Genomic DNA, 57,671 nt, shown 5'->3' on the forward strand with positions numbered 1-57,671 from the left:
ATGTCTGGCGGTAATAGCGCGGTGGTCCCACCTGACCCCATGCCGAACTCAGAAGTGAAACGCCGTAGTGCCGATGGTAGTGTGGGTATTACCCATGTGAGAGTAGGGTGCCGCCAGACTTTTAAATTTTATATATACATACCAAATACGGTGGAGCGGTAGTTCAGTTGGTTAGAATACCTGCCTGTCACGCAGGGGGTCGCGGGTTCGAGCCCCGTCCGTTCCGCCACCTTATTTAGGGGCGTAGTTCAATTGGTAGAGCACCGGTCTCCAAAACCGGGTGTTGGGAGTTCGAGACTCTCCGCCCCTGCCACAAAAATAATTGTTCTGTTTTAAATTTAATCATTTAGTCATTTTTGATAGAACAAATAAAAGAATTCTATTTACAGATTAACTTAGTCAATTATAATTCCTGCCCAGATACTTTTACAACCTAGAGGATAGAACATGGCTGAGAGTTTTGTAAGTCAACAACGTTTTTTTGATAATAAGAATTATCCAAGAGGATTTTCTCGTCACGGAGACTTTACTATTAAAGAAGCTCTTATTTTGGAAAAACATGGGTGTGCTTTTAAAGATCTTGATACAGAAGTTAGAAAACCTACTACAGCAGAAGAAAAATCATTTGTTGCCGTTTGTAAAGGTAAAAAGGAACCATCAACTGATTTCGAAAAAACTTGGCTAAAATATCTTTCTCGTATAAATAAGCCTAAACGCTTTCATACATTATCCGGCGGGAAGCCTCAAGTTGATACAACTGATGATTTTGTCGATAGTGACGACTAATTCTTTTAACCGATATTTTTGTGTAATTGAATTAATAATCGATCCATAGAACGATAACTTAATGCTTCTGAAATATGTTTTCGTTCTATATTTTCTGACGAATCTAAATCTGCAATTGTACGCGATACTTTTAATATACGATGCCACGCCCTAGCAGAGAGTCCTAATTTAATCAATGCTTGTTCTAAATATTCATTATTTTCATCTGATAATTTGCAATAACATTGTATTTCATTTGCACTTAACTGACTATTTAATTTATTGTTTCTTTTAAACTGAATATTTCTTGCTTGTAAAACTCGCTGTTTTACCGTTTCGGTTGATTCATCGGAAGTCTTTTTTTGACTTAAGGTGCCTTTAGGCAATAAAGGTACTTCAATAGAAATATCAAATCTATCGAGAAATGGTCCTGAAAGTCGATTTAGATAGCGAATTGTTTGCTGGGGTGTTGTTCTATTGTGTGTTCCTTGATAATGTCCTGTAGGGCTTGGATTCATTGCTGCTATTAATTGAAACTTAGCAGGAAATTTTATTTTTGCGTTTGCTCTCGAAATGATAATTTCACCTGACTCAATTGGTTCTCTAAGAGCGTCTAATACTTTTCGGTTAAATTCTGGTAATTCATCTAAAAATAAAACCCCATTATGTGCTAGTGATATTTCTCCTGGTTTAGGTATTGTTCCTCCGCCAACCAATGCTGCTGCTGATGCGCTATGGTGAGGTGATCTAAACGGCCTCTTACGCCAGTTTTTAATTGATCCATTTGGACTAACTAGACTAGTTATTGCCGCACTTTCAAGTGCTTCTTCATCAGATAATTGAGGTAACAGGGAAGTCAAACGAGTTGCTAACATAGTCTTACCTGTTCCAGGAGGTCCAATTAATAGTAAATTGTGACCTCCTGCGGCTGCAATTTCTAATGCTCTTTTGGCTTGTTCCTGTCCGATTATATCTTGTAGGCTTGATAAATTATTATCAATATCTTTGTATTCACGATATTGGACTGCTGGCAAGTCAATTTCGTTATATAAATATTGGCATAACTCTAATAAGTTATTGGTGATTAAAGTATTGTTTTGGTGAATTAAAGAAATTTCAGATTGATTTTCTGCTGAAATAATTAGTGTGCGATTTTTCTTTTTAGAAGAAATAGCTGCCGGAATTGCTCCTTTTACTGCTCTAATATTACCTGAAAGAGCTAATTCTCCCAAAAATTCATAATGTAATAGATTATCTGTTGGAATTTGCTCTGTAGCGGCAAGAATAGCGATAGCTATTGGTAAATCAAAGCGACTTCCTTCCTTTGGAAGATCTGCAGGAGATAAGTTAACAGTTATTTTTTTTGAAGGAAAAGTAAAACCACTATTAATAATAGCACTTCTAACTCGATCTTTAGCTTCTTTAACCGTTGCTTCAGGCAGACCAACTAAAACAAAACCAGGTAACCCGTTACTAATATGAACTTCAACGTTTATCAACGGTGCTTGTATTCCAATAGATGCTCGAGTATAAATAATTGCAAGTGACATAGTTTTTAATTATCAACATATTGAATTGTACTATTATAGTATTAGAAATAGTTAACTGATTATTAAAGTCATTTTTATTAATGGGATATGTCACGCAATAAATAATCTAATTTTGCAATAATCTTAATTTTTTTTGTTTAAAGTTAATTTTGAAATAAATAATGATATAAAAAATAAACAAGTATTACTTAATACAATTGATGGCCCTGTTGGTGTGTCGTAAATAAAAGAAAATATTAGTCCTGTAATCACTGATAACATACCAATTATTATAGCAATTATTGCCATTGCCTCGGGAGTTTTTGAATAATATTTGGCTGTTGCGGCAGGGATGATAAGTAAAGATGTAATAATCAGAGCTCCAACAAATTTCATTGATAGACCTATTGTTAGCGCCAACAGTAGAGTTAAAAGCAATTTTGTTATTTGAACATTAATACCGTGACTAAAAGCTAACTCTTCACTTACAGTAATAAATAAAATGTCATTCCATCGCCAAAGCAATAAGGCACCAATAAATGCTACACAAGTAGTAATTTGATAAAGATCAGAATATGTTACTGATAATAGATCACCAAATAAGTATCCCATTAGATCGATTCGGATATTATTCATTAAACTAATTACAACTAAACCAAGAGATAATGCACTATGAGCTAAAATACCAAGTAAACTATCAATTGGAAGTTGTTTTTGAGCTTCTAACCAAAGTAATCCTAAGGCCAGTAAAAGAGTTACACAAATGACTGCATAAAATAAATTGATATTCAGTAAAAAACCAAAAGCGATACCAAGTAAAGCAGCATGGGATAGGGTATCACCAAAATAAGACATTTTACGCCAAACAACGAAAGTACCTAAGGGACCAGTTATGCTTGTTAAGCATAAACCAGCTAATAAAGAAGGTAATAGTAACTCAATCATTATTTTTTTTTCCATAACTAGACATAGCAATTTGCTTATGTTGATCAATAGTAGAAGTGCAGCAATCATGTTGATGATTATGATGATGTTTATAAACAGCGATTTGTGAAGCCCCATGTCGTCCAAAGAGAGAAATAAACTCAGGATCATTAGATACAATAGCAGGTGTGCCTGAACAACAAATATGATGATTTAAACAAATTACTTCATCTGTTTTTGCCATAACTAAATGAAGATCATGAGAAACCATTAATACACCGCAATTAAACTGTTTTTTTGCATTAACGATTAAATCATATAATAATACTTGACCACTAACATCCACTCCTTGAGTTGGTTCATCAAGAATTAATAATTGAGGTTGCTTTGCTAAGGCTTGAGCTAATAATACGCGTTGCAATTCTCCACCCGATAATTGATGCATAGATTTATTAATCAAATATTCAGCTTTTACCATTGATAACGTATTAAAAATTTTTTCGGTATTTAACTGTTTATTTAAGTGCATAAAACGTTTAACAGTAATAGGCAGAGTGGTATTTAAATTAATTGATTGTGGTACATAACCAATTGTTAAATTGGTTGAACGCTTAATTGTCCCTGAAGTAAATGGAATTAAACCTAAAATGACTTTTACTAGAGTTGATTTACCTGCACCATTGGGACCAAGTAATGTAATAATTTGATTAAGATGTATTGCTAACGAAACGTCATATAATATTTTTTGATGGTCAATTTCTACTGAAACACTATCAAGAGAAATTAGTGGTGTCATATCGTTAAGAGCCCTTGCCTACAATAATGTTATGTTATATTATAACAATTAATGTTTTTATTCTATCATACTTTTAAATATAGGATATATGGTGTGAAAAAATATATTGCACAAAATAGTAAACAATTAATCTGTTCTTTAATGATATTTTGTTCATTAATATTTATGCAAACTATCACTAACATAGCTAATGCGACAGTTATTTCATCTGTAAAGCCCATTGGGTTTATTACTGAAGCCATTGCTTCAGGAGTAACTGATAATGATATTTTACTTCCTGATAGCGCATCTCCACACACTTATTATTTAAAGCCCTCTGATTTAGCAAAACTTAAATCAGCCGAACTTGTGGTTTGGGTCGGTGAAGATATGGAAGCTTTTATGCCAACAATTTTAAAAAATATAGATAAGCAAAAGCAAATTGAATTAATGGCTGTACCAGAAATCAAATCGTTACTTAGAACCAGCCATGATGATCACGAAGATGATCATTCTCATGATGAGGTCAATCAAGATCACCATGGTGAATATGATGAGCATATTTGGCTTTCACCTAAAATTGCTAAAATTATCGCACAATCAATTCATGATAGACTTGTTACGCTTTATCCAGATAAAAGCATATTAATTGATGAAAATTTAAACGAATTCATTACTAAACTCACAGAAACAGAACAAAACATTGCAAAAAAACTAATTACCGTACAAAATAGAGGGTATTTTGTGTTTCATGACGCCTATGGGTATTTTGAGGCACAGTTCGGATTAAAAAAACTAGGCAGTTTTACTATAAATCCAGCAGTTCAGCCCGGTGTTCAAAAAGTTTATGCTATTCAACAGGAGCTCAAAGAGCACCAAGCAGTATGTGTATTTCGTGAGCCACAGTTTAGCCCTGCAGTTATTGAAAAATTAGTGAGTGGAACAGATGTTCGAATTGGAGAATTGAATCCATTAGGAACGAGTATAACACCTTCAAAAGGTGCATATTTACAATTTTTAACAAATTTAACACAGCAACTGTTGGATTGTTTAGATAAAAATTAGTTTTAGTAATAAATAGTTAAGGTTAATTTTGGCAAGAAAAATAAAATCCTTCAATATTGAAAAAAATAATTTTAAAATTCCCTATTTTTCAATATTGGGCGTTCTTTTTATTGTTATTTTATTTACTGCTCTGTGGCGTCCGCTCAATTTGGATCGAACAATTTATGTTCCTTTAACTCCTCAAGTTGAAACTACTGTAAATGATAATTCCAGCTCTATTGATGGTGATGGAAAAGTCGAGATAGTAAATGGGAAAATGGCTACCGTTGCTGAATCATCTGATGTTCCTGAAGATGAAATTGTTAAAGATGAATTAGATGATATCGTTGATGGTAAAGATAATGCAGTACAATATACTATTGTTCGTGGCGATACTTTGCATGATATTCTAATTCGTTATAATGTTAATAAAAATGATATCTATCAATTAACAACAAAATTTAAGCAACTTGCAAATCTACGAATTGGTCAACAAATTAGTTGGACAACTGATGATAATCATAATTTGCAAACTTTTAGTTGGACAATATCAAGCAATAATATTCGAATCTATGAAAAATCGGGTGATAAATTTATAGAAAGCTCTGAAACTGCTGAAGTCATCCCACAAAATATTGTTATAAAAGGTGACATTAAATCTAGTTTTGTTGCCGATGCTCGAAAAAGTGGGTTAACTAGTAATGAAATAGGTATTATTACTCGCGCTTTACAGTGGCGCTTAGATTTTCGTCGATTACAAGTTGGTGATAAATTTTCAGTTGCTCTAACACGGGAAATGCATGGTAAAAGCTTATCTAATAGTCAGTTGTTAGGTATTCGAATTAAAAATGGAAATAAGGATTATTATGCTATTTTAGCTGATGATGGTAAATATTATGATATTAATGGTAACAGCTTATCGCAGAGTTTTTTCCGTTATCCTTTAGCGAAAAAAGCACGTGTTTCTTCTGGATTTAATCCACGTCGTTTACACCCTGTTACAGGACAAATAGCCCCTCATAATGGTGTTGATTTTGCTGTATCACGTGGTACTCCTGTATTATCCGTTGGTAATGGTGAAGTAGTAATTGCAAAATATAGTGGTTCAGCGGGTAACTATATTGCTATTCGGCATGGTCGTCAGTATATGACAACTTATATGCACTTGGATAAAATTTTAGTTAAACCAGGTCAACAAGTTAAGCAAGGCGATAAAATCGGCCTATCGGGAAATACAGGGCGTTCTACTGGACCTCATCTTCATTTTGAATTACATATTAATAACAAGCCAGTTAATCCATTAACAGCAAGTTTACCTATTTCAGAAGGATTAACAGGTAAGTCGAGAAAGGCATTCTTTTCAAAAGTTAAAAGTATTAGCTCTCAACTAAACTTTTAAGTTTATATATTTGTTTTTATATTTAAACCTTTACTTACCTGGCCTTTTTAAAAAAGGTGGTCAAGGTGCCCTTAAAAATTATGTTATCATAAGCTAATTATTATTTAATAATAAATGTTAGGTGCAGTTTGAAAACATCAGCTAAAACAGAAAAAAAACGCTCTTCTAAAAAGGCCAGAAAAAATAAAAAGACTACACTTTGGCGACGATTTTTGACACTACTATTTAAGTTGTTTCTTGTCTTTGCTGCAGTGGCTATTATTTATGGCGTTTATCTTGATCAACAAATTAAAGAACGGATTGATGGAAATGTATGGGAGTTACCGGCTGCAGTTTATGGGCAAATTATTGATCTTGAACCAGATAGTGAATATAGTCTAAATGATGTGGTAACAATATTAGTTGGTGCGCAATATCGTCAACAAGATACCAAAGCTACTCGTCCAGGCGAATTTATTGTAAGAAATGATGCGGTTGAAATTTATCGTCGACCTTTTACTTTTCCTGATGGTGAAGAGCAAGCTTTTAGAGTTAGAATAACTTTTTATGAAAATCGTATTGATCGTATTACTAATATAGATTCAGGTCGTGATTTTGGATTGCTTAAGATTGATCCTAAATTAATTACTATGATGCATTCTCCAAATGGAGAACAACGGCTGTTTGTTCCATTAAAAGAGTTTCCTGATTCATTATTACAAACATTAGTCGCAACGGAAGATAAACGTTTTTATGATCATCATGGCGTAAGTTTATATTCTATTGGTCGTGCGATTTTTGTTAATTTAACAACAGGTCGTACTGAAGGTGGAAGTACATTAACTCAGCAAACAGTCAAAAACCTTTTTTTAACTAACGAACGTAGTTTAAGTCGCAAAATACGTGAAGCTTATATGGCTCTTATTTTGGATGGACGCTATAGCAAAGAACGTATTTTAGAGCTTTATTTAAACGAAGTTTATTTTGGGCAAGCGGGTAGTGAAGAGATCCATGGTTTTCCATTAGCAAGTCTTTACTATTTTGGTCGCCCAGTTAATGAACTGACATTAGATCAGCAAGCGGTACTTGTTGGCATGGTAAAAGGAGCTTCATTATATAATCCTTGGACACAACCTCAACAAGTTATTGAACGTCGTAATGTTGTTTTAAAACTTGCTCAGCAGCAAGGTATTATTGATGATGAGTTGTATAATTTATTAAGTCAGCGCCCACTATCAGTTTTGCCCAAAGGTGGTGTAATTTCGCCACAACCAGCATTTATGCAAGTTGTGCGTAGTGAACTTAGAAAACAATTAGGCGATAAGGCAGAACATCTGTCTGGTATGAAGATTTTTACTACCTTTGATCCTATAGCTCAATCAGCTGCAGAGCAAGCGGTAACTAACGTAATTGAGAAACTGCGAAAATCAACTAATAAAGAATTACAAACAGCAATGGTTATAGTTAGCCGAGAAACTGGAGAAATTCGCTCTATCATTGGTAGTGCTGAACCTCGTTATCCAGGATATAACCGTGCTTGGTTAACTCAGCGAGCAATTGGTTCATTAGCTAAACCGTCAACTTATTTAACTGCACTAGGGCAACCCGACCATTACCAACTTAATACTTGGCTTGATGATAAACCTTTATCAATAAAGCTTGATGGTAATGGTTATTGGGAACCGAAAAACTATGATCGTAAATTTCGTGATCGTGTTATGTTAGTAGATGCTTTAGCACTTTCGCTTAATGTGCCAACAGTTAATCTAGGAATGGCATTAGGGCTTGATGCAACAAGGAATACTTTACAATCATTAGGTGTATCAACAGACCGTATATCTAATTTACCATCAAGATTACTAGGTGCTTTAGAATTAACACCGTTAGAAACGGCGCAGATGTTTCAAACGATAGCTAATAATGGTCAACGATCTCCACTTTCTATTTTAAGATATGTATTGACCGATAAAGGTGAGCTAGTTTATCAAAGCTACCCACAACAGCTTCAGGCCGTATCTCAACAATCGGCTTATTTAACCACTTATGCTATGCAGCAAGTTGTTAACTCGGGGACATCTCGTTCACTAAAAGCTAAATATGGTTCATTTAATTTAGCAGCTAAGACAGGAACAAGTAATGATTCTCGTGACAGCTGGTTTACAGGGATAGATGGTAAAAATGTTGCTGTTGTTTGGATTGGTTTAGATGATCATTCTCCAATGAAATTAACAGGAGCAACTGGCGCCTTAAAAATTTATAGTGAATATTTACAAAATAATCCACCAAAGAAATTAGTATTGCCACTACCTCAAAATATTTTTATGGTACCTATTGATAGTGATGGACAGTGGCAATGTGATGGAAGTGGTATTCGCTCTTTACCAGTATGGACAATTAACCCTCATAGCTTATGCTCAGCGAATAACCAGCCTAGGTCCGTTCAGCAGGCACCAACTTGGGTTACTGACCTATTAAATAACTAAATGGAAATTATATGCCTGAATTACCAGAAGTTGAGACAAGTCGTCGAGGTATTTTGCCGTATTTGAAAGGACAGATTATCGATAAAATTATTGTTCGACAACCTAAATTACGTTGGTCCGTTGATAAGGCTATAAGTAATGTGCACGGGCAAGTTATTTTAGATATAAAACGTCGTGCAAAATATTTATTATTACAGTTACCCAACAATTGGATCGTAATTCATCTAGGAATGTCTGGAGGTTTACGTATTTTAAAAAATCCACAAAAAGCAGAAAAGCATGATCATATTGATTTAGTTTTAGAAAACGGCGTTACTCTACGTTATACCGATCCTAGGCGTTTTGGATCTTGGCTTTGGGCAAATTCGCTAGACGAAATATCTCAATTACAACATTTGGGACCAGAGCCTTTAAGTGACGAATTTTCAACTGAATATTTATTTGAAAAAGCAAGGAGTCGAAAAGTTCCCATAAAAAGTTGGATTATGGATAACCATATTGTGGTTGGGGTTGGTAATATTTATGCTTCTGAATCGTTATTTATGGCAAAAATCAACCCTACTCGAAAAGTAAACTCCTTACAATTAAATGAATTTGAAAGGCTTGTAGCTGCTATTAAGCAAGTTCTTACTAAATCAATTAAACAAGGAGGAACAACACTCAAGGATTTCCTGCAGTCTAATGGTAAACCTGGATATTTTGCACAGGAGTTACAAGTTTATGGACGCGAAGGTGAACAATGTCTGATTTGTGGTACAGAAATAAAATCACAAAAAATTGGACAGCGTAATACTTTTTATTGTGAATTTTGTCAAAAATAGAAATACTTATTAAGCCAAAATTATCACTTTTGGCTATTTGTCAAATGGCTTTAACATTTTTAATACATCCCTTCTACCGCTTATATAAAAATATCTTATGAAACACTTTAAACCTTACCTAAATAGGATTAGTATAAGCAATTAGATTTAGAATAATTATTTTTAATATCACTTTGATTATTATATATAATCAAACAATTAAATGATAAAAATCTTTTTATTTTAAAGGCTATAGACTTGTGACTAGATATCGACTATCTTTCTCAGGGTATAATTGTTAATGGTTTGTAAAGCTTAATATATGGAATTAATTAGAGACAGCATATGAATTCCTAAAAGCTTGGTTTTCTGTTTTTTATGATTTTATATTTTATTCAACTCTGTGTATCTTATTTTTATTAAGGAATTTAAGATGATCAAATTCGCCTCCCGCTTTTTGGTAACTTGTTTTATTTTACTTTTTACCTCAATGGCTAATTCTGAAGTTAGAATTATTATTACTGATGGAGTGAGCTCAGCTAAACCTATAGCTGTTGCCCCATTTAAATGGACAGGTGGTGGAGAACCGCCACAAGCCATTGAAGAAATTATTGCTTCTGATTTGCGTAACAGTGGTAAGTTCAATCCTATTGACGTTAATCAAATGCCTCAGAAACCGACAACAGCTTCAGAGGTTACTCCAACTGTATGGAACAAAGTTGGTGTTTCAGCTGTTGTTGTTGGCTCAATACAACCTGATGCGTCAGGAAAATATCTTATAAATTATCAATTAGTCGATACAGTTAATCGACCAGGTACAGTTTTAGCTCAAAATCAATTCTCTATTGAAAAGCGTTGGGTTCGTTATGCAGCTCATACTGCAAGTGATGAAATCTTTGAATCACTAACTGGTATTAAGGGAGCATTTAGAACACGAATTGCTTATGTTGTAAAAATGACTAAAGGGCCGTTTTCGCACGAATTAAGAGTGTCTGATTATGATGGTTATGATCAAATTACTGTTCATCGTTCTAAGGAACCATTAATGTCTCCTACTTGGTCACCAGATGGGAAAAAAATAGCTTATGTAACTTTTGAAGGGGGGCATTCTTCATTAGTGTTAAAAACTTTGGATAGTGGTGCTGTACAAACAATTGCATCTTTTCCTCAGCATAATGGGGCGCCGGCATTTTCTCCGGATGGTAGTAAATTAGCATTTGCTCTATCTAAAGGCGGTAGCTTAAATTTATATATGATGACATTAAGTAACAAACAAATTACTCAAATTACTTCTAGCCGTAGTAATAATACAGAACCATCTTGGATGCCGGACAATCAAACTATTGTTTACACTTCTGATCAAGCAGGTCGCCCGCAGTTATATAGTATTAATATAAATACAGGTGAATCGCAGAGGGTGACTTGGGATAATACGCAAAATCAGAATGCCAGAGTGTCACCTGATGGTTCGTTTATTGCAATGATATCAAGCAATAATGGCGAACAACATATAACTCGATATGATATGGATACAAAAACCTATCAACGTTTAACTGATACTTTTTTAGATGAAACGCCAAGTATTGCACCAAATGGTACAATGATCATTTATAGTTCATCTCAAGGGTTAGGTACAATTTTGAACCTTGTTTCTACAGATGGTAATTTTAAGGCAAGGTTACCAGCTACTGATGGGCAAGTAAAATTCCCTGCATGGTCACCATATTTATAAAGACAGCTTAAAAAAACAACTACATTGCAATTATTAAAATTGTGTAAAGTTTAAGGTCGTTATAATATATTACTCTAATCTTTTAGTCCCATAACGGGCGTTACTTAAAAGTTGGTTAGATATATAAATAGAATTTATTCAAACAACAGGAGTTTATACAATGCAATTTTCTAAATTTCTTAAAGTAGCAGCGGTTGCTTTACCATTAATCGCTGTAACTGCTTGCTCATCTAATAGCAGCCAAACCGTTAGTGGTAATTTAAATGGTGCTTTATCAAAAGAAGCCTTAGAGCAACTTCAAAAATTACAACAAATTAATACAGTTTATTTTGACTTTGATAAATATAATGTTAGATCTGAATATGCAACATTATTAAATGCACATGCTGAATTTATTCGTACAAGTAACATAAAAGTTGTTATTGAAGGTCATGCTGATGAACGCGGTACTCCAGAATATAATATCGCATTAGGTGAACGTCGTGCTGCTGCAGTTAAATCATATTTACAAGGTAACGGTGCTTCTGCAAGTCAAATGGAAATCGTTTCTTATGGTAAAGAAAAACCTGCTGTGTTAGGTCATGATGAAGAAGCGTATGCTAAAAATCGTCGTGCAGTAGTAACCTATGTAGGATACTAATAACATCTTATAGCGGCTGATTATTCAGCCGTTTTTAATTTTAAGTTTACACTGAGTCTTATATAATATGCATAAAAAAATACTCACATTACTTTTATTCCTTTTATTTACTGGTTGTGCAGCAAGTAGTTCCGACATTGATCAAACGGTTCAAGCACAAGGACAGCTATTGATTGAAAACCAACAAAAAATTAGCGATTTGCAAGCAGATGTAGATACTCTTCGTGGTCAGTTAGAAGAGACAAAATATCAACTTAATCAGATAATTGAACGCCAGAAAATGATTCTTCAACAAATGACTAATAGTTCAGGATTTTCTTCAAATACCGATTTTGATTTACAAGGAGAAGGATATAGTTCAAAAACATCTTCAGATCCTACTTTGTCCAAATCTTCATCAGATTTATCTGGATGGGTAACTACTGGCGATGATAAAGCGGATTATAATTTTATAATCCGATTTGTTAATGAAGGCAAGCAAAATAACGAGGTTATTGATGCCTTTAAAAAACATCTGAAATCTTATCCAAAGTCTAGTTATCGAGCTAATGTTAACTATTGGCTAGGTCAGCTTTTATATAAACAAAGTAAAAAAAATGATGCTTCATTTTATTATGCTACTGTAGTAAAAGATTTTCCGTCTTCTTCCAAAGCTGCTGATAGTCTTTATAAAGTGGGGTTAATTTTACTTGATAAAGGAGATACCAAAAAAGCTAAAACTGTTTTTCAACAAGTAGTGAATAAATACCCAAAAGATAAGAATGCGGTAGTGCTTGCTAATAAAAAGTTAGCGTCACTAAAATGAAATGTATAAATAATCAGCTATTAGAAAAATGTAGCAATAAAGTGGTTGCGTAGTAATACAATTATAAGTATTATAGCACCCCGAAATTACTTATCGTTTCAGCTATTAAGCGCATAGTAGTTCTTATCAAATGGGTCGTTAGCTCAGTCGGTAGAGCAGCGGACTTTTAATCCGTTGGTCGAGCGTTCGAATCGCTCACGACCCACCATTATTAAATTTTAAAATTTAACCAGTAAATTTTTTCCAATTAAAGAAAGCAATAAGTTTTTTAGGAAAATGATCTTAGCAAACATAATATTGATAAATATTTTACGATAAGTTCCTTTTTATATTGATCAGCTGCACCTAAATAAGAAAAAACTTTCTCTCAGTTTTATACTCCTATCTTTTGAATCGCTAGTTACTTGCTGATTCCAAATAAATACCTTTAGTGGTAAGGACATTTGCTTAACACATCATCTTTTATAAAAGTGCCGGGCTAAATTGGGATTTATCGGAATAAATGCCTGTATAGCGAGTGCGTGAAAAATCATTAATAGCAACGAATAAATATTCTCACATTTTTTGTTTGCTTTCGTTTTTAAGTAAAGGTAAATGTTTGGTGCAGACATGTAGTATTTCGTCTTGATAAATTTTGTTATGCGCTTAGCCAAATCTGTGACAGTTATTTTTCTTTTTTTATGATATAAAAAACGCCATATCTCTTTTCAGTGATAATGCGTTAATTTTTATTTATATTTGTAAATGCCCCAAACTTAGTACACAACTCACGTAGAAAATTAAGCTGCTTGTTTTAGTGTTTTATACTCAATCGGTGTCATGTTATTTAATGCCTCATGTGGTCTTTCGGTATTATAAATCGTTAACCATTCTTCGGTTATTCTCCTTGCTTGTGCTAAGTTGTTAAAAAGATATAAATCGATTACTTCAGTACGATAGGTACGATTAAATCGTTCAATATAGCCATTTTGATAAGGGCTACCAGGCTGGATATAATCAATGGTTATATCATGTGATTTAGCCCAGTTTATAAAGGTTTTTCCTGTAAATTCTGGCCCATTATCGACCCGTATTTTTAATGGATACCCATGATATTCAGCCAGTTTATCTAAGTAACGGGTAATCCTTCCTGCTGGTAAGCTTACTGCAATATCAATCCCTAACGCCTCACGATTAAAGTCATCGATGACATTGAATGTCCTAAAGCGACGCTGATTACGACTACTGTCACTCATAAAATCCATTGACCAACATTCGCCTTGTTTATTGGGTGCTAATAGCCTTTCTGGGCTTCGTGGAGGAATGCGCTGTTTACGCTTTATCCTGAGATTAAGCTTTAATTCACAATACACCCGATACACCCGTTTATGATTCCATTTATAGCCGAGCTTTTTGATACGATTAAAGCATTTAGGAAAGCCCCAGCGTAAATGCCTGTCCGTGATAGCATTCAACACCGAAACAATCACCGAATCATCCTGTAACTTAGGTTGATAATAGTAAGCACAACGGCTTAAGCCAACAATGGCACAACTCATAGCAATAGTAACTGAATGATTTTGTTGTAGTTGCTGTGCCCACGTTTTACGTGCCTTTGTGGGCACTAAAGCTTTTTTATGATTTCTTCCTGCAGCTGGGATTTTAAGCTCAGTTCGGCAAACATCTGCTTAAGCTTGCGGTTTTCAGCCTCCAGCTCCTTTAAGCGTTTGATATCCGAAGTTTCCATTCCGCCGTATTTTTCTCGCCATTTGTAGAAAGTTGAATTCCCCATGCCATATTTACGGCACAGCTCTTTAACGGGAATACCCGCTTTAGCTTCTTTTAAAATAGATACAATCTGATGTTCAGTCATTTTTTTCATAATTAAATTCCCTTTTGCTTTTATCATAGAGAATTTTCTACTTTTTTGCTGTACTATTTTAGGGGATAGTTACAATTCCTATAAATTATTGTAATTTTTTTCAACCATCATCCAACTTCGCATGCTATCCAATGATTTTTGAATAATGTTATTGTGGCGAGAAATATCATACTGTTTTGCACCAATAATCGATGAACATTTATTGTGAGGATATAATATTGAATTATAATAATAACGCGAAATTAAGTCTTCTTTCGATTTTTCTTTGCTATTTTTTAATTTGGATTCGCTATCTTTTAACTTGGAATAAACAATATCCATGGTTTTATTGGGCGAATATTGAGGATCGTTTGTTATCTCTGATATAAACTTGAGTTTATCTGTTGTAGCTAGATATAAGTAGCTAGAAACATTGTTATAACAACGTGCATAAATTTCACAAAATGAATAATGATTAGCTTCACAATATTTAGTTACTGTATCATTAATTTCAATTTTTGCTTTCTTCCTTAAAGAAGAGGCATAATTATTACCACACCCAGTAAGTAATATTATGGTTGTTGTAAAAATAATACTTTTATAGCTTAATAATTTCACTTCAGACCTCCATTTTAATTAACATTTGCTTATATTTGAATGTATAAAATATATTTATTTTATAACTTTTATTTCTTCACTTGTTTAAATAAAATAACTTCACAATTCTTATTTTTTCATAAGTATATCTGAATAAAATACACTATAAGTTGCGAATATTTTTTATTCATTTTCTTTTTTTCTTTCTATGGATTCTTCAATTTTGTGATGATAGTGCGAAATATCATACTGCTTTGCGCCAATAATGGATGAACATTGATTATGGGAATATAATAGATAACTAATATCTAAACTTAAGTCTTCTCTATTTATTTTTTCTTTCTCTTTTAAGTCAGAATAAAGAGCATCCATTGTGTCTTTAGCATTCATTGCGCTATAATTTACTGGAGAAAATTCTAATACTGACCACATCGTGGCACTCATAAATCCTTGATTAACATATAGTTGATTAAAAATATCGAGATAACATTGCGCATAAACCTCACAAAATGAATAATGGTTCGATTCACAATATTCAACAACGTTATGATAAATATCCATCCTTGCCCTTTTATCTAAATCACCATAAATACAGCCCGTTAGCGATAACGTGGTTGCCACAATAATAGATTTATAATTTAATAACTTCATAGTTAACTCCATTTTTTTCAAACATCGGTTCTGCATCAGCATGCCCATAATCAATGTTATTACCTTTTCTATCCTTGTTAATTATCATATTCTCGTCAGCGTTTTGGCATTCTTCCCATGGTCCACCAATCCGTGCAATCAAATTATCAGAACGCCACCAGCTTGCTGTTTTATAATCAACATACACATTAAGCCAGCGTTTTACATTTTTTGACCGTGATACTGGGTCTAAGGTGACCAATAATCCTATTGGCTTGCCAGCTAGCTATTTTTTATTCATTTTCTTTTTTTCTTTCTATGGATTCTTCAATTTTGTGATGATAGTGCGAAATATCATACTGCTTTGCGCCAATAATGGATGAACATTGATTATGGGAATATAATAGATAACTAACATCTAAACTTATGTCTTTTCTATTTATTTTTTCTTTCTCTTTTAACTCAGAATAAAGAGCATCCATTGTGTCTTTAGCATTCATTGCGCTATAATTTACTGGAGAAAATTCTAATACTGACCACATCGTGGCTATCATAAATCCTTGATTAACATATAGTTGATTTAAAATATCGAGATAACATTGCGCATAAACCTCACAAAATGAATAATGGTTCGATTCACAATATTCAACAACGCTACGATAAATATCCATCCTTGATCTTTTATCTAAATCACCATAAATACAGCCCGTTAGTGATAATGTGGTTGCTAAAATAATAGATTTATAATTTAATAACTTCATATATAACCCTCGTCAATTCAAACATCAGTTTTGCATCAGCATGCCCAAAATCAATGCTATTACCTCTTATATCCTTGTTAATTATCATATTCTCGTCAGCGTTTTGGCATTCTTCCCATGGTCCACCAATCCGTGCAATCAAATTATCAAAACGCCACCAGCTTGCTGTTTTATAATCAACATACACATTAAGCCAGCGTTTTACATTTTTTGACCGTGATACTGGGTCTAAGGTGACCAATAATTCTATTGGCTTGCCAGCTAGCTATTTTTTATTCATTTTCTTTTTCTTTTTTTCTATGGATTTTTCAATTTGGTGATGATAGTGCGAAATATCATACTGCTTTGCGCCAATAATGGATGAACATTGATTATGGGAATATAATAGATAACTAATATCTAAACTTAGGTCTTCTCTATTTATTTTTTCTTTCTCTTTTAACTCAGAATAAAGAGCATCCATTGTGTCTTTAGCATTCATTGCGCTATAATTTACTGGAGAAAAATCTAATACTGAACTCAACGTGGCTGCCATAAATCCTTGATTAACATATAGTTGATTAAAAATATCGAGATAACATTGCGCATAAACCTCACAAAATGAATAATGGTTCGATTCACAATATTCAACAACGTTATGATAAATATCCATCCTTGTCCTTTTATCTAAATCACCATAAATACAGCCCGTTAGTGATAATGTGGTTGCTAAAATAATAGATTTATAATTTAATAACTTCATATATAACCCTCGTCAATTCAAACATCAGTTTTGCATCAGCATGCCCAAAATCAATGCTATTACCTCTTATATCCTTGTTAATTATCATATTCTCGTCAGCGTTTTGGCATTCTTCCCATGGTCCACCAATCCGTGCAATCAAATTATCAGAACGCCACCAGCTTGCTGTTTTATAATCAACATACACATTAAGCCAGCGTTTTACATTTTTCGGTTTTGCCTGCTTACCACTTTTTGACCATGATACTGGGTCTAAGGTGACCAATAATTCTATTATAATGTCGGGGTTTTCTTCTGCCAGACAAATCACTCTATGCCCTCCCCAACTATGCCCAACCAATACAATTTTTTGTTTTGCATCAAACCACTTTTTTATCAATGCAACAACCTTACCACCACCATGCTCTGAATAACAAACATCTTGCAATCGATTTTCTCCTCGACCATAAAGTTTCTCATACTTACCAAAAACGTGGTTTAATAACGGTTTAAACAAAGAATCGGCTGCCCCACCAACAAAAACCACTAAGGTTTTTTTACATTCTGTTGTATGTGCTCCTATTTGTTCCTCAATACTAGGTAAGATAATATCTTCATTTTTATTTTTATCTTTATTTTTATCTTCATCTTCATTTTTATTGCCTTTTTTCTTTTTCGAAGGCTCATATCCAGGATAAAATATCCCATCAGCTGCACACATTATTTTTCCTCAAATGATTGTTAACCATTATAATTTCTTTTCTTACGCGTTTTTTGGCATATGTGACCATGCGCTCAACACATTCCTTTTCGGGTAATAGTCCATTTTTAATCATTAATGTGCTGGCCCAAGGGTAAAGTGGATCTTCAAATATTCTATGCCCTAAAAAGAATTGCATTGCCAATAGCACGGCATGACTTGAATAATCAAAAAATAACTGAGATTGATAATAAGGAATTTGTTGCTGATAAAACCTTTCAAGAGTATCGAATGCCAACTGTTGATTCCGCTCAGGATACAGATCCTGTACAAATTGAATCACCTGTTCTTCATTTTCGATTTCGAATAAGGAATGTGTCGGTTTTTGCAATAATTGTTGTAATCGGGTAAGGTAAGTCGATAAGTTTTCACCCATAGCTATTTTAAAAGGTATTGATAAATCGTCATTTAGTTCGATCAAGCTGATAGTGTTGGTTGCAACAGTAAGCAAACGAGGTTTTACCCATCGGCTTAACATTGGATCAGTATCGAAATGAGTGCCAAGTACAATCGCTAAATCTAAAAATTGTTTTGCCTGATCTTTACGGGGGATTTGGTATTGAGCGATTTTATCCATCATTAAATTAAGAAATTGTTCTGAGTATTTTGCTCCTAATGTTCGCATTTTTTTGGGGAACTTCTGTTTTAGATACGTTTTTAACTCTTGGCGTAACTCTTTTTGTTTTTCGTCAGCTAATAACGATAGTTGTTCTGGCGCTAGGGTTTGTATGGTGTCGTTATTAATAGTGATAGGCTCAGGAAAATGAATAACTTGGTTGTTTGTCCAAAGTGTCGACAATCCAGGTAATAGCGCTTGTTTTTGTGTGTTTGTTGAAGCTGCTAGAATTTGTGCTAAAAAATGCCCATCCCAATAACGAAAAAAGACCTCTTTGTTATCAGGCAGTTTTACTTTTGTTAATAATTTTAGTTGAGCGACTAACTCTTGTTGCGAGAAAGGAGAGAAAGCTAACCATCCCCAATTACTTGTTGTTGTGTCATTAATCCATGTCAAAAAGGGACTGTTAGGCGATAATTCCACTATATATGGCATCATATCGTACCATTGCTGATAAGGGGTATTTAACCATATGCCTTCAGGTGAGCAAGTTCCATCCAATTGACCATAATAAGTCAATGCATCGCTAGTTGCTGAGCCAGATAAGACGGCATATAAGTGATTATGCGTTGTTGAATGAAGGGCTATCCAGTCACTAAGATGATTGCAATCATTATTCATCATATTTTAGGCGATTAAATCGCACATCCTCCTTCTTGTTTACATTTTTCACACTCCTCACAAAACGGGGTATTGCTCAGAAGTACTAATCGTTGATTGCGAGAGAGGGGTAAAAGTTGTGTGATTTCTGTAAATAAACCACTAGGCAATTTTCCTCGCCAACCCGTACCTTTACCTGCTGACCCAGAACCGACATTAAACACAGAACTAGTGTGAATACCTGTGCTATCAATTTTAATAAAGTTGTTTGCTGCCTGTAAGGTTATTTCTGCTCCTGCATCAATCACGATTTTCATACCGGATTGAAGGTGTATTTCACTTTTTCCTTGAGCGAATATTCCTTGATCAGCATTAATATGTAAGTCTGAGGTCGTTGAGAGTGATATGTCATTTTTTGCATGTACTCTGTATTCATTATCAATTTTTAAATGGCTATCATTTTTTATATGGTGTTTACTATCATGCTCAACATTGACAGTGTGATCGTTCAATACATGTATATCCATATCTTTTTGTGCATGTAGATGTAAAAGTTCATTGCCTGTCGCATCGTCAAAACGTAGTTCATTGTGCCCCTGACCTTTGTGAGTTTGGGTTCGAAATACCGTTTGTGTTTTCTTTTCGGGTAATTGCACCGGCAAGGCCATGATGTCATTGTAAGTACAGCCAGTAATAATCGGCCTGTCAATGTCACCATTTATATAACTGACTATCACCTCTTGACCAATACGCGGTATAGCATAAAATTCATAACCTCGACCACTCCAGCCTTGCATAACCCGCACCCAACACGATGCCTTTTCGTCCGCCTCGTCATATAAGTTCCAGTGAAAGTGTACTTTCACCTGTCCCTGCTTGTTGGTAAAGATTTCTTCACCCGCTGGTCCCACCACCTCGGCCACTTCTGGACCATCAGCAATTGGTTTAGGTATAAACGTTGGGCGCCAGTTTTTATAATACCAGATAAAACGAAAGTGATTGGTTAAGCTCGCCGCTGTGTCGCTAAAGTCTTCCTGTCCTGACTGGGGTAAAACGCCATGATGAACCGCCCAGGTCACCTGCCATTTTTCGTTAAGAGCGGCAAAAGGATGACCGCAAAGCCGAAAATAATAACCTGGGCGTAAAGCAAAACAGTTACTTTCGCCCTCACCATATTCACTTTCTCTTTGTAAAACGTCTAGTCGATAACGAGTCATCTGTTCAGCCGAATCATAATCAGGAAAACGGGCAAAACTATCATAAATGGTGTAGAGAGAAGTATTCACCCCTAGTAAGGTCTCTCCCCTAACCTCGTGTTGATAAGGAAAACGAGGATGTAAATACGTCCGGTCTTTGCCCATCGCCTTTTGGGGTGTCATTCGGGCAGACAAATTCATCTGATAAGCAAAGTCACCCTCTGTGCTACTTTGCGGATGGTCATTATATTCTAGCGTATCACCGCCTAACAATGAAAGAAAACTATCAGTATACAAGCACTGCGCTTCGCCTTTGTTGACTTCAAACCAGAAAGTAATCCCTTCTTCTGCCGCTAAGCGACAAAAAAATGCATAGTCCGTTTCTCGTTTCTGGGTGATAAATTCACGCTGAGTATGTTTATCGCGACAATCACAACAAAAACGAATTTGATGCTCTTGCAATAAAATATCGAGAACTTCTGGAATGCTTTTAAAATGGAAGATACGACTTTGTTGACGTTGGGTTAGTAACCATAGCGAGGGGCGAACAATCAGGGTATAATAGGTCTGCCGAAAACCACTTTTACCACGTTTGGCTTCGGTAATAATCCCTATCACCTCTCGCTGGGGTACGCCATTCTGACTCACCGTTAAATATGCTTTACACAAAATCAGCGATTTAATATCAATATCGGCTTCGGGACTTGTCAGGGTTAGGGTTAAGGTAAATAGCTCTGACAGGTGCTCGTCTAACGTAAACTCCGTGACCGCAAAAGTATCAGGAGCACAACCATCAACCTGACAATCAAAATACAATCCTTTTAATTTCATTATAATAGCTCTTCTTTGTACAATATGTGATACCTAAACAAAAAAATCATTATCCCCTTCTATTTAGTATTTGAGAAAGTTGCTACCAACATGGACAACAATTAGTTTATTAATTAGCCGAAGTGAGCAATGACCTGCGTCACAATTAATTTACGAAGGAGATTATTTATATTCAGCCAAATATTTTCTATCATTATAGTTTACTGATTAATTTAGATAATCTAATTAGGTTATCTAAATTAAGTTATTTTTTTTATGAAGCAACATTTTTTAACTAAATTTTTTCATTTTAGCCGTTATTATTAGGTGGGAAGGTTAACTAATTTGCATTAATTTATATCACTTTTTTTAGCTTCAATCAGTAAAATTAAACTCAATATTATCAAATATTCATTGAGCAATTTCTGTAACATCTTGTTCAGGAATATTACTATTTTTTCACCTAAAAAAACTGTTGTAGTAAATCCATTTTAGACTTCCATCTGATTTAAAAATTTTATGCTTAGCTGAAAAAGTGTTTCTAATGTTTTTGATCCTTCAATATAAGTAAAATGGGGGGGGGCTGGTCGATATCACTCTCAATAATAACTGATTCTTTATCATAAAGTTGAATAGTGTTAACTAATTTGAACTGATTTTCTTTTCCTTTTTGAGATGTTTGTTCAATAACCCGTCTATTGTTTTCAGCCATTAACTAAGTCCATTTACTGGCGATTGACCAAAAAACACAAAGCACTACTGGTCGTAATAACGGAAAAAGTGCTGACTGCATCCTCTTTTTCAACATAAAGTAATTTTCGAAGTGATTCTCGCCAGAATATTAGACAGTGCCCGCCTCTATCATTTTTTCGTTTTGGTAATATTGTTGTTCATATTGTTCAGGTGATACCCAGCCATTGGCTGAATGACGGCGTATCCGATTATAATAGATTTCAATATATTCAAATAGTGCTTTATTAGCCTGCTTCCTCGTTTTATAGTAACAGTCATGAATAATATGGGTTTTGAGTGTATGGAAAAAACTTTCAACAATCGCATTATCAAAGCAGTTTCCTCTTCGACTCATGCTTTGCCTTAGCCCATATTGTAACAATAATTGCTTGAAATCAGCACTGCAATATTGGCTTCCTTGGTCACTATGAATGAGTACATTTTTAGGAAAGTAACGCCGAAATAAGACTTGTTTTAATGTATTACACACTAAATGGCGGTCTATGTAGCGTCTGGTTTGCCTTGCAATCACTTTTCGTCCATATAAATCGATAATCACCGACAAATATAACCAACCTTCCCCTGTTTTAATATAAGTAATATCGGTTACCCATGTTTTATTAGGCTTATCAGGGTTAAATTGCCTATCTAACGTGTTGGGCGCAATATTGCGATGAGCCATATCTGTTTTATACTTGAATTTACGTGCTGCTTTACTATGCAATCTTAAACTAAGTAATCCCCATTGTTGCAAAACACGGCAAGCTGTCCTTTCTGAAACTTGATAGCCCGCTTTTCTTGCATCATGAAGCAGGCTTGGCGCACCCAAACGAGCTTTATGTTGCCAATACTGTTTTTGGATATACTCGCTGAGTTTGGTTGATTTGTTTGCTCTTTTTAACCAAGCATAATAACCCGATGAACTGACACCAAGTAATCGGCATATCCTAGTAACCGGATAGCTGGTTAAATGATTTTTCATATAAGTGTACTTCACCGACTTGGATTGTTGATGATATGCACATGCGCCTTTTTTAGTATATCATTGGCCATTTTCAGTTCTTTAATCTCTTTTTCTAACGCCATAATCCGCTGTTGCTCAGCGGTTAACTCTCGACGGCTAGTTTTATTCGGGGAAAGTTGCCTAATCCATTTATCTAGGCAAGCTCATTTTTTGCCTCCCTGTTGTCAAACTGGTTTTAATAAGCTGTCTTATGTAATCAGCCATACTGATTTTATGATAAAAGCAATATTGGTCGAGTTGTTCTCGCAGTGCCATCAGTAAATCAATAGTGGTTCGCTTCATGCCGCAGGCAGGGGTATTGATTTTCTTCATTAGTGTAATATCCTTATCTTTTGCTATATATAGCATCAACTTAAAAAAAGCGACCCGCATAAGCTGCTGTAGTACTCACTTTTAAGTATAGCTAAATGAAATAGCATGATTTTCTAAAATTTTTTGCAAAGATTGAACTACTCAATAAGCGATAACGCGATCTTTATTCGGATTTATTGGTGATTACGCTATAATGGTACTAATTTTTTTAATTAGTAAAGTTAGAAGAGCAATGGCGTTAAAAATAACCAATAAGTGTATTAATTGTGACATGTGTGAGCCTGAGTGCCCAAATGAGGCAATCTCAATGGGGTTTGATACTTATGAAATTGATCCCAATAAATGTACGGAATGTGTCGGTTATTATGATCATTCGACTTGTCAGCGAGTTTGCCCTATTCAAAATGCCATCATTGCAGATCCTGAACATATTGAAACAAAAGAAGAGTTATTAGTAAAATTTGAGGGACTTAAGTCTTCTTAAATCAGGTTGATTTAATGTTAATTCGAAGTTCTTTTGGAATTTCAAAAGTGATATTTTCTAAAATGCCATCTGTTTCAATAAGCGATGTGCAACCTAAGCTTTTTAAATGATCAATCACCTGTTGTACTAAAATCTCAGGCGCAGAAGCACCTGCTGTTACGCCGATTGTATGTGCGTTTATTAACCACTCTTTTTGGATGTCAGATGCAAAATCAATTAAATAAGCTTGTTTGCTGTTTCGCCTTGCTAGCTCGGCTAGGCGATTTGAATTAGACGAATTTTTAGAACCTACGACTAAAACAATGTCTGCGCGTGATGATAATTGTTTCACTGCTTGCTGGCGATTGGTTGTGGCATAGCAGATATCATTTTTGCGTGGGCTGCGAATATTAGGAAAACGTTTTTTTAAAGCATCTATAATTTGAGCCGTATCATCAACGGATAACGTTGTTTGAGTGGTAAAGCAAAGATTATTTTCGTTTTTTACCTGTAGCTTTTTTACATCATCAATTGATTCGATTAAATAAATGCCACCTTCGGGATTGTTATATTGTCCCATTGTACCATCTACTTCAATATGCCCAGCATGGCCGATTAAAATAACCTCTTCACCACGATAACTCGATCTAGCCACTTCCATATGTACTTTGGTTACAAGTGGGCAAGTGGCATCAAAAACACGGAGTTTATGTTGTTTGGCTTCCTCACGGATAGCTTTAGACACCCCATGCGCTGAAAAGATAAGAATTGAGTTATCTGGTACTTCGCTAATATCTTCAATGAAAATTGCCCCTAATTCTTTTAGGCGATTAACGACATAGCGATTGTGTACTACTTCGTGACGGACATAAACTGGTGCGCCAAACAATTCTAGTGCACGTTCAACAATTGTGATAGCACGATCAACACCAGCGCAAAAACCGCGAGGATTGGCCAAAATAATTTGCATACTATACAGTCTTCTTTGGTTTTTTATAATTACTGAAAATAAATAGTCCAATACCAACGCAGATTGCACAGTCAGCAATATTAAAAGTTGGATAGTGCCAGTCACCAAAATTGACATCTAAAAAGTCAATCACAAATCCATGATAAAGACGATCAAATAAATTACCTAATGCACCGCCTAAAATCATTGATAACGACAAGTTCTCTAATTTTTGTTGGCGAGTGTTGCGGTATAACATACGTACTATCACGGCACTGATAATTAAAGCGATAGCAGCAAGCATCATACGTTGCCCTTCAAAAATGCTAAAGGCAGCGCCAATATTGCGTACATAAGTGATAGAGAAGAATGGCAAAAGATTCACTGATTCAAATAGCGAGAAATTATTTATAATCCAAAATTTACTTGCGATATCAATGATAAAAACAATGATTGCAAATAATAACCAGTAAAGTCCATTATCTTTTTTCATATAGTTTGTGCTCATTATTATGTTTCCGCCGACAATCGTCGGCGGAAAAGGTACTAGATTGCTTAAGGGATTGGCATAGCTCCATTTAATTTACTAAATAGGTTGCTATGCGAAATGCCTTACCTCGCCTTTGCCGTGAATGTTTTCTTCACAACGCTTACATAAATGTGATGTTGGCTCATTATCGATGGTATAGTGCCAGCAACGAGGGCATTTATCACCTTGTGCTTTAGCAAGTTCAATTTTTAGTCCTTGAATATCGCTTTGCACTGCATTTTCTGGTGCTTCTTGTAATGGTTTTACGCTAGCTTGTGATGTTAGTAATACAAAGCGTAATTCGTTTTCTAATTTAGCTAATGTTGCTGCAATATCTTTATCAGCATAAAGCGTAACAGCAGCTTCAAGTGCACCACCAATCACTTTATCATTACGACCTTGTTCAAGCACTTTATTCACTTCGCTACGAATGGCTAAAATCTGAGCCCAATATTCGCTATTTAATGCTTCGCTTTCTGGCAATGTAAATAGTGCTGTATACCACTCATCTTCAAAAACAAATTCTTGTTTATCAGCCATTGGCAGATATTGCCAAATTTCATCAGCAGTGAATGATAAAATAGGTGCAATCCAACGAACCATTGCTTGCGCAATATGATATAAAGCAGTTTGGCAACTGTGACGGGCAATACTATCACTTTTTGCTGTGTATTGGCGATCTTTAATAATATCTAAATAGAATGATCCCATTTCGATTGAGCAAAATTGCATAATACGTTGTACAACTTTATGGAAATCGTAATTTTCATAAGCCTGAATAATTTGTTCTTGTGCTTCTTTTGCCATACTAACTGCCCAGCGATCAAGAATAACCATATCTTCTTGTTTTACCATATCTTTAGCTGGATCAAATCCATTTAAATTTGCCAGTAAAAAACGTGCGGTATTACGAATACGGCGATAACTATCGGCAGCTCGTTTGATAATTTCTTCCGAATAACTCATTTCGCCTGAATAATCGGTCGATGCAATCCATAGGCGTAAAATATCAGCCCCAAGTTTGTTCATCACTTCTTGTGGTGTCACAATATTACCTAGTGACTTAGACATTTTACGGCCTTGACCGTCAACCACAAAACCATGTGTTAATACTTGTTTATAAGGGGCTTTATTATCAATTGCTGTTGATAACATTAATGAAGACATAAACCAACCACGATGTTGATCTGAACCTTCTAAATAAAGTTCTGCATCATGTCCTTCAAATTCAGGGCGTGCACGCACAACAGAAGAAAATGTTGATCCTGAGTCAAACCAAACATCTAACGTATCAGGTACTTTACGATAATCATCAGCATCAGGACCTAAAAGATCTTTAATATCAGCATCCCACCAAGCTTGAATGCCATCTTTTTCAACTAACTGTGCAACTTTTTCAACTAATGCTAGTGTATCTGGATGAAGTTCTTCGGTCTCTTTGTGAACAAACAACGTCATAGGTACACCCCATGTGCGTTGGCGAGAAATACACCAATCAGGGCGATTAGTAACCATGGTTTCAATGCGTGCTTGTCCCCAATCAGGGATCCAACGAACTTGTTTAATTTCTTTTAATGATTGCGTTCGCAGACCTTGTTTATCCATGCTAATAAACCATTGTGGTGTAGCACGATAAATAACCGGTGTTTTATGACGCCAACAACATGGATAGCTATGTTCAATATTTTCAAAGTGTAATAGTGCGTTATGTTCTTTTAACATTTCAACGACAACTTTATTCGCTTTGAACACAAATAACCCATCGAGACCAGCGCCCGTTCCAGGCAAGTAACAACCATTACCACCAACTGGATTTGCCACTTCAAGACCATATTTTTGACCGACCATAAAGTCTTCTGTACCATGTCCTGGTGCGGTATGCACAGCTCCTGTACCTGCATCAATTGTAACGTGTTCGCCAAGTACAACTGGTTCATCAAAATCAAGGAATGGGTGTTTAAAACGTAACAACTCAAGAGCATTACCTTGGCAGCTACCTAATACTTTCCATTGGTCGATATTGGCACGTTGCATCACAGACTCAACTAAATCAGTTGCTAAAATTAAGCTCTCTTTATCATTAATTTGAACAAGTTGATATTCAAAATCAGCATTTAAAGCTATCCCTCGGCTAGCTGGTAATGTCCAAGGCGTGGTTGTCCAGATAACAGCATAAATGGTTAAATCAGTATTGATACCAAATTTATTTGCTACGGCTTGATTATCAACAGCTTTAAATTTCACATCAATTGCTGGCGATGATTTATCATAATATTCAACTTCTGCTTCGGCTAAAGATGACATACAATCGGTACACCAATAAACAGGTTTAGCGCCTTTAACTAAATGACCGTTTTTTATCACTCTACCTAACGCACGGATAATATTCGCTTCGGTATTGTAGTCCATTGTACGGTAAGGGTTTTGCCAATCACCTAGTACGCCCATACGGATAAAATCAGCTTTTTGTAGTTCAACTTGTGAAGCGGCATAATCGCGGCAAATTTGACGAAACTCAGCAGGTGTTACTTTTACACCTGGTTTTCCTACTTGCTCTTCAACTTTTTGTTCAATCGGTAAGCCATGACAATCCCATCCTGGAATATAAGGGGAATTATAACCGCTTAACCCTTTTGATTTGATAATAATATCTTTAAGGATTTTATTAACGGCGTGACCAATATGTAGTTTTCCGTTTGCATAAGGAGGGCCATCATGCAGAATAAAGTTTTTTTTACCTTTTTTGGCCGAGCGAATTTTGCGATAAAGTTCTTTATCGTACCAATTTTGTAACATTGCTGGTTCGCGTTTAGCAAGATCTCCTCGCATTGGGAATCCAGTTTCCGGTAGATTCAATGTATTTTTATAGTCTGTCATGCTGATTTATTCCAGTTAAATGTGTTGATACTACTTTATTATTGGTTAATTTTGCACTGATCTTTTTCGCAGTGCAAATATCTTGTGTAATTTGTTGTTTTAATTCTGCTAATGAGTCAAATTTTTTCTCATCGCGTATTTTTTTGATGAACGTTATGTCTAAATATTGTCCATATATATTACCCGAAAAGTCAAAAAGGTTTACCTCAAGTATTGCGGTTTTTCCATTAATAGTTGGTCTTATCCCAATATTGGCAATACCGTTATAATGCTGATTATTGCAGATATTTTTGACTTTAACAAAATAGACTCCTTGTAGTGCAGGCTTTTTTCGATGTAAGTGAATATTTGCTGTTGGAAATCCCAATTCCCTTGCTAAAGCATTGCCATGAACTACGCGACCTTGAATTGTATAATCACGACCTAATAGACAATGAGCCAATTCAAAATCACTATTCAAAAGTGCTTGGCGAATAGCAGTACTACTTATACGAAAATTATTCCAAACAAATGTTGGTATGCTTTCTACTACAAAATCATGATTTCGCGAATATTGTTGTAGAAGGTTGATATCCCCTTTACGTTCAAATCCGAACCGAAAATCATCACCAATTGTAATGTATTTAGCTTGTAGCTTATTGATCAACCAATCTTGAATAAAATGATCGGCAGACATATTGGCAAAAGTTTGGGTAAATGGAATAGCAATAATATAGTCGATACCTAATTTTTCAATAAAAATAACTTTTTCATGAAATGAAGTTAAACGTGACGGCGCATTATCTTGGGCAAAAAACTCTAGTGGTTGCGGCTCAAATAACATCACAACAGTGGGAAGATTGAGTTTTTTACCTTGTTTAATAATATGGTTAATTAATTGTTGATGTCCTAAATGCACGCCATCAAAATTTCCCAAGGTTAGAACACATTGAGAAAACTGATTTTTTAGATTAGTTATACCACGGATAATCTTCATGAAAACAATGTTATTTATATTAAGTAACCAAGAATTATACCAATCTTTCTTGAAGATGCACGCAATATAAAGTTAGATTTTGTCGCTTTTCTTCAAGCATTTTCACTGTTTGAGATAAAATGCTAAGTGACTCGGTCATACTTTAAACTGTTGTGATTCAAACATACCCATTTATAAAATTAATAATGGTTTAGTGCTCGCAAAAATTCTTGCCTTGTGCTTGGGTTTGTTTTAAACCCGCCTCCGAGGGCAGTTGTTGTTGTAATACTATTGGAGTCTTTAATGCCTCGGGATTTAACGCAATAATGGGTTGCATCAATAGAAACCGCTACATTAACCGTACCTAGTAGTGTTTGTAGTGCCACTAAAATTTGTTGTGTTAATCTTTCTTGTACTTGAGGGCGTTGGGAAAAAAAAGTTACAATTCGATTAATTTTCGATAAACCAATGACTTTATCTTTGGGAATATAAGAAACCGTTGCTTTACCGTCTATTGTGACAAAATGGTGTTCACAGACACTAGTTAGTGTAATATCGCGAACCGTTATCATTTCATCAACTTGCATTTTATTTTCGATTAACGTAATTTTTGGAAAATTTTCGTAATAAAGACCAGAAAAAATCTCATCAACATACATTTTCGACACACGGTGAGGAGTTTGTGCAAGGCTATCATCAGATAGATCAAGTTCCATTAGCTTCATAATTTCACGAAAATGCGACTCGATTTTTGCTTTACGCTCATTATTATCTATAACTAGACGGCATAATGGTGTTTCAAGATTTTTAGCTGCAAGGGCTTCTTTGACTTTTTGCGCGGCAGGGCTTAATTGTGTCATTTATTACATACTCAAGCGAAAATGAATGCGTTATTATATAACACTCATTGCGCAATATACAGTTGTTTACACATGATTTTATACTGAAACATAGTGTTACCTGAAACTTTTTTACATTATATTGTTGACTTGGTAAGAATATTATTACCAATTAGGTGTTATACTATCAGCCATTAAATTAAATAATGTTTAGGTAACCATAATGCCAAATAATACACCGATTATTTTAATTGATGGATCATCTTATCTTTATCGTGCTTTTTTTGCTTGTCCACCATTAACCAATGCTAAAGGTGAGCCTACAGGCGCTATTTTTGGTGTGGTTAATATGGTTCGTAGTTTAATTAATCAGTACAATCCTACACATATTGCCGTGGTTTTTGATGCAAAAGGAGGATCATTTCGCAATGAGCTTTATAATGAATATAAAGCCACGCGAGATGAAATGCCTGAAAATCTTCGTCCGCAAATCGAACCTATTCATACTATTTTGAAAGCCATGGGATTACCATTACTTTGTATTGAAGGTGTTGAAGCAGATGATGTAATTGGTACATTAGCAAGACAGGCTGAGAGGGAGAATCTAGAAGTATTAATCAGTACTGGTGATAAAGATATGGCACAGCTAGTGAGCGATAGAATTACATTGATTAATACGATGAATAATACCCAATTAGATTCACAAGGGGTAATAAAGAAATTTGGTGTTCCGCCAGAAAAAATTATTGATTATTTAGCTTTAAGAGGCGATTCGTCTGATAATATTCCTGGCGTACCAGGTATAGGTGAAAAGACAGCACAAAGTTTGTTATCTGAATTTGATGGTGTAGAAGATATTTATAATCGGTTAGACGATATTGAAAAATTGAAGATCCGAGGCGCTAAATCTTTAAAACAGAAATTGATTGATAATCAAAATGATGCCGATCTTTCTTATTTACTTGCAACAATCAAAACTGATGTTAAGTTAGATTTTTCCAATGAACAATTATTGGTAGGTGATATTGATGTTAAGGCTCTAGTTGAATTATTTAATTATTATGGTTTTCATCGTTGGCAAAAAGAATTAATGGCTGGTACTTTTTTAAATCAGCAGAAAAATCAAGTTATAGAAGGTGATGATAATTACTTCATTCAAGAAGAACAAACAACAACACAAAAAAGAGAGACTGATTACCAGTGTATATTAACTGAAAAGCAATTAGATGAATGGATCACAAAATTAACAAATAGCGGACTATTTGCTTTTGATACTGAAACAGATAATGTTGATCACGTGCATGCTAAATTAGTTGGTATATCATTAAGTGTTGAACCTCATCAAGCGGCTTATATACCACTTTCTCATCAGTATTTAGGTGTTCCTAAACAATTACCACTAGATGATGTATTAGCTAAATTAAAACCAATATTTGAAAATCCAGAAATCAAAAAAATTGCCCAAAATGCAAAATTTGATTACAGCGTGCTAGCAAATTATGGCATAACCATACAAGGGATTGCGTTTGATACTATGATTGAATCTTATGTATTAAATAGTACTGACCGTCATGATATGGATAGTTTGGCCAATCGTTATTTGGATCATAAAACCATTACTTATGATGAATTAACTAAATTTGATAAAATTCAGGTTACTATTGATAATATTGATGTGGAAAAAACCACACAATATGCTGCTGAAGATGCTGATGTTACCTTACAATTGCATAATAAATTATGGCCAGATCTTGAAAAAGATGAAAAATTAAAAGCTCTATTCACAGATATTGAAATGCCTCTCACCACTTTGATAGCAGAAATGGAACGAACAGGCGTTTTGATTGATGTCAAGTTATTAAATAAACATTCTAGTGAATTGAGAAAGAAATTAAACGAAATTCAAGAAACGTTACAATTGTTGGCAGGTGAAAAATTTAATCCAGCATCACCTAAACAGATTCAAGCTCTTTTATTTGATAAACATCAATTACCAGTTCTCAAAAAGACACCAAAGGGCGAACCATCAACCAGTGAAGATGTTTTGAGTGAGCTAGCTAATCAATACGAATTGCCACGCATGATCTTGCTTTATCGTAGTTTAGCTAAGTTAAAAAATACCTATACCGATAAATTGCCATTGATGGTTAGTCCTATCGATCATCGTATTCATACCAATTATAATCAAATTGGTACTGTAACTGGGCGATTGTCGTCAAATGAGCCAAATTTACAACATATCCCAGTGCGAAATGAAGAAGGGCGACGAATTCGCCAAGCTTTTATTGCACCAAAGGGATATAAAATTATTTCGGCAGATTACTCGCAAATTGAATTACGGATCATGGCGCATCTATCACAAGATAAAAGTTTACTTTATGCTTTTTCTCATGATAAAGACATTCACCGTGTTACGGCTAGTGAAATTTTGGGTAAAACTGAATCTGAAGTGACTTCTGAAGAGCGAAGACGTGCAAAAGCGGTTAACTTTGGATTAATTTATGGTATGAGCGCCTTTGGTTTATCTAAACAAATTAATATTGCGCGTAAAGAAGCTCAGTTTTATATCGATCGTTATTTTGAGCGCTATCCAGGTGTTCAAGCGTATATGGACCAAATTCGCCAACAAGCTGCTGAACAAGGTTATGTTGAAACCCTATCTGGTCGACGTTTATATCTTCCTAAAATAAAATCAGGAAGTGGTATTGAACGACGCGGTGCTGAGCGTGCTGCTATTAATGCCCCAATGCAAGGTACAGCGGCTGATATTATTAAAACAGCAATGATTAAGGTAAGCGAATGGATAAAAAGCTTACCTGTAGGTAATGTTAGAATGGTTATGCAAGTACACGATGAGCTAGTATTTGAAGTAAAAGAAGAATTAGTTGAGCAATATAAAGCTCAGATAAAATCGATCATGGAAAATTGTTACCAACTATCTATACCATTAAAAGTGGATGTAGGTTTCGGTAATAATTGGGATGAAGCACATTAATCATACTAAATTCGTACTAAATAATATCAGCCTTATCTGTCTAGTTAAGGCTGATATTATACTTAAACGTATACTTTCCTGAAACTTTTTAACAAGCTAAATTAACCTGTTAACTATAATGGAACTATTGCCGAAACCTTTCGGCGTGTTAGAATAAGCAACTAAATTGAATCGATACAAACATATTATTCTGCTTGTTGATATATAGCAGAATTAAAGGAAATGGTGCTGGTATTCGTTTTGTTGTTAAAGCTCTATTTTCGTTATTATTAGGATTATTTCATGAAAATCAAAACCCGTTTTGCACCTAGCCCAACAGGCTATTTACATGTAGGTGGTGCACGTACAGCACTTTATTCTTGGCTTTATACTCGCCATGCAAAAGGTGCATTTGTATTACGCATTGAAGATACCGATCTTGAGCGCTCAACGCCTGAAGCGATTGAAGCAATAATGGAAGGTATGAATTGGTTAAAATTATCATGGGACGAAGGTCCTTATTATCAAACTAAACGCTTTGATCGTTATAATCAAGTCATCGATGAAATGTTAGCCAAAGGCACAGCTTATCGTTGCTACTGTTCTAAAGAACGTCTTGAAAAATTGCGTGAAGAACAGATGGCAAAAGGTGAAAAAGCGCGTTACGATGGGCATTGCCGTTGTGCTTCAGTACAACAAGAGCATACTCATGATGAGCCACATGTTGTTCGTTTTGCTAACCCTACTGATGGCACCGTTATTTTTAATGATTTAATCCGTGGTCCAATTGAGATTGCTAATAAAGAGCTTGATGATCTTATTATTCGCCGCACTGATGGTTCACCAACTTATAATTTCTGTGTCGTTGTTGATGATTGGGATATGGAAATTACCCATGTTATTCGTGGTGAAGATCACATCAACAATACACCACGCCAGATCAATATTCTAGAAGCATTAGGAGCGCCAATTCCTAAATATGGTCATGTATCAATGATTTTAGGGGATGATGGACAAAAATTATCTAAACGTCACGGAGCGGTTAGTGTCATGCAATATCGTGATGATGGTTATTTGCCCGAAGCATTACTTAACTATTTAGTGCGTCTTGGTTGGTCACACGGTGATCAAGAGATATTTTCTGTTCCGGAAATGATTAGTTATTTTTCATTAGATGCGGTTAGTAAATCAGCCAGTGCCTTTAATACTGAAAAATTACTTTGGTTAAATCACCATTATATCAACCATCTTGATGCGGATTATGTTGCTCAACATTTAATTTGGCATATGAACCAACAAGGATATGATTTATCACAAGGTCCTGATCTTATCACTATTATTAAGTTATTTGGTGAACGTTGTAAAACGCTTAAAGAGATGGCTGAATCATGTGCTTATTGCTATCGAGATTTTGAAGATTATGATGCCGATGCAGCTAAAAAACATTTGCGCCCAGTCGCCAAACAGCCATTAGAAACAATTAAAGCAAAAATTGAAGCTATTGCTGACTTTGATTGGCAAATTGATAAAATTCATCATGCGATTGAAGCAACTGCAACCGAGCTTAATGTTGGTATGGGTAAAGTTGGCATGCCATTACGCGTTGCTGTAACAGGTATCGGGCAATCGCCATCGGTTGATGCAACTGTTTTTGCGGTAGGCAAAAAACGAGCGCTTGCTAGAATTGATAAGGCTTTGGCATATATTAATCAACGTGAGCAATCTCAAAATTAATATATTTACTGCAGGGAAACCCCTGCAACCCTTTTTGTCAAAGTGAGAACTTCTATGGTTCGCTTAAAAAAACGCTATTGGATCTTACTCAGTATCTTATTTTTCCTCATACTGTTTTGCTTGTTTGGATGGCATTATTGGCAGACTTTCAAGCAGAAAAATGGGATTATTGTCGATTGGCATGGTGCTAGCGTTGGCTTTAAAGGTCTTACTTTTGACGAACTTACTGTCAGTAAACCATCCCAAGTTTCTATAACTGCTAAAAATTTATCAATTTCATTATCGCAGTTAACTGCAAACAATTTAGATATTTATTGGCAACCCAATGAATCTGAAATAGCTTTAGAAACTATTGAAAACACGGTTGATACAACGACTGAAACGCTTAATCAATCTGATCCCGATCTCTCTTTGATTTCAACTATTATTTATTGGTTACCTAAAACGATTCATATAGATACACTGCGATTTTATGAACAAAATAAAGCGAGATTAGATTTAAAAGTTGATATAAGTAAACAGCAAGAAGCAATACAACTTAATTTATCAACCAATACCCAAGAAATAACACAATTGTCTGCCACTTTGTTGTTTAATCAACAGGCTTTGCGGATTGACATACAAAACGGCCTTTTTAAAACATCCCTAAATCAATTTGGTTTACAAAATAGTAATTTAGTCTTACCGTTTACTGGATGGCTATCTAGTCATCAATTGGAATTAATAACTTCGGATAAAGCATCAATTAGTTTAGAAAAAGCAAATCTTTCTGATGATTTAATCCTTGGTTCTTCCAATGGGGATTTCAATATTCAACTTAAATCAAACATTCCATTTGATAGTAACCAACTATCTGCTATAGCAACATTAACCATTAATAAACTCAATGGTATTTATAAAACTAGTGAAATCAAATCGGTTACAGGCGATATCAATATTATTATTAAAGATAACCAATTTACTATTTCAACACCGGTATTAAATATTCAAGAAGTAAATATGGGGATCGCTTTTGAAAAGATTAAATTAGTTGGAAGCTATTTAGCCTCGTTTAAAGCACCAAACAAAGGAACGGTTACATGGAAAAAAGCTCAAGCTAATATATTCTCTGGTTTGGTTTTTATTGAAGAAAATAAATTGAATTTAGCTAAATTACCCCAACAATTTAATTTAAGGTTAAAACAGATACAACTAAAAGATATTTTTAAGCAATATCCTTCTGAAGGGCTTGCTGGTGATGGTGCAATTGATGGAGTTTTACCTATTACGTTATCAGAGATAAAGAAAAAGGGTGAAACAGCTTTAAAATTTGTCATTAACAATGGCAAGTTAGTTACGATCAACGAGGGTTATTTACAATTTGAAAATTCTGCTCTCAAAAGCTATGGGCAAAATAACCCCAATATGAAAATACTCACTGATATTATTAAAAATTTTCATTATACTAAGTTACAAGGCGCAGTTGATTACGCTAATGACATTGCCAAATTAAAATTGAATATTCAAGGCAGTAATTTGGATGTCGAAAATGGCAAAGCGGTTAATTTAAATATCAACCTTGAAGAAAATATGACTAAATTGCTCATGAGTTTACAGTTATCCGATCAAATTAGTGAGCCAATCCGTAAACGTATTGAAGCTTATTTAAAAAATAAATCTTCAAAATAAGGGGTTATTTTATGGTACGAAATGTTATTGCAATTATAATATTAGCAGGTGTATTAACGGGATGTTCACCAACAGTTAAAGTTCAAGCACCGAGTGAACCAATTAATATCAATTTAAATGTTAAGATAGACCATGAAATTAATATTAAGGTTGATAAAGCTTTAGATAATATAATCAATAAATCTGGATTATATTAATTAATAAGTTTTATTTTTATCTGTCTTTTTGATTATAAGTTTTAATAAAAATCTATACTCACATTTAAATAAATAAAATACGATGTATTTATTAAGGAGTTTGTTATGAATATCTGTAAGAAAGCAACCTTGGCATTATTTTCAGTTGTGTTATCTTTTTCTGCGTTTGCATTAAATTTAGATCAAGCAATAGATTCATTAAGCCAAGCCAAAGCTCAAGGGATAGTTGGTGAACAGGCTGATGGTTATTTAGGTGTAGTGAAAAACGAAGGTAACGCTTCTGAAATTGCGCAATTAATTAATCAGGCTCGTAAAGAACAATACCAAAAAGTATCAGCTGAAAGTAATGTCCCTTTAAATGAAGTAGAAAAAAAGGCCGGTAGTAAAGCGCAAGAAAAGACCCCAGCAGGTCAATATATAAAGCGACAAGGCCAATGGTTAAAAAAATAATTGCTACTTTTTTCAGTAGTAAGAAAAGTATAATCACATTATGCTTTAATTGTGTATAAATAATGTGTATTCTGTTTGTTTAAATATTTGTTTTATGTTTAACAAAATAAAAAAATTTATCTAGTTAGTTTTTACTTGTAACAGTATCGCTTATGCGATTTGAAATGGAGAAAATCAATGTGTTCGATTTTAGGTATTCTTGATATTAAATCAGATCCAGAACAACTACGAACAAAAGCATTAGAGCTATCATGTCTACAGCGTCATCGTGGTCCTGATTGGTCTGGTATCTTTGCGTCTGATAAAGCAATTCTTGCTCATGAACGTTTATCAATTGTAGATGTTAATACAGGATCTCAGCCTCTTTATAATAAAGATAAAACCCTAGTTTTAGCGGTAAATGGCGAAATTTATAATCATCAAGAACTCCGAAATCAGTACAAAGATCGTTATGAGTTTCAAACAGGTTCTGACTGTGAAGTGATTCTTGCTTTATATCAAGAAAAAGGTATTGATTGCCTTGATGAATTACAAGGTATGTTTGCTTTTATCCTTTATGATATCAATAAAGGCAGCTATTTTATTGGCCGTGACCATATTGGTATTATTCCAATGTATACAGGTCATGATGAAAATGGCACATTTTATGTTGCCTCTGAAATGAAAGCATTAGTGCCTGTTTGTAAAACAATTGAAGCTTTCCCTCCAGGATGCTATCTATCTAGTACCGAAGGTGAAATCAAAACGTATTACAAACGTGACTGGATGGATTACGAAAATGTGAAAGACAATAAGACGGATATTAATGCACTGCGTGTTGCATTAGAAGAGTCTGTAAAAAGTCATTTAATGTCTGACGTGCCATATGGTGTTTTATTGTCAGGTGGACTTGATTCTTCCGTCATTTCAGCGATCACTAAAAAATTCTCAGCACGTCGTGTTGAAGATCACGAAAAATCAGAAGCATGGTGGCCACAGTTACACTCATTTGCTGTAGGTTTAAAAGGTGCTCCAGATCTAAAAGCTGCACAAGCGGTTGCTGATCATCTAGGTACAGTTCACCACGAAATTAACTTTACCATTCAAGAAGGTATTGATGCTATTCGTGACGTAATTTATTTCATTGAAACTTATGATGTCACCACAATCCGTGCTTCAACACCAATGTATTTAATGGCACGTAAAATCAAAGCAATGGGAATAAAAATGGTACTTTCTGGTGAAGGTGCTGATGAAGTGTTCGGCGGTTACCTCTATTTCCACAAAGCGCCAAATGCTAAAGAGTTCCATGAAGAAACCGTACGTAAATTAGCAGCACTACATATGTATGATTGTGCACGTGCGAATAAAGCAATGGCGGCTTGGGGCGTTGAAGCTCGAGTCCCATTCCTTGATAAAAAATTCTTAGATGTCGCAATGCGCATTAATCCAAAAGATAAAATGTGTGGTAGCAATGGCAAAATGGAAAAACATATTGTCCGCGAAGCATTTGAGTCTTACTTACCTGCATCGGTTGTTTGGCGTCAAAAAGAACAATTCTCTGATGGTGTTGGTTATAGTTGGATTGATACATTAAAAGAAATTGCAGAAAGTAAAATTACTGATCAGCAATTAGAAAATGCAAAATTCCGCTTCCCATATAATACGCCAACTTCGAAAGAAGCTTATATGTATCGTGAAATTTTCAATGAACTATTTCCAGTTGAAAGTGCAGCTCATTGTGTACCAGGTGGTCCAACTGTTGCATGTTCAACTGCTAAAGCAATTGAATGGGATGAATCATTTAAGAACTTAAACGATCCATCTGGACGTGCGGCGGTTGGTGTTCATAACGACGCTTATAAAAAATAATTGATTTTAGCGATAATTATTTGATATAAAAAACGGGGAATATTCCCCGTTTTTTATTAACGATAGACTAAATTAAATTATTAATGCGCATCGCCTTTAGGTGCACCAATCGGTAAAACCGTACGACCAAATTGCTCATTAATCACTTCTGCCATTGCTAAATAAATAGCACTTGCTCCACAAATAATGCCTTCAAAACCTGCAATATGAATAATGCCATGGTTACCTGAAATATTACCAATAGCTAATAAAGCAAATAAAACGGTTAAACTAGCAAAAACAAATTGTAATGCGCGGTTGCCTTTTAATGTACCAATAAACATAAAGCCAGTAAAAATTCCCCATAACGCAAGGAAAATACCAACAAAAGTGGCATCAGATGGCGCTGTCGCTGGTGAAGTTGGTAAATACCAAATACCCACTAACGCAATCCAAAAGAAACCATAAGAAGTAAATGCCGTTGTACCAAACGTATTACCTTTTCGAAATTCTAAAATACCAGCAATGACTTGCGCAAGGCCGCCATAAAAAATACCCATTGAGACAATTACTGTCATAGCAGGAAAAAATCCAGCATTATGAATATTCAATAAAATTGTTGTCATACCAAATCCCATTAAGCCAAGAGGGCCTGGATTTGCAAGTTTTGTTTGTTCCATAAGGATCCTATAAATTAAGTAAGATGATTAAAGAGCGGCAATAATAAGTGTAGAAAACGCTATAATCAAGGTTTTAGAAAAATAATTTTTTTTACCCCTTGATATTAATAATAACGTTCCCATTTATGTGAAAACAAAAAACATTTCTTTGTGAAGTAAGGGCTTGAAAATTAAAATTTAAGACTTATATACAAGAAATAAAATACAGGTTTTGAGGAGAAAAGATTATGGGTAAAATTATTGGTATTGATTTAGGTACAACAAATTCATGTGTTGCTGTAATGGACAATGGTCAAGCAAAAGTATTAGAAAACGCTGAAGGCGATCGTACAACCCCTTCTATTATTGCTTATACACAAGATGGAGAAATCTTAGTTGGTCAACCAGCAAAACGTCAAGCAGTAACCAATCCACAAAATACACTATTTGCAATTAAACGTTTAATTGGTCGTCGTTTTGAAGATGCCGAAGTACAACGTGACGTTAGCATCATGCCATATAAGATCGTAAAAGCTGACAATGGCGACGCATGGGTTGATGTTAAAGGTCAAAAAATTGCACCGCCACAAATTTCTGCTGAAGTATTGAAAAAAATGAAAAAAACAGCAGAAGATTATCTTGGTGAAGCAGTAACTGAAGCGGTTATTACTGTTCCTGCTTATTTTAACGATGCACAACGTCAAGCAACTAAAGATGCTGGTCGTATTGCAGGACTTGATGTAAAACGTATCATCAACGAACCAACAGCGGCAGCGCTTGCTTATGGTTTAGATAAAGATGTAGGTAACCGAACTATTGCGGTTTATGACCTTGGTGGTGGTACATTTGATATATCTATTATCGAAATTGACGATGTTGATGGCGAAAAAACCTTTGAAGTATTAGCAACAAATGGTGATACTCACTTAGGTGGTGAAGATTTTGACTCACGCTTAATCAATTATTTAGTTGACGAATTTAAACGTGAACAAAACTTCGATCTAAAAAATGATCCGCTAGCAATGCAACGACTAAAAGAAGCGGCAGAAAAAGCGAAAATTGAATTATCATCAGCGCAACAAACTGATATTAATTTACCTTATATCACTGCTGATGCAAGTGGTCCAAAACATTTAAATATTAAAGTGACTCGCGCTAAATTAGAATCATTAGTAGAAGATTTAGTTAAACGTTCAATGGATCCTGTAAAAACAGCATTACAAGATGCAGGTCTTTCTGTTTCTGACATTAAAGACGTTATTCTTGTTGGTGGGCAAACTCGTATGCCAATGGTTCAAAAAGCGGTTGCTGACTTTTTTGGTAAAGAGCCACGTAAAGATGTAAACCCTGACGAAGCGGTTGCAGTTGGTGCGGCTGTTCAAGGTGGTGTACTTGGTGGTGATGTTAAAGATGTATTATTACTTGATGTAACTCCATTGTCTTTAGGTATTGAGACTATGGGTGGTGTAATGACAACTTTAATTGAAAAGAACACAACTATTCCAACAAAACATAGTCAAGTGTTCTCAACAGCTGAAGATAATCAATCAGCAGTAACCATTCATGTATTACAAGGCGAACGTAAACGTGCGGGTGATAACAAATCATTAGGTCAATTTAACCTAGACGGTATTCAACCTGCACCTCGTGGTATGCCACAAATTGAAGTTACTTTTGATATTGATGCTGATGGTATTTTGCATGTATCTGCGAAAGACAAAAATACTGGACGTGAACAAAAAATTACGATTAAAGCCTCATCAGGATTAAGTGAAGAAGAGATTCAAAAAATGGTTAATGATGCAGAAGCAAATGCCGATGCAGATCGTAAATTTGAAGAACTAGCTCAAACTCGTAACCAAGCAGATCATCTAGTTCATTCAACACGTAAACAAGTGACTGAAGCAGGTGATCAGTTATCAGCTGATGATAAAAAAGCAATTGAAGATGCCGTAAGTGCTTTAGAAACTGCTGCTCGTGGCGAAGATAAAGCAGAAATTGAAGCAAAAATTAATGCATTAATGGAAGCTTCTAAAAAATTGCTTGAATTAGCACAACAACAAGCTCAAGCAGCTCAAGGTGCAGAAACAAATAGTGCAAGCTCTAATGCGCAAGATGATGTTGTTGATGCAGACTTCAAAGAAGTTGATGATAATAAAAAATAATCATTAGTTACTATGTTTTTTAATGAGTTATTCCAACGAGTTTTAAACATGTAATACATTAAACGGGCGCGAGGTAACTCAAGCCCGTTTAGTTGTTTATAAAATCATAAAAATAAAGGTTAATTATGGCGAAGAAAGATTATTATGAAACATTGGGCGTCAGTAAAAGTGCCAGTGAAAGTGAGATAAAAAAAGCCTATAAACGCCTAGCTATGAAATATCATCCTGATAAAAATCAGGATAACAAAGCCGAAGCTGAAGAAAAATTCAAAGAAGTAAAAGAAGCTTACGAAGTCCTAACCGATCCGCAAAAAAAGGCGGCTTATGATCAATATGGCCATGCTGCTTTTGAACAAGGTCAAGGCGGTGCAGGAGGATTCGGAGGCTTTGGTGGATTTGGCGGCGGAGCTTTTGACGATATATTCAGTGATTTCTTTGGTGGTGGTCGAGGTCGTGGACAAACTGCATCTCGCGGCAATGACTTACAATACAATATCACACTAACATTAGAAGAAGCTGCCGCAGGTGTTAGTAAAGAAATTAAAGTTCCAACGTTAGTAAGCTGTGATACTTGCCATGGACAAGGAACCGAAAAGCCTTCTGATGTGGTAACGTGTAACACATGTCATGGTGCCGGTGTTGTACAAATGCGCCAAGGCTTTTTTGCTGTGCAACAAGAGTGTCCAACTTGTCATGGTCGTGGTAAAGTAGTTAAAAATCCATGTAAAAAATGTCACGGTGAAGGCCGAGTACAAAAAACAAAAACATTATCTGTTACTATTCCTGCTGGTGTTGATACAGGAAATCGTATCCGACTTTCTGGTGAAGGTGAAGCTGGATTAAATGGTGCGCCATCTGGTGATTTATACGTACAAGTGCAAGTTAAATCACATGCTATTTTTGAACGAGACGGTACAAACTTACATTGTGAAATTCCAATTAATATTGTATTAGCATCACTTGGTGGCGAAGTTGAAGTGCCAACACTTAATGGCAAGGTCAGCTTAACAATTCCTGCTGAAACACAAACAGGAAAAATGTTCCGACTACGAGGTAAAGGCATAAAATCGTTGCGTGGTAATGCTGTCGGTGATCTTTACTGCCATGTTGTAGTTGAAACACCAGTTAATTTAACCAGTAAACAAAAAGAGTTACTAAAAGAGTTAGGTGAAAGCTTTAAAGCTGATAAAAACTCTAAACACAGTCCCAAAGAAAAAAGCTTCTTTGACAAAGTGAAAAAGTTTTTTGGTTAATTTGATATAGTAAAAGCACGATTGAACAGTAAAATCACTTGTTCAATCGTGTTTTAGCCAACATTAACACCTCTACACTCATCCCTATTTATTCACAAAAACAAAAAACTTTTAGGCAAAAATTAGTTAATGCAGGTATTAACTTTATTAAAGTTTTTGGTGTTTTTTAGCCAAATTAACCGTTTATGCAACTATTTCGTTTTTACTGCGATCCTGTTTTTTGGTTGCGATATTTTTCGGTTAAAATTGCGACATAAAACTTACCGTCAGTTTCTCGGGATAGATGTAAAGCGTATGGTTTATAGCTCCATATTTTATCCCCTACTATGTTTTTATATTCTTCTTTACCATATTTTTGGGTTAATTCTTTATAAACTTTCTGCTCTATTTCTGCTGTGTATGTTATTTTTTTATAAACATTGAACACAACTAATTTGGTAGGGTTACGCTCTAAGTCATCTTCAAGTCTAATTGTTAATTTTTCGTCTTGATTGTTGGCATTTAAAGTTATTTCATAGCTTTTGATTGTGCCTTCGACTATCGATTTTTTTCCTATTTTTGATGGCGGTAATCGCATTTTCATTTCACTAATTTTTATGTCATTTTCAGAAAGGTGATATTTGTTTTTGAGTAATTCAACCAGTTCCAGTTCGGTTATTCCAAGCTTAACCCCTGCAAGTTCAAGATTTTCCGCCTGCTCTTTTGTTAAACCATCAGCCCAACAGGTTGGGATACAAAATAACAAAGTGAATAATAAAAAGTATTTTTTTAACATTGTTTAGTTTGAATAGTATAATGAATTATGAAGTTATCATTTTATTTTAATAAAATAATAAATTAGAAGCTAGCAAGTGAAAAAATAAGTATGGTGCAAAAAGTAAGCAAAATAAATTCCTCAATCAAACTGATTATTTATACAAAAGAAATATTTAAGGAAGATTATTTTATCATAATATTGGCATTAGAATGCGCCGATAACGAAGCGAGGATAAGCTGACAAATATAAAAATCTTTCAATATGTTAAAATATTCTCCAGAAGCTTAATTTGCTATAACTCATCCTCGCCAAAAAATTTCTTCAAAAAAATAGTTAGAGCTTTAACAAACAGCAATGCTCTCACTGATTTAAAAAATCAGCTTATTAAGTAACTAAAAATAAGAAACTAAATAAAATACTTGAATAAGTAGTAGATAGGATGTGATGCACTATAATTCTAAACACTGGCAAATCTATATCTTGAATCTTTTTAGAACATTTTCAAAATAATTTGAAGTTAGCACTAAATTACAACAAGATAATGCTATTGATTTAACACTTTAGTCTAATATTGATAATCATATTGCTGAATATTATATCATTAATATTTTAATTAATTATCTTATTAGATGATTAATAGTTATAAAATTTAAATGAATATAGTGTATTATTAATGCTATTTTTGTATGATTTTTATTGAGTTAAGAGGGTAATGTATATGTTTTTCAAAAAGTTTTGGAAAAAATCACCACCTGATATTAAAAACACACCAAAAGAGCAACAAAGCACACAAGATTATTTAAGTGCGATGATTCGAGATTTTTGGCAACAAGTAAAAAATTCTGAACAATCTCTTAATGAACTTGATATTTTAGATATAATGAAAAATATTAATAATCTATTAGATGAAAATCAGTTAGATGTCATTGCTGAAATTACTGTAGGGGATACTAAGAAACATAAAATTATTTTTACTGCGGATGGAAAAATTGAACGCTTCGAATATGTAATAGAAATTTTCCGACAGGCACCTGATCTTCAGTTTTTCGAAGTAGAAGCATTTCGTCAGCGCATTAATAATGTAGATACATTTGTTATAACATCTAAAGAGAGTTCTTTTTCATTAGGTGCAACTGATTTATTAATTCAATACAAAGAAAGTCGTCGTAAAATATCTATCGGTATTATGTTTGCTAAGACAGTCCCTGAAGAGATGATAAAACAGGCAGAAACGATGGCATTAATCTATCTCGATCATCTATTAGGTGAATATGATTTTGCTGTTAGAGTAGAAGCTGTTGAGTTTTTAAAGATAGATCAGAGTGCTACCACAATTCCTGCTAACCAATTTGTAACTATTTTTGATCGGTTATGGAAAGAAGATTTAAAACATACCGGTATATTTAATATTCAAGAAGATCAATGGATTGTATTTGAATTAACAGATCTTAAAATGTTAGTGCATCGTAATGAAGCGGCTAATTCTTTGTTAGGACATGAAAATTATTGTTATGCACTTAATGTTATAGTTGATATTGATAGTAAAGAGACACTTTCACTTGTTTATGAATTAGAAGATGCTATTAATCTTGCTTTACGTGCTGATGAGAGGGGAATTCATTGCCAAAACAGTTTTAGTGAAGGTGTAAGAAATATGCTATGGTATGTAGGAAATAAACAGTCAGTACTCCAATTAGTTAAACAAATAACAAACCGATATAATACATTATCAGTTAAAATTGAATGTGAGTTCGATCCTTTTTGGTTACAGTACTTACGCTGGGTTGAGTGTTATCAAGCATAAAAAAGTATCTATGATTAATGGATACTTTTTTGCACAATAACTATTGTAGCAGGGGATGTTGAGATACTATTCTAAATTTTGTGTATTTACCTGTTAAAGGTGACGGTTTATATGGTTACCAAATTCTGTAATAAATGGACTCAATGCATTTTCCCTGTTTTGGATGGACATAGCACATTTTTTAGAAGCTTGCTGTATTGCTGAAATAGATAACTTTTTAACCGATCGGTCGGGAAAACTTACTTTCATTAGGAAACCACAGCGTAAATGTTTTTCAGCTATATCGTTTAATACTAAATTAATCATCCAATCATCCAATAACTTAGGTTGATAATATTAAGAGCTCATGACAATTGGATTGATTTAGTGGCTTGTAGTTCTTTTGCCCATGTTTTTGTTCCTTGATGGGCATACATTCTTTTATGATTTCTTCCTGAAGCTGTGATTTTAAATTCAATTCGGCAATTATCTGTTTAAGTTTGTTATTTTCGGTCTCAAGTTCTTTTAAGCGTTTGATATCTGAACTTTCTACTCCACCGTATTTTTTCCGCTATTTATAAAAGTTAAATTACCCATATCATATTTTCGGCAGTGGTTATAGTATACTACCCATTTTTTAAACATAACCACCGCTTTCTATTCGCATTACACTCGGAATTATTGCATAATACAGAGCGTATAGACTATAAAAATTGAGTTAGGAATAATTATGGAACTTCTTTGTCCAGCGGGATCTTTACCATCATTAAAAGTGGCTATTGATAATGGCGCTGATGCTGTTTATATTGGTTTGAAAGACGATACCAATGCCCGTCATTTTGCTGGTTTAAATTTTAATGAAAAGCGATTGATTGAAGCTTCAGATTATGTACACAAACACGGCAAAAAATTGCATATTGCTATTAATACTTTTGCCCATCCAGAAAATTTTCAGCGTTGGCAATATGCGGTTGATACTGCGGCTAATATTGGTGCTGATGCTTTAATTATTGCCGATCTTGCTATGCTTGATTATGCGGCTGAAAAATACCCTAATCTTGAGCGTCATGTTTCTGTACAAGCGTCGTCGACCAATGAGGAGTCGATTAAGTTTTACTATAATAATTTTCAGGTACATCGCATTGTTTTGCCACGCGTACTTTCAATGCATCAAGTTAAACAGTTATCACAAGTGTCCCCCGTTCCACTCGAGGTGTTTGCTTTTGGTAGCTTGTGTATTATGGCGGAAGGTCGATGTTATTTGTCATCTTACTTAACTGGCCAATCCCCTAATACCGTTGGCGCTTGTTCACCTGCCAAATTTGTTCGTTGGGAAGAGACCGAAAAAGGACTGGAATCAAGGCTGAATAATGTGTTAATTGATTGCCATAAAAAAGGCGAAAATGCAGGCTATCCAACGCTATGTAAAGGACGCTATTTTGTTGGTCAGGAGCTTTATCATCCTATCGAGGAGCCAACAAGTTTAAATACCATTGAGCTATTGCCTGAACTGTTTGCCGCAAATATTGCATCAGTCAAAATAGAAGGCCGTCAGCGTAGCCCTGCTTATGTTGAGCAAGTCACTAAAGTGTGGCGACAAGCCATCGATCGCTATAAAGCCAATCCGCAATCATTCAAAGCCGAACAACGCTGGATCGATACGCTTGGTTCGGTGTCAGAAGGCACACAAACAACATTAGGCGCTTATCACCGTAAATGGCAATAAGGTGTGAGTTAGCAATAGGTAATGTGCTAACAGCATCAACGTAAATCATTGAGAAAGATCTAACATAAATATAGTGAGCAAAACCATGAAATACGCATTAGGACCAGTGCTTTATTATTGGCCTAAAACAGAAACAGAAGCGTTTTATTACGCCGCTAAAGAGAGTCAAGCGGATATTATTTATATGGGCGAAACGGTTTGTACCAAGCGCCGTGAAATGAAAGTACCAAACTGGATTGAATTAGCAAAAGAGATTGCTAAATCTGGTAAACAGGTAGTGCTTTCTACATTAGCTTTACTTGAAGCACCATCAGAATTAAATGACTTACGGCAATTGGTTAATAATGGGGAGTTTTTAGTCGAAGCAAACGATTTAGCTGCCATTAATGTTGCGCATGAGCATAAATTACCCTTTGTTGCAGGTCCGGCTATTAACTGTTATAACGCTTTAACTCTAAAATTATTACAAAAACAAGGTATGGTTCGCTGGTGTATGCCGGTTGAGCTTTCTCGTGATTGGTTGAGTAATGTGCTTAAACAGTTTGAGAGTTTAAATATTGCACGAAATTTTGAAGTTGAATTGTTTAGTTATGGTTATTTACCTTTAGCTTATTCAGCTCGCTGTTTTACCGCAAGATCGGAAGATAAGCCTAAAGATAAATGCGAAACTTGTTGTATTAAGTATCCTGTTGGACGTGAGGTGTTTTCACAAGAACAACAGAAAGTATTTGTGTTAAACGGCATTCAGACTCAAAGCGGTTATTGTTACAATTTGGGAAATAATCTAAAAGAGATGAAAGGATTGGTTGATATCGTTAGAATTTCACCACTTGGTATTGAAACACTTGATATTATTAAGCAGTTTAAAGCTAACGAAGATGGATTAAATCCACTGCAAATTGAACATAACCGAGATTGTAATGGTTACTGGAATGGGATTGCCGGACTTGAACTTACCCAATAAGCATTTTCTGCCTGAACAGTTTCGGGCAAGTTTTCCTGCACTTAATAGTGAAAGCGTATATCTTGATTCGGCAGCAACAGCACTTAAACCGCTAGCAATGATTGATGCGACACTTGCGTATTATGCCCAGAATACTGCTACTGCAAAACGTAGTTTATACCAAGATGCTTTGCAAGTAACTGCAAAAATTGATAAGGCAAGACAAAATGTTGCCGATTTGGTTCACGCTAATAGTAGTGCTGAAATTATCTGGACACGAGGTGCAACCGAGTCAATTAACTTAATTGCGCAAAGCTATGCTCGATCGTTGTTACAACCCAACGATGAAATTATTGTGAGTGAATTAGAGCATCATAGTAATTTGTTACCTTGGTTGATTGTGGCTAAGCAAACGGGGGCTAAAGTCGTTAAGTGGTCGTCGGATGTTAATGAGTTATTGTCGTTAATGTCAGCTAAGACCAAGATTGTTGCAGTGACTCAAATGTCAAACGTCACTGGATTTTGCCCTGATTTAGCTACAATAAGCAACATTGTTCATCAATATGATGCGGTTTTAGTGGTGGATGGTGCGCAAGGTGTTGTTCATCATGCAATTAATGTTAACCAGTTAGATATCGATTTTTATGCCTTTTCTACCCATAAATTGTATGGTCCAACGGGGCTTGGCGTTTTATATGGTAAAAAGGCATTACTTGAGCTAATGTCGGTTTGGCATGGTGGCGGTAAAATGCTAAAAAGCGCTTCGTTTGATGATTTTATTCAAGAAGATCTTCCTTATAAATTTGAAGCTGGTACGCCTAATATTGCAGGTATTGTTGGTTTTAATTCCGTACTTGAGTGGTTAAAAAGTTGGGATAATAAGCAAGCTGAAAACTACACAAAACAGCTAGCTTATTATGCAAAATCACAACTAAACCAATTTGCCGATATTCAATTTTATAGTGTGGATGATAGCCCGATAATCACTTTTAATATCAATAATATTCATCATAATGATATTGCTATTTTGTTAAGTGAACAAAATATTGCCATCCGTACTGGTGAGCTTTGTGCCCAGCCTTTGATGAATAAATTAGGATGCCACGGAGCGGTTCGTGTTTCATTGATGCCATATAATAATCAGCAAGATGTGGATAAATTTATTTCAGTATTGCAAAATGTAATTGAAATATTAGTGTGATTTTATACTGAAACGTATAGTTTCCTGAAACTTTTTTACAAACATTTAATCGTAAATAGGTCAATATTATGCTATCACAGCAAAGCTTAGCCGAATTATTCGCAAAGCAACATAATTGGCAAGATCGTTATCGACAGTTAGTGATGTTAGCAAAGCAATTGCCTGATTTTCCTGAAGAGCAAAAGACAGCTCAAAATCAAGTCAATGGCTGCGAAAACCGAGTTTGGTTGACTTATCAAAAACAGACAGATGATACCTATGTTTTTAGTGGTGATAGTGAAGGTCGAATAGTGAAAGGATTATTGGCAATCTTAATTATTGTTGCTAATAATAAAACAGCGCAAGAAATTGCAACGCTCGATTTTCAATCCTTATTAAGCCAATTGAAAATTTCTGATGAGTTAAGCCAATCTCGTTTGCAAGGGCTTACTAAATTAATTGAGCGTATTAAATCAGTTGTATAAAAAAGGGGGCTAATTCGCCCCTGTCTTTTATATAGTCAATATTTAATCTTCAGTATACGTATATAGTGTGATAACTTTTTTTACACCACGGACTTTACTTGCAATTTCGGCTGCTGCTTTACCTTCTTCTGATGTAACAATACCAATTAAGAAAACTTCGCCGTTTTCAGTTACTACTTTAATCTTGCGAGCTTTTGTTTTGGCATCTAAAACTAACTGAGATTTAACTTGAGTCGTTATCCATGTATCATTGGTAATAGTCCCTGCACCAACAGGCTCTCCAATACGAATTTGGTTATAGACTTTTTTTACCCCTTCAACTTGGTAAGCAAGACTTTCAGCTTTTTCAACTTGTTCATTATTTGCTTGTCCAGTTAACAGAATATTACCACCATAAGCACTAGTAACAATACGAGAACCAATAAAAAATGGTCCATTATTTTTTATTTTCATGCTCATGCGTGAACTAAGTGTTGTATCATCAACTTGAGTACCCGCAGTACGAGGATCGGTTGCAACTTTTGCCGTAGCCCCTGCACCAATTCCTATAAAGGCAGCAACGCAGCCTTGTAATGTTAATGCGCAAGAAATTAACATTACTATTAAGCTAACTTTTTTCACTATAACTCCTTATGATTTATTACTCTGTAATAATCAAATTTCAATAAATTGTTTGTATTATGCCTTGTAGATATTGATTTGCAAATAATTTTATGATTTATGCTAGCTTATAGCAGTATTTATATTTTATTAAACTTAACCACACCATAGATTTCTGTTTGAATTTCAATTGTTATTTTAGTGTAAAATCTGCTATCTTTTGATAATAAATAAAATAAATTAGATGATTGGAATACAAATATGAATCAAGATTGTGTCGATTGGCTATATGGTTTATCTGCACCAATGGTTGTAATAAACATAGAAAATGGAGCAAGTTATACTTCGCCATTTTTTTATCCAGATCGAGATTTTGTTGATATGAAAGAGAGTTGGGGGATTGATTCCCGTGAAACTTTACTTAACTGTGTGTTCGACATGGTTGATGATGGGCACGCTTCAGCATTGTCTAAATATTATTTGATGTATTCTCGACTTTCCGAATTTGATTGGTGTGACCATTATCAAGAACAAGATGACTATCAAAAAGTTTTGCTTGATTTTGTCAAACAAACCTTTCCTGTGTGCGGTACTGCAGGTATCCGTAGTTGGGATTATGCTCGAATGGGATATATCTTACGAAATGGTATCACTAATAAATATATCACCGAACAAGAGGCCTTATGGGTTTTTTCTCGAATAGGACTCCGTTGTCAATATTATTATAGAAACTGGCACCATTACTTTTCAGGCTGGTTTGTTGGCTATCAATATTGGATATCACTCAATAGCAAAGAAGACTTAGAAACATTACGTTGCGAATTGACTCGAGCATCACGCGCTCATACCATGGCAAATTTACATGAAGATAAAGATGCCCCACATAATCGTTTATCTTGGTATATAGATATTGAAGAACTAGAAAAACCTGAGTCACTAATGGAGTATGATTGGTCATGAATGAAAATATTTGGCAACTGTTAGGCATTGAAAAAACAACCGATCAAGCGGCTATTCGTCAAGCATATCGAGCACAATTACCTTCATATCATCCTGAAACTGATCCCGATGGTTTTAAAGCATTACGCGAAGCCTATGAGTCAGCAATAAAATATGCACAATCGCCCGAAACAATGGCCGATGAACCTAAGTCTGAATCAGAACAACAACAAGAAGTATCAGTATCTTTAACAGAAAAACAGCTTAAAGCCAATGAAATTTGTGAGGCTTATCAAACATTATTAGATGATCCTCGACGCTGTTTTAATGTTAACGAGTGGCAAAAATTTATTGGTTCATTTTATGACTACTCAATGGCAGTTATTGATTCTGTAAAATGGCGATTGTTAGAAATAAGTTATGAATCAAAAAATATATCAGAGTCATGTGTCAAACTATTAGCCGATAGTTTACGTTGGCGGCAACTGCTAATGATTCAATTTACCGATGATTTTGAAAAGTATGATAATTATTTAAATCATATTGATCGTGGTGATTTGTTCAATTACACCTATTTACCGACAACAAGTAAAACACTGCAAAATGTAACTATCGATTATATGTACTATACTAGGTGGTTATTTTGGGAGCGTAGATCTGAGGATATTTATGCATTCTTATCACAAGATACGGTCATTTATCTTCCTGATGATAAAAATTTGATGCTTAAATTTTCCTATTGGCATTGTATAGCTAATATAAAAAATCAAGCTATTTTGGATTACGCTTTAAAATGTATTTCCCAAAATGATCAAGATGAAAATATCATTATCGAATGGAAATATATTGCCGCTATTCAATATACGCTACTTGATAATAAGCAAGAGTCCTTACAATCTTGGCTAGATCTTTATAGTTCTGGTCATTATCAAGATAAAGCAGCCAGCTGGATAGCTGGTTGGTGCGAATATTATAATAAAGATTATTTCCCATTATTAATCATGGCCCTTAATAATTCTTACTGTATTGATATAGATAACACTGAAAATTATTTAAATGCAATACCTCAGCTAACAGCAACAACTGTTTCACGATTGGCGGAACTTGAGGCTAGTGATTATTCCCCTGAAATAGCCAATTTTATTGATTGGGCGTTAAATGTAAATTGGAATTATAGACAAGTTTTATCCATGCTGTTACTTGATGACGGTACCAATCGATTGTATCGCTTATATCGCCATGCCATCATGCTTCGCCACGGTAATGAAAGATTATTGCAAGAAATCCTTGATGAACGCAGCGATGATCCATTTGAACAATTTATTTTGCAAAATTTACAAAGGCAAGCAGGACAAAACCTAACATGGTTATCAGAGCTACCGCCCGTACAAGAGTTTAAAGCTTGGCTATATGATAGTGATGAAAATGCGCCTATTCCAGCTAAATTTGATCCTAATTCTGAAGATAATCATTGTTTGTATTGTCGTTTATGGCTAGATAGGCTTGATTATTTGCCTTATGTTGCCATGTTTCATCTTTATAATAATTTAGAGTATTCATATATGGAAATGTATGATTGGGTAGCTTTTCTTACAATACGAATACCTTACAAATTACCCGCTCCTCCAGATGCTTCTATCTGTTCAAGTAATAAAAATGCCTATTGGCAATGGTATCGTAATTGTTTATTAGTTATATCAATTGCCAGTCAACCCTTTGCAACGGCCAAATATCTTCAAACTGAAAATAATACATTCCAACTACCGGATGATAATTTGCTATCTCCTCTTATTAATATTTTTAAACAAGGAAACTGGCAAAATGAAACAGAGTTATATAATCTGATTAACAATGACAGTAAGTTAATTGATTGCATTTTAATAAATTATCCAAATTCAATTGAATCGTATATTGATGATACACCTGATAGCATTGATTTTAAAGAAATTGAGCAAAAACTTGAACAAGTATGGCAAACTAAATTAGCGAAACAAAACCCTCTCTACTTGATGATTTTATACACCATAGTATTTAATAAGCCCGATCAAAAAACAAAATTAAATAAAATGTTACAAGATATTACTGGCGATAATAAAGAGTTAATAAAAGTATCAACAGTTCTACAAAAAAATTGGGAGTCATTATCATCTGATGATAAAATAAAATACAATTACACCGAACTAGTTGATGAAATAGTGACCATTGCTAAACGTTTATCTAACTCTTACGGTATATGTGATGAAGACGACCTTACAATGCTAGACGAGTTCAAAAATACCAGCGACAATGATTTAGTCTTACGGCTTTGTGCAGCATCACTTATAGCAAAAAATGCCGAAAATCAAAAAAAACTGAATTCACAGGCATTACCTAAAAATAAATGGTGGCAGTTTTGGCGTTGGAATGGACGAACAAATCTAAAAGGTTTGATTACACAATTACTTTGTAATTTTGTACTTTTAGGATTAATGTCCATACTTAGCAATTATTTTGAGCTAAATAGTCCAATCTTTTCTAAGATTGGTTGTTTTATTATTGCAGCTAACACGATTTTTGCTATAAAGAGACGCCTAAATGACAGTTATAAAGGACAACCTTTATTCTTTTACTACTTTTACTACTCTTTAATATCAATATTGGTTATTCCTTGGACTTTTTGGCCATTTAGGCTTCCAGGAATTAAACAAACCAATCGTTTTGGACCACCAGTAGAAGAAATTACCAAGGAAAAAGAAAAGTAAACGACAAGTAATCTCCCCTTTTTTATCTAGGCTATACTTGGCTAAAGGAAGGGGAGAGGATATTTTTAAAAATTAGATCTTTTATCGATTAAGATCTTTTAAGTTTAACTCAATTTCACAACGAATTTCGTTAATTTCTTCAGAATTTTGTCTATTTAGTACTTCCATAAAAACTTCGATATATGATCCAATTAATAGTCGTTCATCACCCAATGATTGTGCCCATGCACGTTCTAGCCTTGCTAATAAAGTACGATTCGGCATTTCGTCGCGAGGGTGAATTTTAAGTGCTTTCAAGCGATCATGACTGTCTTGTTTTTGTTTGTCTGTTAATCCAATTGGACTATGATCAATTACTTTGCCATGTTGCTTACCTGTTTCAAGCAAAACCACATCAACTTCTAATAAGCCATTTAGATCATAACTAAAGCGGACATCAATTCCTTGGGTTCTTTCCATTGGCGTTAGAGGCACTTCAAACTCATCAATTAAAACATTATTTTCAACGCGTGGATTTTCACCTTGATAAACCGAAATACATATCGCTTTTTGCTGAGGGTGCGTTGTGTAAAATGTTTTTACTTTCGAAGTTGGTACAATGGTATTACGTTCAATAATGGGTGAAAATAATCCACTAACATTATTTGAACAACTTTCAATCCCTAGTGTATAAGGGCACACATCAGTAAGAATGACTTCTTCAACATCAGCATTTCGCAATCGACAAGCTGCTTGAACTGCGGCACCTTGTGCAACGATCGTTGTCGGATTTATGTGGCGATAGGGTAATTTACCAAATAATTTAGTAACCAGTTCTCGTACCACACCTAATTGAGATGAACCGCCGACTAATACGATATGTTCAAGTTGATTAGGTTTTAATCGGGCATCACTTAATGCTTGTTCTATTGGTGCTCTTAGTCGATTAAGTAGTGGTAACCATAGTGTTTTAGCTCGGCTTTCGTTTAAGGTAAATTGCCACTGCTTATCTTGCCAAAACCAAGTTAAAGTATGTGATTCTTCAACATTTAATTTACATTTTAGTTGTTCGGCTAAATCTAACAGGCGAGCATAATCATCGGTCGGAATATCTTGTTGTTTAAGATTCCATTCACTTAAGCAAACTTTAACAAGCTCTTGGGTAAAATCTTCACCACCTAAATAGTTATCACCAGCAGAAGCATGCACTTCAATAATGGGCATTGAATATTCAAGCACTGTTACATCAAACGTACCACCACCTAAATCAAATACTAAAGTATTACCCGATTGATCTTCATGTAATCCGTATGCCATAGCGGCTGCTGTTGGTTCATTGATTAAGCGTACAGCATTTAACCCAGCTAACTCGGCAGCAAAGCGAGTTTGCTTGCGTTGTTCATCATTAAAATAAGCAGGAACAGAAATGACAACATCACGAACTTCTTGGTTTAAAAAAGCCTCTGCATCTGCTTTCAATGATTTTAAAATTATGGCTGAAAGTTCAGTTGGCGTAAATTTTTTGTCACCTAATTCGAAAACTTTATTTGAACCTAAAAAGCGTTTAAATGCTGCTGCACTGCGATTTGGATGAGTGGTTAAACGAGACAATGCCGCATGTCCGACTAAAATAGAATCGTCTTCATCAACACTAACTACAGATGGTGTAACAACTTCACCAATTGAGTTAGGAATGAGGACAGTTTTACCATCTTGCCAAACACAAATTAAACTGTTTGTAGTGCCTAAATCAATACCGATTGGATAATGCATAAACTCTCTAAATAATATAATAATTTCCTATTGTTTAGATTATATACTAGCGATCACCAGAATTGCAAAAATGATACTAAAGATTAGTAAAATAGGTTTATCTATTATCTTTAAATATAATTATTTTATTCGTTAATTTTTGTAATTTGGCTAACAAGTTTACCTTTTTTCAGCTTTGTTACGATAATGTCACCCACCGTGACTTGTTCAGAGCGACGAACCACTGTGTTGTTTTGGTCGGTGGTAACTGAATAACCTCGTTCGAGAGTAGCTAGCGGACTAACGTTGTTAAGTTGAGAGGTTTGTAAAACAAATTGATGTTGTGATTTTATTAACTTTTGTTTAATTAAATTAATTAATTGTTGCTGTTTTTGCCAAGTAAGTTGCCCTAAATAGGTAATATTATTTTGTGGAGATACTCGTAATAGTCTTTTATCGAGTGAATTATGACGATTTGATAGTCTGAGAAAATATTGCTGAATATTTTCAGATAATGAATGGCGATAAGCTAAAAGTTGATTTAATTGTTTTTCTAGCTTTGTTTGTGGATGTTGAGTCTGTAATTGGTGTCGCCATTTATTGAGTTTTTCTCGGCATTGCATTAAATAATAATCCATTGCCATGGTTAAATGCTGCTGTTGAACTTGCAAACGTTTTACTTGTTGTAAACTGTCTCGACTAACAAGCTCGGCTGCTGCAGATGGGGTTGCCGCTCTAACATCAGCCACAAAATCGGCAATCGTAAAATCAATCTCATGCCCAACCGCACTCACAATCGGTATTTGACTAGCAAAAATAGCTCTGGCTACCACTTCTTCATTAAATGACCATAAGTCTTCAAGCGAGCCACCACCTCGTCCAACAATTAATATATCACATTCTTGACGAATGTTGGCAATGTGAATCATGTTAGCGATTTGCCCTGCCGCTTCATTGCCCTGAACTTGCGTTGGGTAAATAATTAAATGCAAACTTGGATCTCGGCGTTTTAATATCTGACAAATATCATGCAATGCCGCACCCGTTGATGAAGTGATAATTCCAACTATGCGAATGTTTTCTGGTAATGGCTGTTTATTGGTAGAATCAAATAAACCTTCCTCAGACAGCTTTTGTTTTAGTTGCTCAAACTTTTGCTGTAATAATCCCGTACCTGCTGCTTGGATTTTATCAATAACCAGTTGGTATTCGCCACGTGCCTCATATAGTGTTACTGTGGCCCTGACTAAAACTTGTTGCCCATTTTGTGGGATAAAACCTGCACGAAAATTGCTGTTGCGAAACATAGCACAGCGTACTTGTGCACTATCGTCTTTTAACGAAAAATACCAATGACCTGATGATGGACGTGAAAAGTTTGATATTTCACCTATTAACCAGATCTGGCCAATAGCATCACAAAGCAATTCTTTAACCATTTGATTAAGATCTTTCACTGATAAAATCGAATTGCTTTGCATGCTATTGTCCTTATTACAACTGTATTACAACTATATTATAACTATAAAGGTTTATACTAAATCAAATTGAGCCCAAATTGGTGCATGATCAGATGGTTTTATCATTGCACGAATATCATAATCAATACCCGTTTGTTTACAATAAGTCATCATTTTTTGACTAGCTAATATTAAATCAATTCTTAACCCATTATGGGTTTCAAAACCTTTAGTACGATAATCAAACCAAGAATACTCAAGTTCAGTTGGGTGAGCATTGCGGTAAGTATCAATAAAACCGAGAGACATT

Annotated in this window: 50 protein-coding genes, 3 tRNA genes, 1 rRNA gene and 1 pseudogene (1 of these 55 running past the window's edge); 28 read left to right on the plus strand and 27 right to left on the minus strand. The window is 34.8% G+C overall.

Annotated features, from left to right (window positions below; translation table 11 throughout):
* The first annotated feature begins 3 nt into the window (after positions 1-3).
* The 4 genes from rrf (at position 4) to GYW75_RS09045 (ending at position 786) form a co-directional block, all read left to right on the plus strand.
* Positions 4-119, plus strand: a 5S ribosomal RNA gene (gene rrf, locus GYW75_RS09030).
* Positions 120-152: 33 nt separating this feature from the next.
* Positions 153-229, plus strand: a tRNA-Asp gene (locus tag GYW75_RS09035).
* An 8-nt stretch (positions 230-237) separates the two neighbouring features.
* Positions 238-313: transfer RNA gene (locus GYW75_RS09040), tRNA-Trp, on the plus strand.
* A 134-nt stretch (positions 314-447) separates the two neighbouring features.
* Positions 448-786 carry a DUF413 domain-containing protein gene (locus GYW75_RS09045; protein WP_034914792.1) on the plus strand — a complete coding sequence of 113 codons (339 nt, stop codon included), beginning with the start codon at positions 448-450 and terminating at the stop codon, positions 784-786.
* 5 nt (positions 787-791) lie between these two features.
* On the opposite strand, the gene GYW75_RS09050 is transcribed toward GYW75_RS09045, so the two are convergent.
* The 3 genes from GYW75_RS09050 to znuC form a co-directional block, all read right to left on the minus strand.
* On the minus strand, positions 792-2,315 hold the full coding sequence (locus GYW75_RS09050) for a YifB family Mg chelatase-like AAA ATPase (protein WP_085166025.1): 1,524 nt from the start codon (positions 2,313-2,315) through the stop codon (positions 792-794).
* Between the two features lie 123 nt (positions 2,316-2,438).
* Complete coding sequence (gene znuB / locus GYW75_RS09055) at positions 2,439-3,239, minus strand: zinc ABC transporter permease subunit ZnuB (RefSeq protein ID WP_085166028.1); 801 nt, start codon at positions 3,237-3,239, stop codon at positions 2,439-2,441.
* Positions 3,232-4,014: a zinc ABC transporter ATP-binding protein ZnuC gene (znuC, locus tag GYW75_RS09060; RefSeq protein WP_065590726.1), complete on the minus strand. Its 783-nt coding sequence runs from the start codon at positions 4,012-4,014 to the stop codon at positions 3,232-3,234. The genes znuB and znuC overlap by 8 nt, the downstream gene beginning before the upstream one ends.
* Positions 4,015-4,107: 93 nt before the next feature.
* Between znuC and znuA the strand changes: the two genes are divergently transcribed.
* The 8 genes from znuA to GYW75_RS09100 all read left to right on the plus strand — a co-directional run bounded on the left by znuA (position 4,108) and on the right by GYW75_RS09100 (position 13,083).
* Entirely contained in the window at positions 4,108-5,058 is a 951-nt protein-coding gene (gene znuA, locus GYW75_RS09065; RefSeq protein WP_202983961.1) for a zinc ABC transporter substrate-binding protein ZnuA, read from the plus strand.
* 28 nt (positions 5,059-5,086) lie between these two features.
* Positions 5,087-6,436: a murein DD-endopeptidase MepM gene (mepM, locus tag GYW75_RS09070; RefSeq protein WP_174799170.1), complete on the plus strand. Its 1,350-nt coding sequence runs from the start codon at positions 5,087-5,089 to the stop codon at positions 6,434-6,436.
* Between the two features lie 128 nt (positions 6,437-6,564).
* Complete coding sequence (mrcB, locus tag GYW75_RS09075; protein WP_194240463.1) at positions 6,565-8,898, plus strand: bifunctional glycosyl transferase/transpeptidase; 2,334 nt, start codon at positions 6,565-6,567, stop codon at positions 8,896-8,898.
* An 11-nt stretch (positions 8,899-8,909) separates the two neighbouring features.
* The gene (gene mutM / locus GYW75_RS09080) at positions 8,910-9,719 is read left to right on the plus strand and encodes a bifunctional DNA-formamidopyrimidine glycosylase/DNA-(apurinic or apyrimidinic site) lyase (RefSeq protein WP_174799171.1); all 810 of its coding nucleotides are present in this window, start codon (positions 8,910-8,912) and stop codon (positions 9,717-9,719) included.
* 415 nt (positions 9,720-10,134) lie between these two features.
* The gene (tolB, locus tag GYW75_RS09085) at positions 10,135-11,430 is read left to right on the plus strand and encodes a Tol-Pal system beta propeller repeat protein TolB (RefSeq protein WP_174799250.1); all 1,296 of its coding nucleotides are present in this window, start codon (positions 10,135-10,137) and stop codon (positions 11,428-11,430) included.
* A gap of 160 nt (positions 11,431-11,590) precedes the next feature.
* On the plus strand, positions 11,591-12,070 hold the full coding sequence (pal, locus tag GYW75_RS09090; RefSeq protein WP_034914778.1) for a peptidoglycan-associated lipoprotein Pal: 480 nt from the start codon (positions 11,591-11,593) through the stop codon (positions 12,068-12,070).
* A gap of 67 nt (positions 12,071-12,137) precedes the next feature.
* A complete protein-coding gene (gene ybgF / locus GYW75_RS09095; protein ID WP_034914776.1) occupies positions 12,138-12,875 on the plus strand; it encodes a tol-pal system protein YbgF in 738 nt (245 codons plus the stop codon).
* Positions 12,876-13,007: 132 nt separating this feature from the next.
* Positions 13,008-13,083: transfer RNA gene (locus GYW75_RS09100), tRNA-Lys, on the plus strand.
* Between the two features lie 571 nt (positions 13,084-13,654).
* On the opposite strand, the gene GYW75_RS09105 is transcribed toward GYW75_RS09100, so the two are convergent.
* The 13 genes and pseudogenes from GYW75_RS09105 to GYW75_RS09165 form a co-directional block, all read right to left on the minus strand.
* A protein-coding gene (locus GYW75_RS09105) for an IS3 family transposase (protein WP_446719043.1) occupies positions 13,655-14,736 on the minus strand; the annotation gives its coding sequence in 2 pieces (ribosomal slippage) (positions 13,655-14,490 and positions 14,490-14,736; 1,083 coding nt in all).
* A 78-nt stretch (positions 14,737-14,814) separates the two neighbouring features.
* Positions 14,815-15,333, minus strand: coding sequence for a hypothetical protein (locus GYW75_RS09110; RefSeq protein WP_174799173.1), 519 nt, complete (start codon positions 15,331-15,333; stop codon positions 14,815-14,817).
* Between the two features lie 162 nt (positions 15,334-15,495).
* Complete coding sequence (locus GYW75_RS09115; RefSeq protein ID WP_174799175.1) at positions 15,496-15,963, minus strand: hypothetical protein; 468 nt, start codon at positions 15,961-15,963, stop codon at positions 15,496-15,498.
* The gene (locus tag GYW75_RS09120) at positions 15,944-16,204 is read right to left on the minus strand and encodes a hypothetical protein (RefSeq protein ID WP_174799177.1); all 261 of its coding nucleotides are present in this window, start codon (positions 16,202-16,204) and stop codon (positions 15,944-15,946) included. The genes GYW75_RS09115 and GYW75_RS09120 overlap by 20 nt, the downstream gene beginning before the upstream one ends.
* 31 nt (positions 16,205-16,235) lie before the next feature.
* Entirely contained in the window at positions 16,236-16,703 is a 468-nt protein-coding gene (locus GYW75_RS09125; protein WP_174799179.1) for a hypothetical protein, read from the minus strand.
* Entirely contained in the window at positions 16,684-16,944 is a 261-nt protein-coding gene (locus GYW75_RS09130) for a hypothetical protein (RefSeq protein WP_174799181.1), read from the minus strand. The genes GYW75_RS09125 and GYW75_RS09130 overlap by 20 nt, the downstream gene beginning before the upstream one ends.
* A gap of 24 nt (positions 16,945-16,968) precedes the next feature.
* Positions 16,969-17,445, minus strand: coding sequence for a hypothetical protein (locus GYW75_RS09135; protein ID WP_174799182.1), 477 nt, complete (start codon positions 17,443-17,445; stop codon positions 16,969-16,971).
* Positions 17,426-18,145 carry an alpha/beta hydrolase gene (locus GYW75_RS09140; protein ID WP_174799184.1) on the minus strand — a complete coding sequence of 240 codons (720 nt, stop codon included), beginning with the start codon at positions 18,143-18,145 and terminating at the stop codon, positions 17,426-17,428. Before GYW75_RS09140 ends, GYW75_RS09135 begins: the two co-directional genes overlap by 20 nt.
* Positions 18,132-19,424: a DUF4123 domain-containing protein gene (locus tag GYW75_RS09145; RefSeq protein ID WP_174799186.1), complete on the minus strand. Its 1,293-nt coding sequence runs from the start codon at positions 19,422-19,424 to the stop codon at positions 18,132-18,134. Before GYW75_RS09145 ends, GYW75_RS09140 begins: the two co-directional genes overlap by 14 nt.
* A gap of 11 nt (positions 19,425-19,435) precedes the next feature.
* Positions 19,436-21,427 carry a type VI secretion system Vgr family protein gene (locus GYW75_RS09150; protein WP_174799187.1) on the minus strand — a complete coding sequence of 664 codons (1,992 nt, stop codon included), beginning with the start codon at positions 21,425-21,427 and terminating at the stop codon, positions 19,436-19,438.
* A 520-nt stretch (positions 21,428-21,947) separates the two neighbouring features.
* Positions 21,948-22,118, minus strand: a complete 171-nt coding sequence (locus GYW75_RS09155; RefSeq protein ID WP_174799189.1) for a hypothetical protein — start codon at positions 22,116-22,118, stop codon at positions 21,948-21,950.
* Positions 22,119-22,247: 129 nt separating this feature from the next.
* Positions 22,248-23,162: pseudogene (locus GYW75_RS09160) on the minus strand (IS3 family transposase); the annotation flags it as partial.
* 129 nt (positions 23,163-23,291) lie between these two features.
* Positions 23,292-23,510 (minus strand): hypothetical protein, encoded by a 219-nt coding sequence (locus tag GYW75_RS09165; RefSeq protein ID WP_238786455.1) that lies wholly within the window; start codon positions 23,508-23,510, stop codon positions 23,292-23,294.
* A gap of 196 nt (positions 23,511-23,706) precedes the next feature.
* Here GYW75_RS09165 and GYW75_RS09170 point away from each other — a divergent pair, with 196 nt between their 5' ends.
* Positions 23,707-23,958 (plus strand): YfhL family 4Fe-4S dicluster ferredoxin, encoded by a 252-nt coding sequence (locus GYW75_RS09170; protein ID WP_034911286.1) that lies wholly within the window; start codon positions 23,707-23,709, stop codon positions 23,956-23,958.
* Between the two features lies 1 nt (position 23,959).
* Here the strand turns inward: GYW75_RS09170 and ispH are convergent, their stop codons facing one another.
* The 5 genes from ispH to folE all read right to left on the minus strand — a co-directional run bounded on the left by ispH (position 23,960) and on the right by folE (position 30,107).
* Positions 23,960-24,907, minus strand: coding sequence for a 4-hydroxy-3-methylbut-2-enyl diphosphate reductase (ispH, locus tag GYW75_RS09175; RefSeq protein WP_174799193.1), 948 nt, complete (start codon positions 24,905-24,907; stop codon positions 23,960-23,962).
* A 1-nt stretch (position 24,908) separates the two neighbouring features.
* Positions 24,909-25,394, minus strand: a complete 486-nt coding sequence (lspA, locus tag GYW75_RS09180; RefSeq protein ID WP_202983962.1) for a signal peptidase II — start codon at positions 25,392-25,394, stop codon at positions 24,909-24,911.
* Positions 25,395-25,484: 90 nt separating this feature from the next.
* Positions 25,485-28,292 (minus strand): isoleucine--tRNA ligase, encoded by a 2,808-nt coding sequence (ileS, locus tag GYW75_RS09185; RefSeq protein WP_174799195.1) that lies wholly within the window; start codon positions 28,290-28,292, stop codon positions 25,485-25,487.
* On the minus strand, positions 28,279-29,268 hold the full coding sequence (gene ribF / locus GYW75_RS09190; protein WP_174799196.1) for a bifunctional riboflavin kinase/FAD synthetase: 990 nt from the start codon (positions 29,266-29,268) through the stop codon (positions 28,279-28,281). The genes ileS and ribF overlap by 14 nt, the downstream gene beginning before the upstream one ends.
* 179 nt (positions 29,269-29,447) lie before the next feature.
* Positions 29,448-30,107, minus strand: a complete 660-nt coding sequence (folE, locus tag GYW75_RS09195; protein ID WP_174799198.1) for a GTP cyclohydrolase I FolE — start codon at positions 30,105-30,107, stop codon at positions 29,448-29,450.
* A gap of 202 nt (positions 30,108-30,309) precedes the next feature.
* Between folE and polA the strand changes: the two genes are divergently transcribed.
* From polA to asnB, 6 genes are all read left to right on the plus strand, one after another.
* Positions 30,310-33,081, plus strand: coding sequence for a DNA polymerase I (gene polA / locus GYW75_RS09200; protein WP_174799200.1), 2,772 nt, complete (start codon positions 30,310-30,312; stop codon positions 33,079-33,081).
* A gap of 282 nt (positions 33,082-33,363) precedes the next feature.
* Entirely contained in the window at positions 33,364-34,794 is a 1,431-nt protein-coding gene (gene gltX, locus GYW75_RS09205) for a glutamate--tRNA ligase (protein WP_174799202.1), read from the plus strand.
* A gap of 54 nt (positions 34,795-34,848) precedes the next feature.
* On the plus strand, positions 34,849-36,462 hold the full coding sequence (locus GYW75_RS09210) for an intermembrane phospholipid transport protein YdbH family protein (RefSeq protein WP_174799204.1): 1,614 nt from the start codon (positions 34,849-34,851) through the stop codon (positions 36,460-36,462).
* 11 nt (positions 36,463-36,473) lie between these two features.
* Positions 36,474-36,659, plus strand: a complete 186-nt coding sequence (locus GYW75_RS09215; RefSeq protein ID WP_034911268.1) for a YnbE family lipoprotein — start codon at positions 36,474-36,476, stop codon at positions 36,657-36,659.
* Positions 36,660-36,764: 105 nt separating this feature from the next.
* The gene (locus GYW75_RS09220) at positions 36,765-37,109 is read left to right on the plus strand and encodes a YdbL family protein (RefSeq protein WP_085165597.1); all 345 of its coding nucleotides are present in this window, start codon (positions 36,765-36,767) and stop codon (positions 37,107-37,109) included.
* Between the two features lie 177 nt (positions 37,110-37,286).
* Complete coding sequence (asnB, locus tag GYW75_RS09225; RefSeq protein ID WP_034911264.1) at positions 37,287-38,960, plus strand: asparagine synthase B; 1,674 nt, start codon at positions 37,287-37,289, stop codon at positions 38,958-38,960.
* A gap of 80 nt (positions 38,961-39,040) precedes the next feature.
* On the opposite strand, the gene satP is transcribed toward asnB, so the two are convergent.
* Complete coding sequence (satP, locus tag GYW75_RS09230) at positions 39,041-39,619, minus strand: acetate uptake transporter (RefSeq protein WP_174799205.1); 579 nt, start codon at positions 39,617-39,619, stop codon at positions 39,041-39,043.
* 227 nt (positions 39,620-39,846) lie between these two features.
* Between satP and dnaK the strand changes: the two genes are divergently transcribed.
* Positions 39,847-41,763: a molecular chaperone DnaK gene (dnaK, locus tag GYW75_RS09235; protein WP_174799206.1), complete on the plus strand. Its 1,917-nt coding sequence runs from the start codon at positions 39,847-39,849 to the stop codon at positions 41,761-41,763.
* Between the two features lie 125 nt (positions 41,764-41,888).
* Positions 41,889-43,016 carry a molecular chaperone DnaJ gene (gene dnaJ, locus GYW75_RS09240; protein ID WP_085165593.1) on the plus strand — a complete coding sequence of 376 codons (1,128 nt, stop codon included), beginning with the start codon at positions 41,889-41,891 and terminating at the stop codon, positions 43,014-43,016.
* Positions 43,017-43,218: 202 nt separating this feature from the next.
* Here dnaJ and GYW75_RS09245 read toward each other — a convergent pair whose 3' ends face one another.
* On the minus strand, positions 43,219-43,791 hold the full coding sequence (locus GYW75_RS09245; RefSeq protein ID WP_174799207.1) for a hypothetical protein: 573 nt from the start codon (positions 43,789-43,791) through the stop codon (positions 43,219-43,221).
* A gap of 700 nt (positions 43,792-44,491) precedes the next feature.
* Here GYW75_RS09245 and GYW75_RS09250 point away from each other — a divergent pair.
* The 5 genes from GYW75_RS09250 (at position 44,492) to csdE (ending at position 49,890) form a co-directional block, all read left to right on the plus strand.
* Positions 44,492-45,577, plus strand: coding sequence for a DUF695 domain-containing protein (locus tag GYW75_RS09250; RefSeq protein WP_238786456.1), 1,086 nt, complete (start codon positions 44,492-44,494; stop codon positions 45,575-45,577).
* 709 nt (positions 45,578-46,286) lie between these two features.
* Entirely contained in the window at positions 46,287-47,282 is a 996-nt protein-coding gene (gene ubiU / locus GYW75_RS09260) for a ubiquinone anaerobic biosynthesis protein UbiU (protein WP_174799209.1), read from the plus strand.
* An 85-nt stretch (positions 47,283-47,367) separates the two neighbouring features.
* Positions 47,368-48,246 carry a U32 family peptidase gene (locus GYW75_RS09265; protein ID WP_065590578.1) on the plus strand — a complete coding sequence of 293 codons (879 nt, stop codon included), beginning with the start codon at positions 47,368-47,370 and terminating at the stop codon, positions 48,244-48,246.
* Positions 48,203-49,426, plus strand: a complete 1,224-nt coding sequence (gene csdA / locus GYW75_RS09270; protein ID WP_238786457.1) for a cysteine desulfurase CsdA — start codon at positions 48,203-48,205, stop codon at positions 49,424-49,426. The genes GYW75_RS09265 and csdA overlap by 44 nt, the downstream gene beginning before the upstream one ends.
* Positions 49,427-49,494: 68 nt before the next feature.
* A complete protein-coding gene (csdE, locus tag GYW75_RS09275) occupies positions 49,495-49,890 on the plus strand; it encodes a cysteine desulfurase sulfur acceptor subunit CsdE (protein WP_174799211.1) in 396 nt (131 codons plus the stop codon).
* 42 nt (positions 49,891-49,932) lie between these two features.
* Here csdE and dolP read toward each other — a convergent pair whose 3' ends face one another.
* Positions 49,933-50,511: a division/outer membrane stress-associated lipid-binding lipoprotein gene (dolP, locus tag GYW75_RS09280; protein ID WP_174799212.1), complete on the minus strand. Its 579-nt coding sequence runs from the start codon at positions 50,509-50,511 to the stop codon at positions 49,933-49,935.
* A 240-nt stretch (positions 50,512-50,751) separates the two neighbouring features.
* Here dolP and GYW75_RS09285 point away from each other — a divergent pair, with 240 nt between their 5' ends.
* Together GYW75_RS09285 and GYW75_RS09290 are read left to right on the plus strand one after the other, a co-directional pair.
* A complete protein-coding gene (locus tag GYW75_RS09285) occupies positions 50,752-51,450 on the plus strand; it encodes a DUF1266 domain-containing protein (RefSeq protein WP_065590581.1) in 699 nt (232 codons plus the stop codon).
* Positions 51,447-54,170 (plus strand): hypothetical protein, encoded by a 2,724-nt coding sequence (locus tag GYW75_RS09290; RefSeq protein WP_174799213.1) that lies wholly within the window; start codon positions 51,447-51,449, stop codon positions 54,168-54,170. Before GYW75_RS09285 ends, GYW75_RS09290 begins: the two co-directional genes overlap by 4 nt.
* 81 nt (positions 54,171-54,251) lie before the next feature.
* Here the strand turns inward: GYW75_RS09290 and GYW75_RS09295 are convergent, their stop codons facing one another.
* The 3 genes from GYW75_RS09295 to xthA all read right to left on the minus strand — a co-directional run.
* The gene (locus tag GYW75_RS09295; protein WP_174799214.1) at positions 54,252-55,922 is read right to left on the minus strand and encodes a molecular chaperone HscC; all 1,671 of its coding nucleotides are present in this window, start codon (positions 55,920-55,922) and stop codon (positions 54,252-54,254) included.
* Positions 55,923-56,047: 125 nt separating this feature from the next.
* A complete protein-coding gene (gene xseA, locus GYW75_RS09300; RefSeq protein ID WP_174799215.1) occupies positions 56,048-57,382 on the minus strand; it encodes an exodeoxyribonuclease VII large subunit in 1,335 nt (444 codons plus the stop codon).
* Between the two features lie 51 nt (positions 57,383-57,433).
* Positions 57,434-57,671 carry the end of an exodeoxyribonuclease III gene (xthA, locus tag GYW75_RS09305; RefSeq protein ID WP_065590585.1) on the minus strand. It continues 569 nt past the right edge of the window, so only the last 238 of its 807 coding nucleotides appear in the window; the start codon falls outside the window, past its right edge; the stop codon is at positions 57,434-57,436.

The sequence above is a fragment of the Gilliamella sp. ESL0232 genome (genome assembly GCF_013346885.1).
Classification (GTDB): domain Bacteria; phylum Pseudomonadota; class Gammaproteobacteria; order Enterobacterales; family Orbaceae; genus Gilliamella; species Gilliamella bombi.

Excerpts from the sequence above, each read along its gene's own strand:
- GYW75_RS09045 (WP_034914792.1), top strand. The coding sequence starts at position 448 with ATGGCTGAGAGTTTTGTAAGTCAACAACGTTTTTTTGATAATAAGAAT.
- GYW75_RS09050 (WP_085166025.1), bottom strand. The coding sequence starts at position 2,315 with ATGTCACTTGCAATTATTTATACTCGAGCATCTATTGGAATACAAGCA.
- znuB (WP_085166028.1), bottom strand. The coding sequence starts at position 3,239 with ATGATTGAGTTACTATTACCTTCTTTATTAGCTGGTTTATGCTTAACA.
- znuC (WP_065590726.1), bottom strand. The coding sequence starts at position 4,014 with ATGACACCACTAATTTCTCTTGATAGTGTTTCAGTAGAAATTGACCAT.
- mutM (WP_174799171.1), top strand. The coding sequence starts at position 8,910 with ATGCCTGAATTACCAGAAGTTGAGACAAGTCGTCGAGGTATTTTGCCG.
- pal (WP_034914778.1), top strand. The coding sequence starts at position 11,591 with ATGCAATTTTCTAAATTTCTTAAAGTAGCAGCGGTTGCTTTACCATTA.
- ybgF (WP_034914776.1), top strand. The coding sequence starts at position 12,138 with ATGCATAAAAAAATACTCACATTACTTTTATTCCTTTTATTTACTGGT.
- GYW75_RS09115 (WP_174799175.1), bottom strand. The coding sequence starts at position 15,963 with ATGAAGTTATTAAATTATAAATCTATTATTGTGGCAACCACGTTATCG.
- GYW75_RS09125 (WP_174799179.1), bottom strand. The coding sequence starts at position 16,703 with ATGAAGTTATTAAATTATAAATCTATTATTTTAGCAACCACATTATCA.
- GYW75_RS09135 (WP_174799182.1), bottom strand. The coding sequence starts at position 17,445 with ATGAAGTTATTAAATTATAAATCTATTATTTTAGCAACCACATTATCA.
- GYW75_RS09140 (WP_174799184.1), bottom strand. The coding sequence starts at position 18,145 with ATGTGTGCAGCTGATGGGATATTTTATCCTGGATATGAGCCTTCGAAA.
- GYW75_RS09145 (WP_174799186.1), bottom strand. The coding sequence starts at position 19,424 with ATGATGAATAATGATTGCAATCATCTTAGTGACTGGATAGCCCTTCAT.
- GYW75_RS09150 (WP_174799187.1), bottom strand. The coding sequence starts at position 21,427 with ATGAAATTAAAAGGATTGTATTTTGATTGTCAGGTTGATGGTTGTGCT.
- GYW75_RS09155 (WP_174799189.1), bottom strand. The coding sequence starts at position 22,118 with ATGGCTGAAAACAATAGACGGGTTATTGAACAAACATCTCAAAAAGGA.
- GYW75_RS09165 (WP_238786455.1), bottom strand. The coding sequence starts at position 23,510 with ATGCTATATATAGCAAAAGATAAGGATATTACACTAATGAAGAAAATC.
- GYW75_RS09170 (WP_034911286.1), top strand. The coding sequence starts at position 23,707 with ATGGCGTTAAAAATAACCAATAAGTGTATTAATTGTGACATGTGTGAG.
- ispH (WP_174799193.1), bottom strand. The coding sequence starts at position 24,907 with ATGCAAATTATTTTGGCCAATCCTCGCGGTTTTTGCGCTGGTGTTGAT.
- lspA (WP_202983962.1), bottom strand. The coding sequence starts at position 25,394 with ATGAGCACAAACTATATGAAAAAAGATAATGGACTTTACTGGTTATTA.
- ileS (WP_174799195.1), bottom strand. The coding sequence starts at position 28,292 with ATGACAGACTATAAAAATACATTGAATCTACCGGAAACTGGATTCCCA.
- ribF (WP_174799196.1), bottom strand. The coding sequence starts at position 29,268 with ATGAAGATTATCCGTGGTATAACTAATCTAAAAAATCAGTTTTCTCAA.
- folE (WP_174799198.1), bottom strand. The coding sequence starts at position 30,107 with ATGACACAATTAAGCCCTGCCGCGCAAAAAGTCAAAGAAGCCCTTGCA.
- polA (WP_174799200.1), top strand. The coding sequence starts at position 30,310 with ATGCCAAATAATACACCGATTATTTTAATTGATGGATCATCTTATCTT.
- gltX (WP_174799202.1), top strand. The coding sequence starts at position 33,364 with ATGAAAATCAAAACCCGTTTTGCACCTAGCCCAACAGGCTATTTACAT.
- GYW75_RS09210 (WP_174799204.1), top strand. The coding sequence starts at position 34,849 with ATGGTTCGCTTAAAAAAACGCTATTGGATCTTACTCAGTATCTTATTT.
- GYW75_RS09215 (WP_034911268.1), top strand. The coding sequence starts at position 36,474 with ATGGTACGAAATGTTATTGCAATTATAATATTAGCAGGTGTATTAACG.
- GYW75_RS09220 (WP_085165597.1), top strand. The coding sequence starts at position 36,765 with ATGAATATCTGTAAGAAAGCAACCTTGGCATTATTTTCAGTTGTGTTA.
- asnB (WP_034911264.1), top strand. The coding sequence starts at position 37,287 with ATGTGTTCGATTTTAGGTATTCTTGATATTAAATCAGATCCAGAACAA.
- satP (WP_174799205.1), bottom strand. The coding sequence starts at position 39,619 with ATGGAACAAACAAAACTTGCAAATCCAGGCCCTCTTGGCTTAATGGGA.
- dnaK (WP_174799206.1), top strand. The coding sequence starts at position 39,847 with ATGGGTAAAATTATTGGTATTGATTTAGGTACAACAAATTCATGTGTT.
- dnaJ (WP_085165593.1), top strand. The coding sequence starts at position 41,889 with ATGGCGAAGAAAGATTATTATGAAACATTGGGCGTCAGTAAAAGTGCC.
- GYW75_RS09245 (WP_174799207.1), bottom strand. The coding sequence starts at position 43,791 with ATGTTAAAAAAATACTTTTTATTATTCACTTTGTTATTTTGTATCCCA.
- GYW75_RS09250 (WP_238786456.1), top strand. The coding sequence starts at position 44,492 with ATGTTTTTCAAAAAGTTTTGGAAAAAATCACCACCTGATATTAAAAAC.
- ubiU (WP_174799209.1), top strand. The coding sequence starts at position 46,287 with ATGGAACTTCTTTGTCCAGCGGGATCTTTACCATCATTAAAAGTGGCT.
- GYW75_RS09265 (WP_065590578.1), top strand. The coding sequence starts at position 47,368 with ATGAAATACGCATTAGGACCAGTGCTTTATTATTGGCCTAAAACAGAA.
- csdA (WP_238786457.1), top strand. The coding sequence starts at position 48,203 with ATGGTTACTGGAATGGGATTGCCGGACTTGAACTTACCCAATAAGCAT.
- csdE (WP_174799211.1), top strand. The coding sequence starts at position 49,495 with ATGCTATCACAGCAAAGCTTAGCCGAATTATTCGCAAAGCAACATAAT.
- GYW75_RS09285 (WP_065590581.1), top strand. The coding sequence starts at position 50,752 with ATGAATCAAGATTGTGTCGATTGGCTATATGGTTTATCTGCACCAATG.
- GYW75_RS09290 (WP_174799213.1), top strand. The coding sequence starts at position 51,447 with ATGAATGAAAATATTTGGCAACTGTTAGGCATTGAAAAAACAACCGAT.
- GYW75_RS09295 (WP_174799214.1), bottom strand. The coding sequence starts at position 55,922 with ATGCATTATCCAATCGGTATTGATTTAGGCACTACAAACAGTTTAATT.
- xseA (WP_174799215.1), bottom strand. The coding sequence starts at position 57,382 with ATGCAAAGCAATTCGATTTTATCAGTGAAAGATCTTAATCAAATGGTT.